This window comes from Acidimicrobiales bacterium (assembly GCA_035316325.1).
GTDB lineage: Bacteria > Actinomycetota > Acidimicrobiia > Acidimicrobiales > VFJN01 > DASXTK01.
The window spans coordinates 1-57,671 of the sequence record DATHJB010000239.1 but is presented as its reverse complement, the minus strand read 5'-3'; the positions used below and the strand labels follow the sequence as shown (position 1 = coordinate 57,671).

General features: G+C 72.7%; 53 protein-coding genes (1 of these 53 running past the window's edge). 16 read left to right on the top strand and 37 right to left on the bottom strand.

Annotated elements, in window-relative coordinates; all coding sequences use genetic code 11:
- The 3 genes in view from VK611_30800 to VK611_30790 are tightly spaced (at most 33 nt apart) and all read right to left on the bottom strand, a layout consistent with a single transcriptional unit that may run on beyond the window.
- Positions 1–384, bottom strand: partial view of a lysoplasmalogenase gene (locus VK611_30800; GenBank protein HMG45759.1) — the 5' portion only. It extends 252 nt beyond the left edge of the window; only the first 384 of its 636 coding nucleotides appear in the window; the start codon lies at positions 382–384; its stop codon lies off the left edge, out of view.
- Between the two features lie 7 nt (positions 385–391).
- Positions 392–1,603: an FAD-dependent oxidoreductase gene (locus VK611_30795; protein HMG45758.1), complete on the bottom strand. Its 1,212-nt coding sequence runs from the start codon at positions 1,601–1,603 to the stop codon at positions 392–394.
- A gap of 33 nt (positions 1,604–1,636) precedes the next feature.
- A complete protein-coding gene (locus VK611_30790; GenBank protein HMG45757.1) occupies positions 1,637–1,837 on the bottom strand; it encodes a ferredoxin in 201 nt (66 codons plus the stop codon).
- A 90-nt stretch (positions 1,838–1,927) separates the two neighbouring features.
- Here VK611_30790 and VK611_30785 point away from each other — a divergent pair, with 90 nt between their 5' ends.
- Positions 1,928–3,172, top strand: coding sequence for a crosslink repair DNA glycosylase YcaQ family protein (locus tag VK611_30785; GenBank protein ID HMG45756.1), 1,245 nt, complete (start codon positions 1,928–1,930; stop codon positions 3,170–3,172).
- Positions 3,173–3,197: 25 nt separating this feature from the next.
- Here VK611_30785 and VK611_30780 read toward each other — a convergent pair whose 3' ends face one another.
- The 4 genes from VK611_30780 to map all read right to left on the bottom strand — a co-directional run bounded on the left by VK611_30780 (position 3,198) and on the right by map (position 8,061).
- Entirely contained in the window at positions 3,198–3,557 is a 360-nt protein-coding gene (locus tag VK611_30780; GenBank protein ID HMG45755.1) for a hypothetical protein, read from the bottom strand.
- Between the two features lie 20 nt (positions 3,558–3,577).
- Positions 3,578–5,374, bottom strand: coding sequence for an Hsp70 family protein (locus tag VK611_30775; GenBank protein HMG45754.1), 1,797 nt, complete (start codon positions 5,372–5,374; stop codon positions 3,578–3,580).
- A gap of 112 nt (positions 5,375–5,486) precedes the next feature.
- The gene (locus VK611_30770; protein ID HMG45753.1) at positions 5,487–7,058 is read right to left on the bottom strand and encodes a S8 family serine peptidase; all 1,572 of its coding nucleotides are present in this window, start codon (positions 7,056–7,058) and stop codon (positions 5,487–5,489) included.
- A 67-nt stretch (positions 7,059–7,125) separates the two neighbouring features.
- The gene (gene map / locus VK611_30765; GenBank protein ID HMG45752.1) at positions 7,126–8,061 is read right to left on the bottom strand and encodes a type I methionyl aminopeptidase; all 936 of its coding nucleotides are present in this window, start codon (positions 8,059–8,061) and stop codon (positions 7,126–7,128) included.
- Between the two features lie 64 nt (positions 8,062–8,125).
- Between map and menC the strand changes: the two genes are divergently transcribed.
- On the top strand, positions 8,126–9,238 hold the full coding sequence (gene menC, locus VK611_30760; GenBank protein HMG45751.1) for an o-succinylbenzoate synthase: 1,113 nt from the start codon (positions 8,126–8,128) through the stop codon (positions 9,236–9,238).
- Positions 9,235–10,512 carry a threonine ammonia-lyase gene (locus tag VK611_30755; GenBank protein ID HMG45750.1) on the top strand — a complete coding sequence of 426 codons (1,278 nt, stop codon included), beginning with the start codon at positions 9,235–9,237 and terminating at the stop codon, positions 10,510–10,512. The genes menC and VK611_30755 overlap by 4 nt, the downstream gene beginning before the upstream one ends.
- 76 nt (positions 10,513–10,588) lie before the next feature.
- Here the strand turns inward: VK611_30755 and VK611_30750 are convergent, their stop codons facing one another.
- Together VK611_30750 and VK611_30745 are read right to left on the bottom strand one after the other, a co-directional pair.
- A complete protein-coding gene (locus VK611_30750; protein ID HMG45749.1) occupies positions 10,589–11,887 on the bottom strand; it encodes a hypothetical protein in 1,299 nt (432 codons plus the stop codon).
- 84 nt (positions 11,888–11,971) lie between these two features.
- Entirely contained in the window at positions 11,972–12,904 is a 933-nt protein-coding gene (locus VK611_30745; protein HMG45748.1) for a cation diffusion facilitator family transporter, read from the bottom strand.
- A 102-nt stretch (positions 12,905–13,006) separates the two neighbouring features.
- On the opposite strand from VK611_30745, the gene VK611_30740 reads away from it, so the two are divergent.
- From VK611_30740 to VK611_30725, 4 genes are all read left to right on the top strand, one after another.
- Entirely contained in the window at positions 13,007–13,510 is a 504-nt protein-coding gene (locus VK611_30740) for an O-acetyl-ADP-ribose deacetylase (GenBank protein ID HMG45747.1), read from the top strand.
- A 124-nt stretch (positions 13,511–13,634) separates the two neighbouring features.
- The gene (locus VK611_30735) at positions 13,635–13,838 is read left to right on the top strand and encodes a hypothetical protein (GenBank protein ID HMG45746.1); all 204 of its coding nucleotides are present in this window, start codon (positions 13,635–13,637) and stop codon (positions 13,836–13,838) included.
- Positions 13,839–13,842: 4 nt separating this feature from the next.
- Positions 13,843–14,496, top strand: coding sequence for an alkaline phosphatase family protein (locus VK611_30730; protein HMG45745.1), 654 nt, complete (start codon positions 13,843–13,845; stop codon positions 14,494–14,496).
- A gap of 2 nt (positions 14,497–14,498) precedes the next feature.
- A complete protein-coding gene (locus VK611_30725; protein HMG45744.1) occupies positions 14,499–15,275 on the top strand; it encodes a hypothetical protein in 777 nt (258 codons plus the stop codon).
- A gap of 59 nt (positions 15,276–15,334) precedes the next feature.
- Here VK611_30725 and VK611_30720 read toward each other — a convergent pair whose 3' ends face one another.
- The 15 genes from VK611_30720 to VK611_30650 all read right to left on the bottom strand — a co-directional run bounded on the left by VK611_30720 (position 15,335) and on the right by VK611_30650 (position 34,768).
- On the bottom strand, positions 15,335–15,721 hold the full coding sequence (locus VK611_30720) for an MmcQ/YjbR family DNA-binding protein (GenBank protein ID HMG45743.1): 387 nt from the start codon (positions 15,719–15,721) through the stop codon (positions 15,335–15,337).
- Positions 15,722–15,733: 12 nt separating this feature from the next.
- Positions 15,734–17,506, bottom strand: coding sequence for a hypothetical protein (locus VK611_30715; GenBank protein HMG45742.1), 1,773 nt, complete (start codon positions 17,504–17,506; stop codon positions 15,734–15,736).
- Positions 17,506–20,529 carry an MFS transporter gene (locus tag VK611_30710; GenBank protein ID HMG45741.1) on the bottom strand — a complete coding sequence of 1,008 codons (3,024 nt, stop codon included), beginning with the start codon at positions 20,527–20,529 and terminating at the stop codon, positions 17,506–17,508. Before VK611_30710 ends, VK611_30715 begins: the two co-directional genes overlap by 1 nt.
- Complete coding sequence (locus tag VK611_30705; GenBank protein ID HMG45740.1) at positions 20,526–22,733, bottom strand: hypothetical protein; 2,208 nt, start codon at positions 22,731–22,733, stop codon at positions 20,526–20,528. Before VK611_30705 ends, VK611_30710 begins: the two co-directional genes overlap by 4 nt.
- A gap of 178 nt (positions 22,734–22,911) precedes the next feature.
- Positions 22,912–23,691, bottom strand: a complete 780-nt coding sequence (locus VK611_30700) for an SDR family oxidoreductase (protein ID HMG45739.1) — start codon at positions 23,689–23,691, stop codon at positions 22,912–22,914.
- A 43-nt stretch (positions 23,692–23,734) separates the two neighbouring features.
- The gene (locus VK611_30695) at positions 23,735–24,598 is read right to left on the bottom strand and encodes a TIGR03619 family F420-dependent LLM class oxidoreductase (protein ID HMG45738.1); all 864 of its coding nucleotides are present in this window, start codon (positions 24,596–24,598) and stop codon (positions 23,735–23,737) included.
- A 10-nt stretch (positions 24,599–24,608) separates the two neighbouring features.
- Positions 24,609–25,076, bottom strand: a complete 468-nt coding sequence (locus VK611_30690; GenBank protein HMG45737.1) for a nuclear transport factor 2 family protein — start codon at positions 25,074–25,076, stop codon at positions 24,609–24,611.
- Between the two features lie 17 nt (positions 25,077–25,093).
- Positions 25,094–25,987, bottom strand: coding sequence for a TIGR03619 family F420-dependent LLM class oxidoreductase (locus VK611_30685; GenBank protein ID HMG45736.1), 894 nt, complete (start codon positions 25,985–25,987; stop codon positions 25,094–25,096).
- Between the two features lie 13 nt (positions 25,988–26,000).
- Positions 26,001–27,272 carry an ABC transporter substrate-binding protein gene (locus VK611_30680; GenBank protein ID HMG45735.1) on the bottom strand — a complete coding sequence of 424 codons (1,272 nt, stop codon included), beginning with the start codon at positions 27,270–27,272 and terminating at the stop codon, positions 26,001–26,003.
- A gap of 68 nt (positions 27,273–27,340) precedes the next feature.
- Positions 27,341–28,114, bottom strand: coding sequence for an ABC transporter ATP-binding protein (locus tag VK611_30675; GenBank protein HMG45734.1), 774 nt, complete (start codon positions 28,112–28,114; stop codon positions 27,341–27,343).
- Positions 28,111–30,882 (bottom strand): ATP-binding cassette domain-containing protein, encoded by a 2,772-nt coding sequence (locus tag VK611_30670; GenBank protein HMG45733.1) that lies wholly within the window; start codon positions 30,880–30,882, stop codon positions 28,111–28,113. Before VK611_30670 ends, VK611_30675 begins: the two co-directional genes overlap by 4 nt.
- The gene (locus tag VK611_30665) at positions 30,882–31,667 is read right to left on the bottom strand and encodes an SDR family oxidoreductase (GenBank protein ID HMG45732.1); all 786 of its coding nucleotides are present in this window, start codon (positions 31,665–31,667) and stop codon (positions 30,882–30,884) included. The genes VK611_30670 and VK611_30665 overlap by 1 nt, the downstream gene beginning before the upstream one ends.
- A 115-nt stretch (positions 31,668–31,782) precedes the next feature.
- Positions 31,783–32,706, bottom strand: coding sequence for a cyclase family protein (locus tag VK611_30660; protein HMG45731.1), 924 nt, complete (start codon positions 32,704–32,706; stop codon positions 31,783–31,785).
- A 4-nt stretch (positions 32,707–32,710) separates the two neighbouring features.
- Positions 32,711–33,871 carry an LLM class flavin-dependent oxidoreductase gene (locus VK611_30655; protein ID HMG45730.1) on the bottom strand — a complete coding sequence of 387 codons (1,161 nt, stop codon included), beginning with the start codon at positions 33,869–33,871 and terminating at the stop codon, positions 32,711–32,713.
- Positions 33,872–33,904: 33 nt separating this feature from the next.
- Positions 33,905–34,768 (bottom strand): mycofactocin-coupled SDR family oxidoreductase, encoded by an 864-nt coding sequence (locus tag VK611_30650; GenBank protein ID HMG45729.1) that lies wholly within the window; start codon positions 34,766–34,768, stop codon positions 33,905–33,907.
- A gap of 172 nt (positions 34,769–34,940) precedes the next feature.
- On the opposite strand from VK611_30650, the gene VK611_30645 reads away from it, so the two are divergent.
- Positions 34,941–36,008 (top strand): Zn-dependent alcohol dehydrogenase, encoded by a 1,068-nt coding sequence (locus tag VK611_30645; GenBank protein HMG45728.1) that lies wholly within the window; start codon positions 34,941–34,943, stop codon positions 36,006–36,008.
- Here the strand turns inward: VK611_30645 and VK611_30640 are convergent.
- From VK611_30640 to VK611_30625, 4 genes are all read right to left on the bottom strand, one after another.
- On the bottom strand, positions 35,998–36,477 hold the full coding sequence (locus tag VK611_30640) for a carboxymuconolactone decarboxylase family protein (GenBank protein ID HMG45727.1): 480 nt from the start codon (positions 36,475–36,477) through the stop codon (positions 35,998–36,000). The genes VK611_30645 and VK611_30640 overlap by 11 nt on opposite strands.
- A 94-nt stretch (positions 36,478–36,571) precedes the next feature.
- Positions 36,572–38,038, bottom strand: a complete 1,467-nt coding sequence (locus tag VK611_30635) for an aldehyde dehydrogenase family protein (protein HMG45726.1) — start codon at positions 38,036–38,038, stop codon at positions 36,572–36,574.
- Positions 38,039–38,158: 120 nt separating this feature from the next.
- Complete coding sequence (locus tag VK611_30630; GenBank protein ID HMG45725.1) at positions 38,159–38,872, bottom strand: 2OG-Fe(II) oxygenase; 714 nt, start codon at positions 38,870–38,872, stop codon at positions 38,159–38,161.
- A gap of 61 nt (positions 38,873–38,933) precedes the next feature.
- Positions 38,934–39,518, bottom strand: coding sequence for an NAD(P)H-dependent oxidoreductase (locus VK611_30625; protein ID HMG45724.1), 585 nt, complete (start codon positions 39,516–39,518; stop codon positions 38,934–38,936).
- A gap of 127 nt (positions 39,519–39,645) precedes the next feature.
- Between VK611_30625 and VK611_30620 the strand changes: the two genes are divergently transcribed.
- On the top strand, positions 39,646–40,470 hold the full coding sequence (locus VK611_30620; GenBank protein HMG45723.1) for a helix-turn-helix transcriptional regulator: 825 nt from the start codon (positions 39,646–39,648) through the stop codon (positions 40,468–40,470).
- A gap of 40 nt (positions 40,471–40,510) precedes the next feature.
- Here VK611_30620 and VK611_30615 read toward each other — a convergent pair whose 3' ends face one another.
- Positions 40,511–40,909: a nuclear transport factor 2 family protein gene (locus VK611_30615; protein ID HMG45722.1), complete on the bottom strand. Its 399-nt coding sequence runs from the start codon at positions 40,907–40,909 to the stop codon at positions 40,511–40,513.
- 23 nt (positions 40,910–40,932) lie between these two features.
- Between VK611_30615 and VK611_30610 the strand changes: the two genes are divergently transcribed.
- Positions 40,933–41,541 carry a helix-turn-helix domain-containing protein gene (locus tag VK611_30610; protein ID HMG45721.1) on the top strand — a complete coding sequence of 203 codons (609 nt, stop codon included), beginning with the start codon at positions 40,933–40,935 and terminating at the stop codon, positions 41,539–41,541.
- A 17-nt stretch (positions 41,542–41,558) separates the two neighbouring features.
- Here the strand turns inward: VK611_30610 and VK611_30605 are convergent, their stop codons facing one another.
- Positions 41,559–42,470 carry an SDR family oxidoreductase gene (locus VK611_30605; GenBank protein ID HMG45720.1) on the bottom strand — a complete coding sequence of 304 codons (912 nt, stop codon included), beginning with the start codon at positions 42,468–42,470 and terminating at the stop codon, positions 41,559–41,561.
- Positions 42,471–42,489: 19 nt separating this feature from the next.
- On the bottom strand, positions 42,490–43,368 hold the full coding sequence (locus tag VK611_30600) for a DMT family transporter (protein ID HMG45719.1): 879 nt from the start codon (positions 43,366–43,368) through the stop codon (positions 42,490–42,492).
- 76 nt (positions 43,369–43,444) lie between these two features.
- Between VK611_30600 and VK611_30595 the strand changes: the two genes are divergently transcribed.
- Positions 43,445–44,356: a LysR family transcriptional regulator gene (locus tag VK611_30595; GenBank protein ID HMG45718.1), complete on the top strand. Its 912-nt coding sequence runs from the start codon at positions 43,445–43,447 to the stop codon at positions 44,354–44,356.
- 107 nt (positions 44,357–44,463) lie between these two features.
- Here the strand turns inward: VK611_30595 and ligD are convergent, their stop codons facing one another.
- Positions 44,464–45,426, bottom strand: coding sequence for a non-homologous end-joining DNA ligase (ligD, locus tag VK611_30590; protein ID HMG45717.1), 963 nt, complete (start codon positions 45,424–45,426; stop codon positions 44,464–44,466).
- A 93-nt stretch (positions 45,427–45,519) separates the two neighbouring features.
- Between ligD and pafA the strand changes: the two genes are divergently transcribed.
- From pafA to VK611_30570, 4 genes are all read left to right on the top strand, one after another.
- Positions 45,520–46,878, top strand: coding sequence for a Pup--protein ligase (gene pafA / locus VK611_30585; protein ID HMG45716.1), 1,359 nt, complete (start codon positions 45,520–45,522; stop codon positions 46,876–46,878).
- Positions 46,879–47,102: 224 nt separating this feature from the next.
- Positions 47,103–47,828: a hypothetical protein gene (locus tag VK611_30580; GenBank protein HMG45715.1), complete on the top strand. Its 726-nt coding sequence runs from the start codon at positions 47,103–47,105 to the stop codon at positions 47,826–47,828.
- Entirely contained in the window at positions 47,825–49,327 is a 1,503-nt protein-coding gene (locus VK611_30575) for an AMP-binding protein (GenBank protein ID HMG45714.1), read from the top strand. The genes VK611_30580 and VK611_30575 overlap by 4 nt, the downstream gene beginning before the upstream one ends.
- Before the next feature lie 11 nt (positions 49,328–49,338).
- Positions 49,339–50,043, top strand: coding sequence for a hypothetical protein (locus tag VK611_30570; protein ID HMG45713.1), 705 nt, complete (start codon positions 49,339–49,341; stop codon positions 50,041–50,043).
- 18 nt (positions 50,044–50,061) lie between these two features.
- On the opposite strand, the gene VK611_30565 is transcribed toward VK611_30570, so the two are convergent.
- The 5 genes from VK611_30565 to VK611_30545 form a co-directional block, all read right to left on the bottom strand.
- Positions 50,062–52,227 (bottom strand): glycogen debranching N-terminal domain-containing protein, encoded by a 2,166-nt coding sequence (locus VK611_30565; GenBank protein HMG45712.1) that lies wholly within the window; start codon positions 52,225–52,227, stop codon positions 50,062–50,064.
- 111 nt (positions 52,228–52,338) lie between these two features.
- Positions 52,339–53,040, bottom strand: a complete 702-nt coding sequence (locus VK611_30560) for a hypothetical protein (GenBank protein HMG45711.1) — start codon at positions 53,038–53,040, stop codon at positions 52,339–52,341.
- 67 nt (positions 53,041–53,107) lie between these two features.
- Entirely contained in the window at positions 53,108–54,691 is a 1,584-nt protein-coding gene (locus tag VK611_30555) for a Na+/H+ antiporter (GenBank protein HMG45710.1), read from the bottom strand.
- 60 nt (positions 54,692–54,751) lie between these two features.
- Positions 54,752–56,452 (bottom strand): carboxylesterase family protein, encoded by a 1,701-nt coding sequence (locus VK611_30550; GenBank protein ID HMG45709.1) that lies wholly within the window; start codon positions 56,450–56,452, stop codon positions 54,752–54,754.
- 141 nt (positions 56,453–56,593) lie between these two features.
- A complete protein-coding gene (locus tag VK611_30545) occupies positions 56,594–57,217 on the bottom strand; it encodes a poly-gamma-glutamate hydrolase family protein (GenBank protein HMG45708.1) in 624 nt (207 codons plus the stop codon).
- Positions 57,218–57,437: 220 nt separating this feature from the next.
- Between VK611_30545 and VK611_30540 the strand changes: the two genes are divergently transcribed.
- Positions 57,438–57,671 (top strand): methyltransferase domain-containing protein (locus tag VK611_30540; protein ID HMG45707.1); only part of this gene is annotated, 234 nt, incomplete at its 3' end.

Here is a 57,671-nt window from a genome sequence, read left to right as displayed (position 1 = left end):
GATCCGCAGGCCGACGAGCCCCACCGCCGCGCCCGCCACCACCAGGCCGCCGACCAGCTGCACCACCCCGAGGTCGTCCTGCAGGAACCCCAGCACGTACGCCAGGTGGGCCATCAGGAACGACCCCAGCCCGAAGACGAACAGGTCGCGGTCCTTCAGCATCAGGAACACGTCGCCGGCCAGCGAGAACACCAGCGCCGCCACGAACCAGGTCCGCATGGCGTCGCTCTCGGGATCCAGCGCCAGGGCGGCACCGATCAGCACCACCACCGTCAGCGGCTTGCACAGGTACTCGAGCTGCTGGTCCTTGTCGACGACGGAGATCCAGTCGACCACCGCGGCCACCAGCGCCAGCCCGACCAGCAGATAGGCACCCGTCGTCACGTTTCGGTCATCCCGTGGTGGCCAGCGCCAACGCCTCCGCCCAGGGGGCACCCCGTTCGACCAGGGGTCGGTAGGTGACCACCTGGCGGGGCCGGTTCATCGCCAGCACGCCGACGACGCGGTCGCCGCGGCGGTAGATCGCCGCGAAGCGCCGCTCGGCCAGCGAACCGTCGACCACCTGCATCTCGTCCGCCCCCGCGGCGAAGCCGGAGAGCTGGATCTTGCGGTCGTACTGGTCGGACCAGAACCAGGGGACGGGGTCGTAGGGCATCGGGGCTTCGTCGTCGAGCAGGCGTCGCGCGGCGTGTTCGCCCATCTGGACCGCGTTCTCCCAATGCTCTACCCGCAACGGGCCCTCGAGGCGCGCGCTGGGCCACCGGGCGACGTCGCCGGCCGCGACCACGCCCGGGGCGGCCAGGGTGGTGGCGTCGCAGACCACGCCGTTGTCGAGCTCCAGGCCCGACCCCTCCAACCAGCCCGTGTTGGGCGCCACGCCGACGCCCACGACCACGACGTCGGCCTCGATCGCGGACCCGTCGGCCAGGTGGACCCGCTCGACCCGGGCACCGCCGTCGAACCGGTCGACGCCGACGCCGAGCCGCACGTCGACGCCGTGGTCGCGGTGGACGTCGCAGGTCAGGGCCCCGATCTCGCCGCCGATCGCCCGCTCCATGGGCACCGGCAGGGCCTCCAGCAGGGTGACGTCGAGCCCCCGCTCACGGCAGGTGGCCGCCACCTCGGCCCCGATGAACCCGGCGCCCACGACCACCACCCGCCGGGGCGTGGCGTCGAGCACCGCCCGGATGGCGAGGCAGTCGTCGAGTGTCCGGAGGGTGTGGATGCCGTCGAGGCCGCCGGTGGGCAGCGTCCGCGGCGTCGCCCCGGTGGCGATCACCAGCCCGTCGAAGCCCAGCGTCCCGGTCTCGTCGCCCGCACCCAGGGTCAGGGAGCGGCCGGCGAGGTCGAGCCCGGAGGCCCGCACGCCCAGCCGCCAGTCGACGTCGAGGCCGTCGATCCCCTCGTCGCCCTGCACGGTGAGGGCGATCTGGTCCGGCTCCCACTTCCCTGCCAGCAGCTGCTTCGACAGCGGCGGCCGGTCGTAGGGCCGGTGGGGCTCGTCGCCGACGACCGTCAGCCGGCCGTCGTAGCCCAGCAGCCGCAGCTCCTCCGCCGCCCGCAGCCCGGCCAGCGACCCCCCGACGACGACGATCGATCGCATCGCCCCGGCTCGACTCCGTTCGACCAGCTCGGCTCAGTCCTCGGCGATGGAGATGGCGGCCTTGGGGCAGCGGCGCACGGCCTCCTCCACCTGGGCGCGCAGCTCCTCCGGCGGGCGCTCCTGGAGGACGTACAGGAAGTCGTCGTCGCGCACCTCGAAGACCTCGGGAGCGACCTCCATGCACCGTGCGTTGCTCTCACACAGGTCGAAGTCGACCACTACCTGGTATCCCATCACGCGACCTCCGGCTCGTCCGGTCGTGGAACCTGCATCTGACAGCTGGGTCAAGTTAGCCGCCACCCGACCTCGGTAGCGTGAGCGGCCGTGACGGAGTGGGACGGCGACGGTGTGGTGGAGCTCTCGGCGCGCGACGCGCGGCGGATCGCCTTGGCCGCGCAGGGCTTCGGCATCAAGCGACCGTCGGGGCGCGTCGACCGGCGCCACTTCCGGCGGGTGCTCGACCAGCTCGCCACCGTGCAGCTCGACTCGGTGAACGTCCTCACCCGCAGCCACGAGCTGGTGTTCTTCGCCCGCCTCGGGAGCTACGACCGGGCCGCCCTCACCCGCTGGCTCTGGTCGAGCCGGGAGGTGTTCGAGTACTGGGGCCACGAGGCGTCGCTCCACCCCGTCGAGCGCCACCCGCTGTTCCGCTGGCGGATGGCCGACGACCACGCCTGGGGCGGCGTGCGGGAGGCCGCCGACGGCAACCCGGGGCTGGTCGAGGCCATCCTCGCCGAGGTTGCCATCCGGGGGCCGGTCAGCGTCGGTGAGCTGGAGGCGGCGGCCGGTGACCAGAAGCGCAGCAGCTGGTGGGGCTGGAGCGACGGCAAGCGGGTGATGGAGCACCTGTTCTGGACCGGCCAGGTGACGGCCACCCGCCGCAGGCAGTTCGACCGGGTGTACATGGCACCCGAGCGTTGGCTCCCCGCCACGGTGCTGGCCGCGGAGTCGCCCACGACCGCCGAGGCGCAGCGGGAGCTCCTGCTGGTGGCGGCCCGCTCGGTGGGTGTGGGCACCGCCCGCGACCTGGCCGACTACTACCGGCAGCCGCTCCGCCTGGCACCCGGCCTGCTGGATGGCCTGGTGGCCGACGGGCACCTGCGGGCGGCCCGCGTGGAGGGTTGGGCCAAGCCCGCCTACCTGCACCCGGAGGCGCACCTGCCGCGCCGCCGCATGCGACACCGGGCGCTGCTGTCGCCGTTCGACTCGCTGGTGTGGGAGCGCCAACGCACCGAGCGCCTGTGGGGCTTCCACTACCGGATCGAGATCTACACCCCGGCCCCCAAGCGGGTCCACGGCTACTACGTGCTGCCCTTCCTGCTCGACGAGGAGCTGGTGGCGCGGGTCGACCTGAAGGCCGACCGGAAGGCGGGAGTGCTCCGGGCCCAGGCCACGTGGCTGGAGGGCGACCACGGTGCCGCCGAGCGGGAGCGCATCGCCCACGAGCTGGCGGCCGAGCTGGCCGGGATGGCGGCGTGGCTGGGGCTCGACGGCGGGGTGGAGGTCATGCCGCGGGGCGACCTCGCCCCCACCCTCACCCTCGTCTTTGAAGGAAAACGACCCGTATAGGGGCGTTTCCCTTCAAAGAACGCTGTCAGTAGACCGAGTCACCGGGTCGGGCATGTTCAGAGGCGTAGAGCGGGAGAGCCTGCGACTCGTCGTCGGGGCTGTCCGGATGGGGCGTGCCGAGCGTCAGGCACTCCGACTTGTAGGGCCCCAGCTCCCGCACGCCGAGGTTCACGCAGGCGACCACGTTGCGGCCCACCAGGTCGGCCTCGTCGACCAGTGCGAGCTGGGCGACCGACGTCCGCTCCCCCAGCGGCCCGACGTCGAGCGTGAGCACCCGGGAGGCGAACCGGGTGCCCTCCGCCAGCGGCGCCGCCACCACGCGGGCGACCCGCACGTCCACGTTCTGGAACTTGCCGAAGGTGATCTGCGCCTTCTGTGCGGTCATTTCCCGTGTCTACCCGACGCTCAGTAGGGCAGCGGGACGCAGTTCCCGGACGCGGGGTCGACCACGCCGTGGCCGCTGTCGGCCACCACGGAGCACATCTGGGTGGCGCTGCCCCGGTCGGCGGGGCCGTAGTCGGTGAGGACCGAGCCCGACTCGTAGGTGAGGTACCAGTCGCCCGGCGGGCTGCCGTTGGTGCCGGCGTTCGCCGACGTGGTGGTGTCGAGGAAGAAGTGGGTGTGCAGGGCCTCGGGGTCGGCCTGGTCGGGCACGTAGCCGTAGATCGTGTAGTCGACCCGGTAGGAGTCACCCTCGACGCGCACGGCATCGATGGCGATCGACGGCCCCGACGGCGGCGGGGCGGAGGTGGTCGTCGTGGTGCTGGTGGACGATGTGGTGGTGGTATCCGGCGCGGCCGACGCGACCGCCGGGTCGTCGTCATCATCGCCGCCGCTGCTCAGCACCAGCGCGATGCCGACGACGCAGGCGACCGCGAGCACCGCCGACGCGACCAGCAACCCCGTCCGCCGGCCCCGCTCCTCACCGGCCGGTGGGCGCGGCGGCTCGACGGGTGGCGCCGGCGGTGACACCGGAGTTGGTGGCGGTGGCGGCACCGCTGCGGCTACGGGCGGCGGGGGCAGCGCGGCCGCGACCACCGGGACCACCGGAACCACGGGGACCGGCTCGGGCTCGACCGGGAGCGGCGGGGGCACGGCGTCGATCGCGGGGACGACCTCGGTGTCGACCCGGCCGCCCGTGCCCTGCTCGGCGGCGATGATGGCGGCGCCCAGGGCCACGCCGTGCTTCGGGTGGGCGTCGACGGCGACCGGCCGCCCCAGCTCGGAGCCCACCAGCTGCGCCACCAACGGGATGCGCGACGAGCCGCCCACCAGCAGCACCGTCGCCACGTCGTCCGGCCCCACGCTCGCCGACCGCAGCGCCCGGCGCAGCGCGTCGATCGAGTCGATCAACGTCGGTCGGATCATCGCCTCGAACTCGGACCGGGTGAGCCGCACGTCGGTCTGGATCGTGGGCAGCAGCACCGGGATCACCACGTCGACGTCGGTGGCCAGGGCCTCCTTGGCCTCGACGCACTCCCGCCGCAGCCGGGCCAGCGCCGCCACCGCGGCCGGGTCGTCGGGGTCGAGCGCCTCGATGGCCTCGCCGACGGTGGCCTGGACGTGGTGGAACACGGCCTGGTCGAAGTCGATGCCGCCCAGCCGCTCGATCCCCTCGGGCTCGCCCAGGATCTCCCAGCCGGTGGCGCCCCGCCGCAGCACGGCGGCGTCGAACGTGCCGCCGCCCAGGTCGTAGACGGCGACGACCGCGCCCGGCTCCACCCGCGCCTGCGAGGCGTAGTGGATGGCAGCGGCCTCGGGCTCGGTGATGGTGGAGGCCCCCGACAGGTCGGCCTGGCGCATCGCCTGCCCGAGGAGGTCCTGCTTGAACGGCCCCCAGTTGGCGGGGTGCGACACCACGACGCCGGCCGGCGGCTCGCCCTCCCGCTCCACCACCGCCGACACCACCCAGCGCAGCAGCCGGGCGGTCAGCGCGTCGGCCGAGTAGGGGGTGCCACCGACGATGATCGGCGTCGGGTCGCCCACCCGACGCTTGAACTCACGGGCGACCCGCAGCGGCTCGGTGACTGCCCGCCGCTCGGCCGCCTCGCCGGTGAGGATCGTGCCGTCGTCGCGCAGGAGGACCACCGACGGCACCACCGCCGCCCGCGTCCCCAGGTTCGCCATCTCGACCCGCCCGTCGCGCCACACCGCCGCCGCGGTGTACGTGGTCCCGAGGTCGATCCCCAGGTAGTACGCCATTCGCCCGCCCCCGCTTTCTCAAGGTGCCGCAGTCTTGCACCCGGAGCCACGGCGACACTTCGACAGAAACGGTGGCTATAGCGCCACCACGGTCGAAGTTTCGCCGTCGGTGTCAGCGGACGGCGTCGGCGGCGCTGACGATCCCCTCGCCGTAGAGGCTGTTGTCGGCGGTGGTGCCGACGCAGGGGGCGGTCCAGTCGGGGCCGCGGCCGACGTGCCCGTAGGCCTGCGAGCCGCCGGGCGGACAGGCCCGGTCCGCCGCCGTGGACAGGAGGATCGACGCCACCCGGTCGGGGTCGAGCGAGTAGCCGGTGAGCGCCGAGCCGGTCCCGTGCCGCTGGACGATCAGCGCCGCCACGCCCACGACGTGCGGGGTCGCCATCGAGGTGCCCTGCAGGTAGGTCCACAGGCCGCAGCGGCCGAGGGCGTCGCACTCCCGCAGCGTGTAGCCGTCGACCGGGTTGCCGGCGGCATCGACCAGGTCCTGTGCCCGAGCCGCGCCCGCGGGGAACGGCGCCAGCACCATGTTCCCGGGCCCGGCGCCGTCACGGGACCAGCCGCCGGGGCCGACCAGGTCGATGCTGCCCAGGCCGTAGTTCGAGTAGTCGGCCTTGTTCCCGGACGGCCCCACCGACCCCACCGAGATCACGTGCGGGCCCTCGTTGGGCAGGTCGAGGCAGTCCCTGGTGACCACCCGCCCCTGCCGGCGCCCGGGCGGGAAGCCGGGGCTGAACGGGTCGACGCGCTGCTCGGCGGCCAGGTCGGCGTGCTCGTTGCCGACCGCGGCGACGAGCGTCACTCCCTGCTGGTGGGCGTACTCCAGCGCCTCGGTGAGGAGCCGCCGGGTGAGCCGCTGCTGCTCCAGTTCCTCCGGGGTGACGGCGCCCGAGAGGTAGTCGTCGGGCGAGTCGCAGTTGTAGAGCCAGGGGTCGGTGTAGAAGCTCATGTTGACCACGTCGAGCTGCATGTCGCCGGCGGCCGTGAGCGCGTCGAGCGTCTCGTAGAGGAAGAAGAGGCCGGAGTCCTGGCCGGCCCGCAGGTTGACGAGCGTGGCGTCCGGGGCGACCCCGGCGGTGCCGACGCCGTTGCGGGCCGCGGCCACGATGCCAGCGACGTGGGTGCCGTGGCCCCGGTCGTCCGCGCCGACGGGATCGACGCAGGTGGGCACCTCGCACGGTCCGTCGAGCGCCGGGATGTCGGTGGTGAAGTTGCGCGACCGCAGGGGGTCGAAGTTGGGGGCGATGTCGGGGTGGGAGGCGTCGATGCCGGTGTCGATGATGCCGACGTCGACGCCGTCGCCGGTGGTGGGCAGGTCCACAGCCCCGATCATGGCCATGTCCCACTGGCGCTCGGTGAGGGGCTCGGCGGTGTCGCGGGCGACGCTGCGCTCCGCGGCGACCGGACGCTCCTCGGCGAAGCGGTGGTGCAGGTCGGGCCGGTCGAAGCCCACCGAGTGGTTGGGCATCACCCCGTCGACACCGGGCTGGGCGGCCAGGTCGCCCGGTGCCACGGCCCGGACCAGGGCCACGCCGAGCTGCTCGTTCACGTCGACCACCTGCCCGCCGGTGTCGGCGACGGCCTGGCGCAACGCCGACGGCGCCTCGTCGAAGGCGACGACGTACTCCTCGGCGACGGCGCGGTCGTCGGCCCCGGAGGGCGACGAGACCGCCAGCGACCCAACCACGACAACGCAAAGCACCACGTATCGAGACAAGACGCCCACTGTAGGTGAGCACCCTGTCCCGACTGGGCTATGGAAGCGTGAGGATCTCGGCGCCGTCGTCGTTGACGAGGAGGGTGTGCTCGAACTGGGCGGTGCGGCGCCGGTCGACGGTGACGGCGGTCCACCCGTCGTCCCACATCTGGTGCTGCCAGGCGCCCATCGTGATCATCGGCTCGATCGTGAACGTCATCCCGCGCTCGATGACCGTGGTGGCCCGCCGGTCGTAGTAGTGCGGGATCTGCAGGTCGGTGTGGAACTGCTCGGCGATCCCGTGGCCGACGAACGCCCGCACCACGCCGTAGCCGTTGCCCTCGGCGTGCGCCTGGATGGCCTGACCGATGTCGCTGATCGGGTGCCCCGGGTGGACGGCCGCGATGCCCCGGTCGAGGCACTCGCGGGTGACCCGGATGAGGCGGGCCGACTCCTCGTCGATCTGGCCGACCGGGAAGGTGGCGTTGGTGTCGCCGTGGACGCCGTCGAGGTAGAGGGTGACGTCGAGGTTGACGATGTCGCCGTCGACCAGGGCCCGGTCGTCGGGGATGCCGTGGCAGATGACCTCGTTCACCGAGGTGCAGATCGACTTGGGGAAGCCGCCGTAGTTGAGCGGGCTGGGGTAGGCGCCCCGCTTGATGGTCTCGGCGTGGCAGATGGCGTCGAGCTCGTCGGTGGTCACGCCCGGGGCGATGGCGGCGGCCACCGTCTGCAGCACCTGGGCGGCTTCACGACCGGCCCGGCGCATCCGCTCGATCACCTCGGGCGACCGGACGGGCGACTCCGGCACCCGCACCGGCACGCCGGTCTCGGCGTAGGGCGGGCGGGGGATGTCGGCGGGGACGGGGCGCGTCGGGCTCAGGCGACCGGGCCGGATGTGCTCCGTGCTCGACTTGTGGCAGCGCTTGAACTTGCGTCCGCTACCGCACCAGCACGGATCGTTGGCCTTCAGCATCACCGCGGGGGACCCCATAGAGGTCCCAGGGTAACGGCACAGGGCATCCTCGGGGTCATGATGGTCGGGTGAGGGTGACGACGTGAAGGTGGCGCTGGAAGGGGTCGAGCTGCGGCTGGTGCGGCTGCCGCTGGCCGAGTCGTTCCGCACGGCCCACGGCAACCGCGACCACCGTGAGGTGGTGATCGTGCGGGCGGTGGTGGCCGACGGGCCCGACGGCTGGGCCGAGTGCGTCACCGAGACCGAGCCCACCTACTGGCCCGAGTACACGGCCGGCGCGCTCGACGTGCTGCAGCACCACCTGGTCCCCCGCCTGCTGGCGGGCCGCTCGCTGCGCGAGGTCCAGGGCCACCAGATGGCCAAGGCGGCGCTGGAGGGCGCGGTGCTCGACGCCGGCCTCCGGGCCGAGAGCCAGTCGCTGGCCAAGTTCCTGGGCGCCACCCGCACCCAGGTGCCCACCGGGATCGCCGTCGGGATCACCGCCACCATCGACGACCTGGTGATCGCCGCCGGCAGCTGGTGCGCCCAGGGCCACAAGGCGCTCAAGCTCAAGATCACGCCCACCTGGGACATCGACCCCGTGCGGGCGGTGCGGGCCGCCGTCGGCCCGTCGATCGACCTGCTGGTCGACGCCAACGGCTCCTACGACAGCGCCGACCCCGCCCACCTCACCCACCTGGAGCGCCTCGCCGACCCCGCCACCGGCCTCCTGGCGATCGAGCAGCCCTTCCCCGCCGGCGACCTGCTGGGCCACGCCCGGCTGGCCCGCCTGGTCGACGTGCCGATCTGCCTGGACGAGTCGCTCGGCTCGCTGGCCGACGTCGACACCGCGCTGGCCCTGGGCGCGTGCGGAGCGGTGAGCCTGAAGGTCGGGCGGGTGGGCGGCATCGTGGAGGCCCGCCGCATCCACCAGCGCTGCGTCGACGAGGGGATCCCCGCCCGCTGTGGCGGGATGCTGGAGACCGGGCTCGGACGGGCGCTCAACCTGGCGGTGGCGGCGCTGCCCGGCTGCACGCTGCCACCCGACCTCGGCCCGTCGGCCCGCTACTTCGCCCGGGATATCACCCCCGCGTTCGTCGACCGGGATGGCACCATGGACGTGCCGCAAGGGTCGGGTCTGGGGACCGAGCCGCTACAGGAGGTCCTCGACGACGTGACCGTGAACCAGCTGATCCTCAAGGCGACGACCACGTGAGCGACCCGTCCTCACCGGGCGACGACGCCGAGCCGCCGACGACGCCGGCTCTCCCCGTCACCTGGGACGACGTCCTCGCCGCCGAGGTCCGCATCAAGGGCGCGGTCGAGCGGACGCCGAGCGCCCACTCCCACACGCTCTCCGCGCTGCTCGGCTGCGAGGTGATCGTCAAGTTCGAGAACCTCCAGTTCACGGCGGCCTACAAGGAGCGGGGCGCGCTCAACAAGCTGCTCCAGCTGACCGACACCGAGCGGGCGGCCGGCGTGATCGCCATGTCCGCCGGCAACCACGGCCAGGCGGTCGCCTACCACGCCCACCGGCTGGGCATCGACGCCACCATCGTCATGCCGTCGAGCACCCCGTTCGTGAAGGTGCAGCGCACCCGGGAGCTGGGGGCGCGGGTGATCCTGGCGGGCGAGGGGCTCGAAGGCGCCCTGGCCGAGGTGCAGCGGCTGGTCGAGTCCGAGGGCCGGGTGTGGGTGCACCCGTTCGACGACCCGGCCGTCATCGCGGGCCAGGCCACCTCCGCGCTCGAGCTGCTGCACGACTTCCCCGACCTCGACGTGCTGGTCGTCCCGGTGGGCGGCGGCGGCCTGCTCTCGGGCTGTGCGGTGGTCGCCCGGCACCTGGTGCCCGGCATCGAGCTGGTGGGCGTCCAGATGGAGCGCTACCAGGCGATGGCCGCCCACTTCCACGGCTACGACACCGAGACCGGCGGCTCCACGCTGGCCGAGGGCATCGCCGCCCCCTGGCCCGGCGAGCTGACCGGGGTGATCCTGAAGGCCCTGGTCGACGACATCGTCACCGTCACCGAGGACGACGTCGAGGCGGCCATCAACCTGCTGCTGGAGATCGAGAAGGTCGTGATCGAGGGGGCGGGTGCAGCGGGGATCGCCGCCCTGGTCGCCCATCCGGAGCGCTTCGCCGGCAAGCGGGTCGGGGTGATCCTGACCGGCGGCAACATCGACCCGCGGCTGCTGGCCTCGGTGATCATGCGGGGCCTCGTCCGCAACGGCCGGCTCACCCGCCTGCACATCGACCTGCCCGACGTGCCCGGCGCGCTGGCGGCGATCACCACCCTGCTGGGCCAGTCCGGCGCCAACATCGTGGAGATCCACCACCAGCGGCTGTTCGTCGACGTGTCCGCCAAGGCCGCCCACGTGGAGCTCACCATCGAGACCCTCGACCACCACCACGTCGGCCGGGTGGTCAAGACCCTCCAGGAGGCCGGCTACGACGTGTTCGTCGGCAGCTTCACCAACCACCCCCGGTAGGGCGAACCCCCGAAACTGCGTGGCTGGTGGCCGTAGAGCGACCATGAGCCACGCAGTTTCGGCCGGGTCGGGCGGGTCAGCCGGTCTGGTCGGGCGTGCGCACCACCGGGTGCGCCGGCTTCGGTCCGACGGGCTCGGTGGGCTCCTCGGTCGGCGGCGTGGCCGGGGCCTCGCCGACGGCGAACAGCAGCAGGTCGTAGAAGCCGGTGACCTCGTCGGTCGTCTCGCAGTCGAGCCAGACGGCGTAGAAGGTGACCTTGACGTCGTCCCCGTCGTCGGGCGTCGGGAACTTCAGCTCCCAGGTGCCGTCGTCGGCCACGTCGAGGTAGCCGGCGTCGATCATCTCCGGCTCCTCGTCGTCGAGCGGCCAGCTGTCGACCTCCCAGAACAGGGAGCCATCGGAGGTGGCGGGGCAGGGGTCGATGGGCCCGACGGTGATCTCGTCGCCCTGGTTCACCAACGGGAACCCCAGCACCGTGTGCGCCTCGTGCGAGGTGATCTCGGCCTCGAGGAACGGCGGCTCCACGAACTCGACGCACTGGGCGAACCACTCGTAGTCGGCGCCACCCGAGGTGAAGGCCTCGGGGCCGTACACCTCGACCACGTACGGCTCCTCGTCCTCGGCAGCCGCAGCCGCCGCGGCGAAGTCCTCGCCCTCCTCGGGGAAGCCGGCAACGGCCTCGGCGGCGGAGAACTCCAGCTGCCAGCTGCCGCCCGCCTCCAGGTCGACGAAGCCGCCGCCGACCGGCTCGGCGCCGCCGAAGTCGTCCCAACTGAACTCACCGGCCGGGTAGACGAGCCAGTCGAGGAACCCCTCGGTCGCCGAGCAGTTGTCGACCGGCGTGACCGCGACGGCGTCGCCCGTCTGGGTCAGGTCGGCGTCGAGGTGGACGAGCTCGGGCAGCTCGATCTCGACGCACTGGGCGAACCACTCGTAGGCCACGTCGCCCGACGTGAAGGCCTCGGGGCCGTACACGTCGATGGCGATGGGGTTCTCCTCCGCGAACGCCTGGAGGGCCTCGTCGTCGACGTCGGGCCCGCCCGGAGCCGGGAACACGACCTCCCAGCTGCCGTCCTCGTTCAGCTCGGCGACGTCCACGAGGACGGGCTCGACCTCGGGGTCGGACCCCTCGTCGAAGGAGAACTCTCCGGCCTCGAACACCAACCAGATCAGGTAGCCCGTCTCGACCGAGCAGTTCTCCACCGGTGTGACCGTGACGTCGTCGCCGGGGGCGGCCTCGGTGGGCGACAGGTTGGCGTCCAGGTGCCGGAGATCGACCGGGGGCTCCTCCTGCGTCGACCCCGGGGCGGCGAGCGCGAGTGACCCCGTCGCCGCCAGCGCCAGCGCGACGACACCGCCGAACAGCTTCCGCATCGTGTTGTTCTCCCCGCTCCACCAGGGCCCCCACGGCCCTGGCACCCAACCCCGCACTAGAGGCCGGATGTCTACTACGCCGGGTCAGCCGGGGGTCGGCGCGCTCGCCTCGGCTTCCGCGGTGGTCTCGGGTTCGAGGTGGACGACGCGGGCCTCGGGGACCGACGTGCGGACGGCGTCGGCGACGGCGTCGACCGCCTCGGCGACGGCGGGGCCGTCGAGTCGGGAGTCGAACTCCACGTCGGCGATCACCATCAGCTCCTCGGGGCCGAGCTGCAGGGTCCGCAGCCGGACCAGCCGTCGCACCGCCGGGTGGTCCGTGATGGCCGCCTGCACCGCCGCCACCTGCGTCGGCGACCCGGCCTCGCCGATCAGCAGGCTCTTCATCTTCGTGGCCAGCGTCATGGCGATGACCACCAGCAGAATGCCGATGCCCAGGCTGCCGAGGGCGTCGTAGCGGCTGTTGCCGGTGACCGACGCCAGCGTCACCCCGGCGAGAGCGAACGTCAGGCCGATCAGGGCACCCGAGTCCTCCAGCAGGACCACCGGCAGCTCGGCCTGCTTGGAGTGGAGCACGAACTCGCGCCACGAGTCGTCACCCTTGGCGGCCCGGCTCTCGTGGGCGGCGGTGCGCAGCGACAGCGATTCCAGCACCACCGCCACCAGGAGGATGACGACCGCCACGCCCAGCGACTCCAGCTCGTGCGGCTTCCGCAGCTTCTCCTCCGCCTCGAACAGCGCGAACAGCCCGCCGCCGCTGAACAGCACGAGGGCGACCACGAACGCCCAGAAGTAGCGCTCGCGGCCGTAGCCGAAGGGGTGGGTGGCGTCGGGTGCCCGCTTGGCCCGCTCGGCGCCGAGGAAGAGGAGGCCCTGGTTGGCGGTGTCGGCGAACGAGTGGATCGCCTCGGCGGCCAGCGACGCCGCCCCCGTCAGCAGGAAGCCGACGAGCTTCGCCACGGCGATCCCGAGGTTGGCGAGGAACGCGGCGACGATGGCCCGGCGGGAGCCTTCCACGCCGTGGAACCTACCCAGTCGCCCCGATCGACATCGCGGAGCCGCCAGCCGTCGGGGGTCGGGGGTCGGCCGTGCGGGTCGGCCGTCGGGGATGATGGGTCGATGAGGATCGAGGTCGTGCGGGGGGACATCACGCGGCAGGACGTCGACGCCGTGGTGAACGCCGCCAACTCGTCGCTGCTGGGCGGCGGGGGCGTCGACGGAGCGATCCACCGGGCGGCCGGGCCGGGGCTGGTGGCGGAGTGCCGGCTGCTCGGCGGATGCGCGACGGGCGACGCCAAGGCGACGGATGGCCATGGGCTCGTCGCCCGCTGGGTGATCCACACGGTCGGGCCGGTGTGGCGGGGCGGCGAGCGGGGTGAGGCCGAGCTGCTCGCCTCCTGCTACCGCCGCAGCTGCGAGGTGGCCGTCGACCTCGGCGCCCGCACCGTCGCCTTCCCGGCCATCTCCACCGGCCTCTTCGCCTACCCCGTCGACCGGGCGGCCCAGATCGCGGTCGCCACCCTCCGGGGGTTCGACGGCCCCCTCACCCTGGCCCGCCTCGTCGCCTTCGACGCCACCAACGAGACCGCCACCACCCAGGCCCTCGCCGCTTCGCCCGGCTAGCGGTCGGCGAGTCGGATCCCTCCTCATCCCCGACCCCTGACGTCGGGATCCCCGTGGTAGGCATCGACTCAGTGGACCGACTCGGCGAGGTCGCCTTCTACGTCGCCATCTGGGCGCTCCTGATGTGGGGCTGGCGCAGGAAGTTCGCCCCCGATCGACTCCGGGCGTTGGTCGAGGCCCAACGGGCCTACGACCGGCAGTCCGCGGCCGCGAGCCGGACGCCGCCGCCGTCGAGCAGCGCTTCCGCCGGGTCGCCGCCACCGGGACGGTGGGCATCACCATCGGCGCCCTCGTGGGCCTGCTCGTCGACCTCTTCCTCTTCGAGTGAACGAATGGCTCCGGCATCCGGGAACGGCGGCGCGGCACCTGCCCTCGAACTGGTGGTGCTGCGGGTGGCCGACCTTCCCGCTGCCCGGGCGTTCTACGAGGCCGTCGGCGTCACGTTCGTGGAGGAGCGGCACGGCGGCGGGCCGGAGCACGTCGCCGAGCCCGTCCCCGGCACGTCGCACGCCTTCGACCACCTCGGGCCGCGGGTGCCGGCGTTCGTCGTCTCCCCGTTCGCCCGGCGCAACTACGTGTCGCACGTCGTGCACGACCACACGTCGGTGCTGCGGTTCATCGAGACGAAGTGGAACCTGGGGGCGCTCACCCGGCGGGACGCCAACGCCTCCAACCTGCTCGACTGCTTCGACTTCCGACGCCGACGCCCCGCCTTCCTCGACCCGCCCGAGCTGGCCGCCCCCGGCCTCCCGGCGACCGGCAGCGCCTGCCAACCGGAGACCCCACCGCCCCCGACGTCGGCGTCGATTGCAGCGGCGGTTGACGCCGACGCTCCCCTCCCCGGCTTGGGCCTGAGCGCCCCGGCCCTGGCCGCCACGGTCGACCCGACCACCGGCGCCCCCACGGCCCCGGACCTCACCACGGCTCCCCTCACCGACAGCCAGGACGTCCGCCTCCACCTCCTCCACCACCTCGCCCGCCAGTAGTGGTGTCGCCGTGGTTCGCCTCGGCGGTCGCGGAGGACCGCGGCCTCCTCCTGCCGGGCCGACCCCGGGGCCACACCGCCTCGATCCTCCTCGCCCCCGACCGGGTCTCGGTCTGGGCGGGCACCACCTTCGCCCACCTCTCCTGGGACGACCACGGCTCGTCGCACTCCCGCCCCCGAAGCTCCTGGCAGATCACCTTGTTCTTGACCGGAGCCCGTCGAGGCGGAGGTATCGCCCTGGGAGTCGGCGGCGAGGCAGCCGAGGCGACGGCTCCCGTCCGAGCTGCCACCAGCACCTTCCTCACATGGACCTTCCGCGACGCTTGGCGAGGAGTCGTGGTGCCGTTGCGACCCTTCGGCTCGTCGTGGTCGATCGAGGCCGAACGCCACACGTTGCAGGCGCTGTGCACCCACCTGGCACGGAACCCGGCGATCCGCCCGAGTCTGGCCGACCCGGAACGGGTGCGGTGGCTCATCCGGGACCTGGCCCACGGCGCCCGCCGATCCCGTGCCGAACCGTCCGGGCTGCGCCGCACGACTGTCGAGGTCGTCGCCGCACTGCTCGGCCTCGGCTACGTCCACCGGCTCCTCGGGCGTCCGCTGCCGTCCGACAAGCCGCCACCGCTGGAGACGATCGTCGACCAGGTGCTCGACCGCATCCGCCAGAGCCCCTACGCCCGCCACCTGTCGATCTCGCCCGAACGGGCCGCCCGGGTCATCCGCCGCCGGTACCTCGACGTCGAGCCGTGGCCCTTCGCCGCCCTCGACCCCACCCCGTGAGGTGCTGGACCTGTGTCGTGAGGTCGACGAGCGGGTCGAGCGGATCGGCTCGACCTGAGTCACACCGCCGGGCGGGGGACCTGGGAGGCGAGCTTCTTGGGGGCCAGGATGCAGTAGCTCTCGGTGAGGAGCTCCTGGATCTCGGTCCAGTCGAGGCCCTCGGCGGCCGAAAGGACCATGCCGACGGTGTTGGTGCCCCAGCCCGGGCGGAAGAAGGGGTGGCCCATCGACCGCAGCGCGTCGAGCTCGTCGCCGGACGAGCGGAACGTCAGGACGACGGTCGGGCCGGACGGCGAGTCGACCGACAGCACGTGCGCGAACGTCCGCCGGCGCACCGTCCAGCGGCGGCCGGCCCATGCCTGCTCCTCCGACGTCTCCGGCAACCCCAGGCACACGGCCCGCAACCCGACGAGCACCTCCGGCGGGACGTCCGAGTACTCGGTCACCCCCTCACCCTGTCACCCCGCGGCCGGCGACCCCGGAGGCGGCGGGTAGTCGGGCGGCAGGTCGTCCTCCGACAGCGAGTCGATCACGGTGACGGCGCTGTCCGGGTCCTCGAAGGCGTTCGGCGACGGCGTCTCCGTGGCCGTGAACCGCTCGCCCCCGTTGGACCGGCGCCACGCGCCCTGTCCCATCACGCCCCGCTCGTCCTCCACCTCGACGTCCGGGTCCCACCAGATCTCGACCCCGTCGTCGATGGCCTGGTAGTCCATCTCGGCGAAGTTGCCCCAGTTGCCGTAGCTGACCTGCGGGGTCGCCGGCCCCCCGCCGACGGGCGGGAGGCGGAACAGACCCCGGGCGAACGTCTCGGCGGTGAGCTCCGGCCCGGCCATGTGGATGCCGGCCGCCAGCCACGCCGCGTTGGGCGCCACGACGGCGTACTGGTTCTCGGCCGGCGGCAGGGCGGGGGCCGAGTCGCCCGCGTACCAGCGGTACAGCCGGACGTACTCCTGCAGGTCCTGGTCGACGGGGGCGGCCAGCTGCGAGATGCCGGCGGCGTGGACCATCTGCTCCGGGTCGTACTGGCGGCCGAACACGTTGGTGTCGGTCAGGGCGGTGCCGGTGAACACCCACTCGGGGAAGTAGTCGGCCTCCGTGGCCGCCCGGGTGAGGTAGATCGGCATGAACGGGTCACCCAGGAAGGTGATCGAGGTGATGCCCTCGGCCTTGAACTGGGCGATCAGCTCGGCGGCCTTGGCCGGCAGCGTCGGCAGGTCGAGCACGTAGCTCTCGATCAGCGCCACGTCGGCCATGTCGCGGCGCTCCGCCTCGGTGGACTCGAACACCGGGGGATCCTGCTCGAAGTGGATGACGCCGAGCTTGCTGGGCCGGCCCTGCAGGTCGCCGCCGGCATGGTCGGCGACCGAATCGGAGGCGGACACCTGGGCGTTCACCCAGGTGGCGAGCAGGTCGAGGATCTGGTCGGGCGACGGCAGCGCCGACCACACGTAGGGCGCCATCTCCAGCGCCATCGCCTCGGGCAGGGCGGCACCGGTGCAGCCGAAGCACAGGACCCCGGCTTCGGCGAGCTCCTGGGCGAAGGCGCCGCGGTCGAGGGCCGGTCCACCCAGCACGGCGAACGGCTCCATGGCCAGGACGTCGGTGGCGTCGGCCTGGGACGCGACCACGTCGTCGGCCTGTCCCGTGGCGGCGAACGGCACCATCTCGATCTCCCGCCCGTACTGCTCGGTGACCGACGTGAAGATGTCGATGTACGTCTGGAGCGTGGCGTTGCGCTGCTCGGCGGTGTCGTTCGCCCCCATCGCCCCCAGCAGCGAGGCCATGTCGGCGCTCTGCTCGGGCGAGTAGTAGACGACCTTGATCGACTCCGCGGTCACGCCGGGGGCCGTCGCCCCGCCGTTGTCGCCGTCGAACGCCGGCACGCAGGGCACGGCGGACACGGACGGCAGCTCGACACGGCCGGACTCGGTGTCGCAGGTGTCGGGCCACTCGTGGTCGCCGACCGAGCCGTCCTCCTCGGCTTCGGCGTAGGTCGCCGGCATCGCCCCGGTCGGGGCCGGAGCGCCGGGCTCGGCGTCGCCGGGGCTCTTCCAGTCGAACCCGCCCGACCCGGTCTCCTCCGACGCCTCGTCGTCGCCGTCGTCGCCCCCGCCGCCGACGACCACGACCGCTCCCACCGCCAGCAGCAGCACCACGATGAGGGCGAGCGGGCCGTAGCGGCGCAACCTCGTGCTCCGGGTGGTGGAGCCTCCGTCGTCTGCAGGGAGCATCAGCTGTCCTTCCCTTGTGTGGACCTGACGCGCACGGCGCCGGCCCGGGTACCTGTCCGTCGGACGACCGCCTCGTCGGTGCCCAGGTAGGCGGCGACGACGGCGGGATGGGCGAGCACCTCGGCGGGCGGGCCGGCGGCGATGGTGCGGCCCTGGTCGAGCGCGAGGAGGCGGTCCGACACGGCCGTGACCAGCGGCATGTCGTGCTCGATGACGACGATGCTGGCACCGAGCTGGTCGCGGATCCGGGCGAGCACGGGCACCAGCGCCTCGGCCTCCCGCTGGGCGATGCCGCTGGAGGGCTCGTCGAGGAGGATGACGGTGGGCCGGTGGGCGACGAGGCAGGCGAGGTCGACGATCCGACGCGACCCGGTCGACAGCTCCTGCACGAACTTGGAGCGGAAGGCCTCGAGGCCGAGGAGGTCGAGCAGCTCGTCGACCCGCCGGCGCACGGCCTGCTCGGCGTCGAACGCGGCGGGCAGGTGGAGGGCGGCCTGCACGGGGTCCTTCACCGTGACCCAGCGGTCGAGCGCCACGGCGACGCACTGCTCGACGGTGAGCGCCGGGAACAGCCGGGCGTCCTGGAAGGAGCGCCCGAGGCCGCGGCGGGCCCGGGCGTCGGTGGGCTGGCCGGTGACGTCGCGCCCGCCCAGCAGCACCCGGCCGCCGTCGACGGGGAGGTAGCCGGAGACCAGGTCGAACACGGTGGTCTTGCCGGCGCCGTTGGGCCCGACGATGCCGAGCACCTCGCCCGGCGCCACGGCGAACGACACGTCGTCGACGGCCCGGAGGCCGCCGAAGCTGCGGGTGAGGCCCTGCACCTCCAACGTCGGCGGGGCCCCGTTGCTCCGAAACTGTGACGCAGTTGGCGCCATAGCGACCGTTTCTGTCGAAGTTTCGGTGGGGTGGGCAGCGGCTGCGCCCTCCAGGAACACCGAGCGCAGGATGTCCGGGCGGGCCAACAGCTCCTCGGTGGGCCCGTGGAAGCGGATCTCGCCCTTCTCCATGAAGTAGGCCTCGGACGCCATGGTCAACGCCACGTTGACCGACTGCTCCACGACCACCACCGTCGTCCCGCCCCGGGCGATCCCCCGCACCACCTCCACCAGCCGCTCCACCACCACCGGCGCCAGGCCCAACGACAGCTCGTCGATCAGCAGCAGCTTCGGCTGCGAGACGAACGCCATCGCCAGCGACAGCATCTGCTGCTGGCCGCCGGACAGGTCGGCGGCGGGGTCGTCGAGCCGGGCCCGCAGCTCGGGGAAGACGTCGAGCGCCTCCGCGGTGCGCCGGGCCGCCAGCTGCTTGTCGTGCCGCTCCAGCCACGCCGCGGCCCGCAGGTTCTCGGTGACCGACAGCGACGGGAACGTCCCGACACCGCCCGGCACCAGCACCACGCCCCGCGGCGCCACCTCGTGCGCGGGCGCGTAGGTGATGTCGCGCCCGTCGAGGATCACCGTGCCCTTGTTGGCGGGGACCAGGCCGGCGATGGACCGCAACAGCGTCGACTTGCCCGCCCCGTTGGTGCCCAGCAGGGCGACGATCTCGCCCTCGTCGATCTCGAAGTCGACGCCGAAGAGCACCTGGACGTCGCCGTAGCTCACCTCGAGGCCCCGCACCACCAGGTGCTTCGCCAGCCCCGCCCGACGCTGGTGGAGCACCTCGCTGCGCGCCGCCGAGGCCGCCCACACCTGCTGGATGTCGCGCATGATCAGGTCGCCGGCGGAGGCGATGACCAGGCCGCCGACCAGGAACACCGGCACCATCAGGGTGATGCCCCAGCGCATGCCCCAGGCGTCGGCGGCCGCCGCGATCAGCGGTAGCACCACCATCCCGGCCATCACGAACACCGAGCCCATGGCGAAGCCCATCGACCGGGCCCGGGGCGGGATGGCGAGCGACAGCGCCGCGAAGATGCCGGGCAGCGTGAAGGCGAGGCTGGCGCTGATCACCACGTGGCAGGCGACGGCCACCAGCACGTGCGGCGACCAGGCGAAGCCCAGGGTCGCCACCGACACCACGAAGATGCCCTTCGCCAGCAGGCCGAACAGCAGCGTCGGGTCCTTGGCGAAGAGCTTCATGCCGAGCCGGGCGCCGATCGCCAGCCCGACCAGCTGCGACGGCCCCTCCACCAGGCCGACCACCCAACCCCGGGCCGTCTCGTCGAGCCCGAACACCTCCCGGTACATGAACGTGCTGAAGATCACGAAGCCGACGAGGGCCGGCATCAGGAACGGGAGCGTCCGGTAGATGCGGCGGAGGCTGTCGATCTGCCAGCACATGCGCCAGCCCTCGGCCAGGCTCGGGGCGTCCTCCTCGGTGTCGACCGACGACGCCGCGGCCCCGGCCAACGCCCGCTCCTGCGCGCCTCGCACCGGCTCGCGCAGCCGGGCGCCGGCGAGCACCAGCAGCACCGTGGGCACGGCGAAGAGCAGGAACGGCGCCCGCCACCCGAACGCCTCGGCGAGGTAGCCGGCCCCGACCCCGCCCAGCAGCGCCCCGATCGCGTTGCCACCCCGGTGGAAGGAGAAGATGCGGGGGCGCAGCCCGACGGCGTAGTAGTCGCTCATCAGCGACGTGTGCGACGGCTCGATGAAGGCCTTCCCGACGTTCGACCCGGCCAGGAACACCGCCAGCAGCCACACGTTCGGCGACACCCCCACCAGCGCCGACGCGACCGCGAAGATCCCGCCGCCCAGCAGGGCCAGATGCACCCGGTTGCGCCGGTCGGCGAGGGTGGCGATCGGAACGGCCAGGGCGAGCGCGGCGGCGAACGCCAGGACGAACGGCACGACGATGCCGACGAGGCCCACACCGAAGTGGTCGGCGGCCAGGGGTGCCACCACCGTGAACGACGTGCGGGACATCTCGTCGACGCCGTTGAGCCCGGTCAGCACCAGCAGCGCCAGGACGGGGCCGTCGCCGGTCAGCTTGTCGACCCAGCGGATGGGGTGCCGGACGGCGAAGGCGAGGCGCCGCGGCCACGGCTCGTCGCTCACCGGCGGCGGGGTGACGGCGATCACGACGCACCCGCCGTCACGTCGTCGGCGGCATCGGTGTCGTCACCGGTCGGCTCCGCGGTGGCGTCCGGGTCGTCCGGTTCCTCCGGAGAACGGAACGCCAGGCCGAGGTCGGGCATGTCGGGCTGGGTCGTGTCGGCCATCAGGCTCGGCACCACCAGGTCGTGCCGGCGGGCCACCCAGCGCAGCCCCAGGTCCCGCACCCGGAACAGCGCGCCGCCCACCCCGCCGGGCAGCACCAGCAGCACGACCAGCACGCCGAGCGACGAGGCGAACAGCCGCCAGTCGTCGCGCAGGAACCACTCGCCGCCCTTGAGGAACAGCGAGCCGAGGGCCGCCCCCGTCACCGACCCCAGCCCGCCCACAACAGCCGCCGTGAACACGACGAGGTTGTCCTCCTCGGGGAACAGCCCGAGCGTGAACTGGCCCTGCTGGGTGACGAGCAGCACGCCCCCCACCGCGGCCACGAAGCCCGACAGCGCGAACGCCGTCAGCTTGGCCCGCACCACCGACACGCCATAGGCCGCCACCGCCCGCTCGTTCTCGCGCAGCGCCACCAGCACCCGGCCGGTCCGGCTGCGCCGGATGCCCGCCACACCCACCACCAGCACGGCGAACGTCCCCAGCGCCAGCTGGTAGTAGCCGGTCGGATTGTCGTAGTGCCACACCCCGAGGAGCGGCCGGCGCGTCAGGCGCTCGTCGGGCACCCAGTCGAAGAACTGCGGGCTGAGCAGGTACCGGGTGGTCGCCAGAGCGAACGCCAGGCTGGTCACCGCCAGGTAGGGACCCCGCAGCCGCAGGGCCGGCAACCCGACCGCCACCGCCACCGCGGCGCCCGCCAGCCCCATCACCGGCAACGCCAGCGCCAGGTCCCAGCCCCACTCCTGGGTCGCCTTCGCCCCCAGCGCCGCGCCGATGGCGACGAAGCCCATCTGCCCCAACGACACCTGGCCCGCCCAGCCGGTGAGCACCGTCAGCGACAGGATGACGATGGCGAAGATCACCACGGCGGCGGCCTTGAGCGTCGAGCCGGGGCCGAGCACGGCGGGCAGGGCGACCAGCGCCGCGGCGACGAGGGCCAGGCCACCGATCCGGGCCGCCCGCACCTCCGTCAGGCCGGCCAGCTCCCGGGGGATCGGGCGCAGCAGCCCCGACGCCTGCCACGACGACGTGCCGTCGCTGTCCACCCGGCTCGTCCCGGCTCGGCGCACCAGCAGGGCGAGGAGGATGACGACCGCCAGCACGGGCGCGATCACGAAGTCGCTGCGCAGGTCGAGGTGCAGGGGCCCGACCGCCAGCTCGTCGTTCCAGCTCACGTGCGCCTCCAGCATCCCGACGGCGAGGGCGCTGGCGACGATCGACGGCAGGTCGGTGAGGCGCCCGAGCATCAGGGCGGCGAGGGCGCTGAGCAGCACGGTCAGCCCCACCGGCGACGCCAGCGGCAGCCCGACGACCCCGGCCCGGAGGAACAGCGCCACGAACGACAGCGTCCCGGCGATCGCCCACACGTAGCTGTGCAGCCGACCGACGGGGATGCCGAGGAGCGCGGCCCGGTCGGCCCGGTCGGCGGCCGCCCGCACGGCGATGCCCACGTCGGTGAAGCGGAGGAACGCCGCCACCAGCAGCATGGCGATCGGGGCCAGCACCCAGGCGACGGGGTAGTCGCCGTCGAAGACGTACGGCTGGACCTCGGCCCGCCACGACAGCGGGGCGTCGATGGAGCTGGTGATCGCCTCCTCACCCCACAGCCGGGGCAGCATCACCGCTCCGAACGCGAGGAGCTGGGCGAGGCCGATGGTGGCGACGGTGAGGATCAGGCGGGGCGAACGGAAGAACCGGCGGATCACGGCCAGCTCGACGACGGCGCCGACCACTGCCGCGGCACCCAGCCCCAGCGTCAGCCCCAACCAGTAGTTGATCCCGGAGAAGACGATCAGGTCGATCGCCAGGGTCACCGGCACCAGGCCGAGGTCGCCGGCGGCGAAGTTGACGATGCGGTTGGCCCGGTACACGAGCGCCATCCCGACGGCGACGAGGGCGCTGAGCATCCCCAGCGTCAGTCCCTGGATGACCAGGCCCCACAGGTACTCGCCGTCGCTGTTGGTGCTGGGGAACAGCAGCTGCTGCACCACGATGATGACGACGGCGGGCGTGACGGCGGCGAATCGCCGCGTGGCCGCACGAGCCCGGCTCCTGTCGTACGACATGTGACCCCCCGTCGCAGCTGCTGGCAGCGCCCTCGGTGCTGTCCTCCCCCGCACACCCGCCTCCCCACGGGCGGGCGAACACTTTGCACACCGTTTGCAGGCTATTGATAACCCCGCGACCGACGGTCGTCAACGAGATCGGCCCTGGCCTGGGACGGGGCTCTCCGCCCGCCCGGTTTCAGCGGAAGACGTGGCCCCCGTCGACGAAGATCGTCTGACCCGTGATCGCGCGCGACATGTCGGACAGGAAGAACACGGCCGCGTTGGCGACGTCCCGGTCGGTGGCCATGCGCCGCAGGGACAGCTCCTCGGAGATGGCGTCCACCAGCACCTGCCGGTCGACGCCCCGGCGGGCCGCCTCACCGTCGAAGTACCCCTCCACCCGCGGGCCCCACTTCCACCCCGGCGCGACGGTGTTGGTGCGGATCCCCGACGGCCCCAGCTCGTCGGCCAGGAAGTAGGTGGCGGTCACCAGCGCGCCCTTGCTCATGCCGTAGGCGAGGTTCCAGCGGGTGCGGCGCGTGCGGGCGAACGAGGTCGACCCGATGATGACGATCGAGCCGCCGTCGGGCGGCATGAGCGGGACCATCGCCTTGGTGACCCGCAGCGTGCCCTTGACGTTGACCGCCGCGGCACGGTCCCAGTCGTCGAGCACGTCGTCGTCCATCAGGCCGCCCACGGGGTCGTCGAACGCGGCGACGTTGACGATGCCGTGGACGTGCGGGAACCGGGCGCGCACCCGTTCCGGCAGCGCCGCGCAGTGCGCCGCGGAGGTGATGTCGACCTCCACCGCCAGGCTGCGCTCGCCGCCGGGGTCGAGGTCGGCCCGGATCTTCTCGACCCGGTCGCCGAACATGTCGGTGAGCACCACACGACCGCCCTCGTCGAGCACGGCGGCGGCGGTCTCGTGCCCGAGCCCCGGGCCCACGCCCGATATCAGCACCACTCGATCGTCCAAGAGTCCCACGGTTCTCCTTCGGTGTCAGAGGGGGTTGGCTGCCTCAGAAGCAGGCGTCGGCGCAGGCCTCCATGGCCGCCCGCTTGCTGGCGAGCGACGCGAACGCCGGGTCGCCCGGAGGCCAGGCGACGACCACGGTGGATGTGACGCCCCACGCCTCCAGGTCCTCGTAGAGCGCTCGGCTGGGTGGCGCCTGCGGGATGACCAGGGTCTCGAACGACACGGGACCGGCGTCGCCTCCCCGCTCGTCGAGCACCTGCCGCCGCTGCTCCTGCAGCCGGGCCAGCAGTCCGGGGATCTCCTCGACCGCGTAGTTCATGCCCAGCCAGCCGTCGTGGCGGGCGGCCCGGCGCAGGGCGACGTCGCTGCGCCCGCCCACCCACACCGGGATGTGCGCCTCCGGCCGCGGGTACATGGACGTGGGGCCGAAGTCGAAGTGGCGCCCGTGCCACTCCACCACGCCGTCGTCCCAGAACGCCCGCATCACCGCGAGCATCTCGTCCAGGCGGCTGCCCCGGGTCCGGGGGTCGTGGCCCAACAGGGCGATCTCCTCCCGCAGCCAGCCGGCGCCGACGCCCAGGGCGAAGCGGTTGCCCGACAGGATCGACACGGTGGCCGCCTGCTTGGCCACCGTGAACGGGTCGCGCATCGGCAGCACCAGCACGTAGGGCAGGAACCGCAGGCGGCTGGTGGCCACGGCCATGGCCGCGATCGACGTGAACGGGTCAGGGAAGGGCGTGGTCGTCGTGAAGGTCGACTCGCCCCCGGGGTGGGCCGACGCGTGGTCGTGGGGCACGGCCACGTGGTCGGCCACGGCGATGCCGTGGTAGCCGACCTCCTCGGCCGCCCGCGCCACCTCCACCAGCTGGGAGGTGTCCTCGTGCATGACGCAGAGCCAGTGGCGCATCTGCTCGGCCTCAGGTGGGGATCTCGAGGTCGTCGGGCAGGCCGTCCCGCCAGACCTCCTCTTCGACCAGCTCGGCGCTGCGCCAGCCGTCCGGGGTGCGCACCAGCCGGTGGTGGTAGTAGCCGCCACCGGGCAGGAACCGGGAGGCGCCGTCGGGCCCGGTCATCATCAGCGGGTTGAAGAAGTAGGCCCGCACCGACGCGGTGTCGCCGTCGATCCGCACCTCCTTGTTGCCCAGCAGGTGCTGGCGCACCGGGAAGGGCTCGAGGGCGCGGATCAACCAGTCCCTGATGTCGTCGGGCCCGCCTCGGATGCCGCCGGCCGACGTGTAGTCGATGACCGCGTCGGGCAGGAACACCGTGTCGAACAGCTCCCAGCGTTCCAGGTCGACCGCGGTCGTGTACCGGGTGAGCAGGTCGTCTATGGCGATGCGGTCGGCCACGTAGCTGAGCGTCCCGGCATCGATGGGCGTGGGCATGGTCGGTCCTCCTGCGGTCACCGCAGCTCGGCGATGACGTCGTCGGCGAAGCGCTCGGCCGCGGCGACCTTGTCGGCGACCGTGGAGCTGAAGGCCCGCTCGCTGCTCTGCTCGGCCAGCATCCACGGTGCGCAGATCCAGTCGGTCACCCCGGCGTCCTCGAACCGGCGGATCAGGTCGGGCTCCGGCGGGGCCGCCACCGTCATGTAGATCGGGTAGCCCTCCTCCGACCGGCCGGCCCGGGCCAACTCGGCGGTGAAGGTCTGCAGCAGCTCCATGGCCTCGTCCGGCGGGCGCACGTCGGCGCACATCCAGCCGTCGCCGAGCTGCACGGCCCGGCGCATGGCCGGCCGGCTGTTGCCGCCGACGTAGACCGGGACCGGGCGACTCGGCGACGGGCGGAGCATCACCGGGGGCACGTCGTAGTGGGAGCCGTGGTACTCGACCCAGCCCCCGCCCCACAGCGCGCGCAGGGCGGGGATCATGTCGTCGAGCCGGGCGCCCCGGTTGCCGAACTCCTGGCCGGTGAGGTCGAACTCCTCCTTGCACCAGCCCGCCCCCACCCCGCAGCGCACCCGGTCGCCGGAGATGACCGCCGCGGTCCCCACCTGCTTGGCCACCGAGAGCAGGTCCCGGGCCGGGGCCACGTAGACCCCGGTGGTGAACGTGAGGCGCTCGGTCACCGCGGCCATGGCCGATATGAGGCACCAGCAGTCGGGCCAGGGCGACTCGGGCGCCCAGGCCGGCGAGCCGTCCTCGTACGGCGAGTAGGGGTAGGGCGACTGCAGGTCCTTCGGGTAGCAGATGTGGTCCGACACGAAGATGCCGTCGAAGCCGAGGTCGTCGGTCGCCCGGCACAGCTCGAGCAGGTGGTCGACCTCCAGGAAGGCCACGGCCTGGTGGAAGCGCATCAGCGGTGCCCCCTCACCGGTCGAGGACCTCGTAGCAGGAGAACTCCTGCGACGACTCGTACTGGCCCTCGCGGACCTGCACCAGGCCCGCGCACGGGGCGGGTCGGTTCAGGGCGTCGGGGAACTCGATGGGGCCGACGGCGCCCTCGAGCTCGGGCTCGTAGGTGAACCCGCCGTTGACGGTGTCGTGGAACGCCTGGGGCGTCAGGTCCTCGCCGGTGGCTTCGAGCATGGCGATGAACATGTCCGCCTGCCAGTAGCCCAGCGAGACCCCGAACGTCATGAACGGCTCCTCGCCGATGGCTTCCAGGTCGTCCTCGATCTGCTGGGTGGCCGGGCTGTCGTCCTCCTGGGGCGGCACCTGGACGTTGACGTAGGTGCCCTCGAGCGCGGCGGCCGCGTCGGCCTGCTCGTCCAGCACACCGGGGACGTAGGCGACGTAGCCCATGGTCGCCCCCTCGAACCCGGCGGCCCGCAGGGCGCCGTTGAGGCCCACGCTGCCCGGGAAGTCCAGGGACATGACCACGATGTCCGGGTCCTGGGCCAGCATCTCCTGGGCGTAGGGGGTCCAGTCGGTGGTCTGCCCCGCGGGCGGGGCGTTGGCCTCGGAGTACACGACCTCCGCTCCGCGGTCCTGCAGCACGCTCTCGTACAGGCCGAGGGCCCCGCGGCCGGAGTCGTCGTCGCCGGCCTGGATGGCCGCCCGCACCTCGTCGGCGGGCTTGTCCAGCTCCTCCAGCATCGGGTCGATGGTGGAGGTGTTGGCGATGTCCGGGTTGATGAGGCACCCGCTGAAGCCGTAGCCCCACTCGGAGCCGCAGAACCCGGGGACCATGCCCCACCCGATGTAGGGGACCTCCTCCTCCTGGAGGAAGTCCGACGACTGGGGCAGGAAGTTGACGCTGGTCACGGGGAGCACCGCGAACACCTCCTCGCTCTGCACGAGGTCGCGGACGATGCTCGCTCCCCGGCTGGCGTCGCTGGCGTCGTCCTGCACGCCGGTCAGCGTGATCTTCCGGCCGTGGACGCCACCGTCGCGGTTGGCCCGCTCGAACCGGGCCTTGGCGCCGACGTCGATGCCGGGGTAGTACTCGAGCTGGGCGACGCCGCCCACCCGGATCTCGTCGGCGGACACGCCCCGGGCCGTCTGGCTCTCCTGGGGTGCCGCCGGCTCGTCGTTGCCGTCGTTGCCGCCGTCGCTGCTGTCGCTGTCGTCGCCGCTGGTCCCGCAGGCGCTCACCACCAACAACACGAGAGCCAGCACTCCTACTGTTCGGCGCTTCATCTTCTCTTCCCCCTCGCTTGCACGATGGACAGGTCTTGCGATCTGGTCGGACTCGGTGTCTTCACGGCTCAGCCCAGGTAGGCGGCCCGCACTTCGGGATCGGCCCGGACCTCGGCGGGCGTTCCGGCGGCCAGCACCCGGCCGAGGTGGAGCACCAGGATCCGGGAGGCGTGCTCCATGACGAAGCCGACGTCGTGCTCCACCAGGAGCACCGAGAACCCCTGTTCGGCGTGGACCGTGTCGAGCGTCTCCCCGAACCGTCGGGTCTCGGCCTTCCCCAGGCCCGAGGTGGGCTCGTCGAGCAGCAGGAGGTCGGCCCCGTCGACGATGGCCCGGGCGAACTCGACCGTGCGGGCCTCGCCGATGGCCAGGGTGCCGGCCGACAGGGCCACGTCGCGGTCGAAGCCGCACAGCTCCAAGGTCCGGCGGGCCTGTTCGCGGCGGGTGCGCTCGGGCCGCCGGCGGGCGGGCCAGGCCACCACGTCGGCCAGCGGGCCACCCCCACCGCCCCGCCAGTCCTGCGCTGCCACCACGTTGTCCAGCACCGACAGGTCGTCGAACAGCTGCTGGCGCTGGAAGGTGCGGCGGATCCCGGCCCGGGCCCGCTGGGGCGCCGAGCGCCGGGTCACGTCGGCGCCCCGGAACCGGACCCGGCCGGCGGTGGGCTTCCGCAGCCCCGAGATCACGTCGAAGAGGGTGCTCTTGCCGGCCCCGTTGGGACCGATGATCCCCACGACCTCCCCGGGGGCCACCGAGAGGCTGACCTCGTCCAGGGCCCTGACCCCGCCGAACCGCACGCCCACGGCGTCCAGCTCCAGCAGGGGGACGGCGTCCGCGGTCATCGCCGTGCTCCCTGCGGCTCGTCGCCCGACAGCTCCAGGCCCATGTAGGCCGACGACAGCTCCTCCGCGGTCACCGACTCGGCCGGCCCCCGCCGGGCGATGCGGCCCAGGTCGAGCACGGCCACGTCGTCGGCGATGTCGAGCACGGCGTTGGCCTGCTCCTCGATCAGCAGCACCGCCACCCCCGCGTCCCGCAGGCCGGTCACCAGCTCCTTGATCTCGTCCACCACCAGCGGCGCCAGCCCCAGGGAGGGCTCGTCGGCCACGAACACCGCCGGCGGGCTCACCACCACCGAGGCCAGCGACAGGATCTGCTGCTCGCCGCCGGACAGGCGGCCGGCCGGGAGGTCGCGGCGGGCGGCCAGCTGCGGGAACCGGTCGTAGACCGCGGCGCGGTCCTTCCGGCCGGGCAGGCGGACCGCCAGGTTGTCGTCCACGGTCAGGTCCGGGAAGATCCCCCGCGACTCGGGCGACACGACGAGGCCCCGGGGTGCCCGCCGGTGGGCCGCCTCGCCGCTGACGTCCGTCCCCGCGAGGCGCACGGCGCCCGAGGTGACGGGCAGCGTGCCGGCCACCACGGCGCTCAGCGTCGACTTGCCCGCGCCGTTGGGGCCCACCAGAGCGGTGATGCGGCCCGGCCGCAGCTCCAGGTCCACACCGAAGAGGACCGCTGCCGCGCCGTAGCCGGCCGAGACGCCCTGTAGCTCCAGCACGGGCGCCTCCGACCCGGCGGGCTGCCAGGCGGCCGGTCCCGCAGCCGTCGTCACCACCGGCGGCGGCTGCCGATCCTCCGCCTCGGCTGCAGCCTGGGCGGCGGCGGCTCGGCGCCGGCGCGCCCCGAAGAGCGAGAGCATCCCGTTCGGGTCCTTGGCCAGCTGGATGGCGCCCATGCCGAACAGCGCGTCGGGCACCCACGCCACCTCGGTGCCGTCCCAGTTCAGCCAGCTCGGCACCGGCTCGGGCCAATGGACGCCCTTGCTGACGAGCGCGGGGAACAGCGAGGCCATCAGCCCGGCGATCACCGCGCCCTCGGGGCGTCGCACCCCGAACAGCACGACTACCGCCAGCCAGGTGAGGCCCAGCGTCGCCGGGTAGGCCTCGTTGACGGCGTGGCGGTCGAACGAGCTGAGGAGGACGCCGCCCAGCCCGGCCACCCCCGCGGCCAGGGCGAAGACGAGCAGCTTGGCCCGGGTCGCCGACAGCCCGCTGGCCTCGGCGGCCGCCTCCGACGAGCGGACGGCGAGCATGGCCCGGCCCGAGGCCGACGTGCTCACGTTGTGGATGGCCAGGATCACCGCGGCGGTCACGACCAGCAGCACCACGCCGAAGGTGCGCTCGTCGGCAAGGTCGAGGGGGCCGACGGTGAGTCGGGGGATCTCCCAGCCGGCCTGTCCGTTGCGGAACCAGTTCCAGGAGAACAGGACGTTGTCGCCCATGAAGGCCAGCGCCAGCGTCGCCAGGGCCAGCGGCAGCCCTCCCATTCGCAGCGACGGCAGGGCCACGAGGACCCCCAGGACCACGGCCACCGCGATGCCGCCCAGCGCCGCTCCCTGCACCGGCAGGCCGTAGTGCTGGTAGAGCAGGCCGGTGGTGAGCCCGGCCGCGGTCACGAACGCCGCGGGCGCCAGGTTCACCATCCCGCCGTGGCCGGTGACCAGCACGAAGGACAGGAACACCACGCCCAGGGCCAGGCCCCGGGTGGTCAGGCCGAGCCAGAAGGGGTCGGCCACGAACAGGTAGGCGACCAGCAGGGCGGCACCGGCGACCCAGCCGGCGAGGGCTCGGCGCCCGGCGCCCACCAGGGGCAGGTCGCCGACGATGCGCTCCCGGGCGACCGTCCCCGCCTGGCGGCCCTTCGACCGCGACATCACGAGCAGGCCGACGAACACCACCGCGAACGGCACCGAGGCGCTGAAGCCCCGGATGTCCGAGGCGAAGGTGGCGTACCCGGCCACGAGGTTCTGGATGACCCCCAGCGCCAGCCCGCCGACGAAGGCCCACGGCACCGACCGCAGCCCGCCGATCACCGCCGCGGCGACGGCGGCGAACATGGCCAGCGTGTAGGTGGACGCCTGCAGGCTGTTGAAGACCGGCGCGGCGATGACGCCGGCGAAGGCGGCGATGGTGGTGCCCAAGACCCACGAGGCGCCGGTGGCGCGGTCCGGGTCGATGCCGCGCATCCCGGCCAGCTCGGGGCCGTCGACCACCGCCCGGAACTGCAGGCCCAGGCGGGTGCGCCGCACGACGACCCACAGGACCAGCGCCACCACCGCGGCGCCGGCGAAGACGATCACCTGGTTGGAGTCGACGGTCACCCGGCCGAACGGGTTCCAGGTCTCCTTGGGCGTGGGGCCGATGCCGGGGGCCGCGTAGACGTTGGTGCCCAGCGGCAGGTCCCAGTGCACGACGTTCACCAGCACCTCGAAGACCCACCGCATCAGCGCCGGCACCGCCACCAGGATCCCGACCGTGGCCACGATCTTGGCCTCGTCCCGCGCCTGTCCGAGCCGGCGGAAGATGGTGGCGTGCAGCACCCAGCCCAGCGCGGGGGCGAACACGAGGACGGTGGCCAGCGCGGCGGGGACGATCGGCCACCCCCAGCCGACGTGCAGCTCGTAGTAGAGGAAGGCCGAGGCGAAGGCGACCGCCCCGTAGCCGAGGTTGAAGATGCCGCTGGCGGTGTAGGAGAGGACCAGGCCCGAGGCGATCAGCGAGTAGATGGCTCCGCTGACGGCGCCGCTGATGACCAGGCTGAGGAACTTGTCCATCAGCGGAAGAGCTCGCCGGCGTTGACGTCGAGGCACACGCCGGTGACGGAGCTCGCGAGCGGGGAGGCCAGGAAGACGACGGCGTTGGCGCAGTCGACCTCGGTGGGCCAGTCGGGCAGGGCGAACTGGGCGGCGATGGCGCCTTTCTGCTCGGCGACCGTTGTCCCGGTGTCGCGCTCGACGCCCTCCATGTACTGCTCGACCGAGTCGCCCCACATCCAGCCCGGAGCGACCGAGTTGACCCGCACCCCCTCGGCGCCGAGCTCCCGGGCCAGGGTGCGGGCGCCCACGCGCAGCGCGCCCTTGGTCATGGCGTAGGAGCCCATGGTGGGCAGCACCTTGTCGACGATCATCGAGTCGGTGAAGACGACGGACCCCCGGCCGGCCTTCAGGTCGCCGGCGAAGGCCTGCACGACGCGCATGCTGCCCATGACGTTCAGGTCCATCTGCCGGCGCCAGCGATCGATGTCGCCGCCCTCGAGGGGCCCCAGTACCTCGTCGTCGGCCGCGTTGAGGACCAGCGTGTCGACCCGTCCGAAGCGATCGAGCACCGCTCTGTGGAAGGCCGTCACCGCAGCGGGCTCGCCGATGTCGACGTGATGGCCGAAGGTGCCCCGGCCGGTCGCCTCGGCGAGCTCGTCGGCCAGGCCCTTCAGGTAGTCCTCGGAGCGGGCCCCGAGCGCCACGTCGGCGCCGTGCTGGCAGCACTGCTCGGCGATGGCCCGGCCGAGGCCCTCACCGACACCGACCACGACCACGACCTTGTCCTCGAGTAGATCGGTCATCTCTGCGTTCACCCCCTGCCTGTCCTGATCCGGCGATCGGACCACTGCACCAAATGCTTGCTTGAGCCCTCGACCTACGCGGGTACCGGGGCACGTCCACCAGCTCGATCCCCGGCTACTTCAGCGCGACCGGCGCCACCACCCCGCTGACCGACCGGGTCAGCGGGAGGGGGTTGGCCACCAGGAGGACCTCGTAGCGACCGTCTCCGGCGCAGTCCTCCGCCAGCTCGTCGAGGTACCAGTTCTGGCCCTGCAGCAGGCCCATGTCCCGCAGGTGGATCATGTGCACGGGCAGGGTCACCGCCGGGTCCTCGCCCGGCCACACCTCGAACACCAGGGTGTCGGTGGCCACCGCGGCCACGTCGTGGTCCCGCAGCCACTCGATCGAGCGGGTCGACAACCCGGGCGACGGGTTGACGTAGCGCTCACGTCCGTCGGGGAGGTGGTGCATCTGCCCGGTGCGCACCAGGAGCGCGTCCCCCGGCTCCACCGCGACCCCGGCCTGCACCGCCGCCTTCTCGAGGTCGTCCCCCGTGATGGCGTAGCCCTCGTCGAAGTGCTCGACGCCCTTCAGGCGGGCGATGTCGAGCAGGACACCCCGGGTGGTCACCGGCCCGACGTGCTCGATGCCGAGCCGGCCGGCGCCGGACCCGTCGATCACGCTCGCGTCGACGTCGTTGTAGAGCCTGCCCTCGTAGCTCACGTGGGACAGGGCGTCCCAGTGGGTCGCGGCCTGCACCCCCATGCCGAAGGCGTCGTCGGAGGCGCAGAAGTCCGCCGGGTCGCCCGTCATGGGCTCGTTGACGGTCAGCATCCGCAGCGACGGGTTGTCGCGCCCGGGCATCAGCCCCGTCTGCGGGCCGTCCCGGTCGAACGGGATGGCCAGGGAGAACGCCTTGCCGGTCCGGACGGCGGCCACCCCCCGCCGCCGGGCGGCCTCGTCGACCAGGTTCAGGGTCCCGCGCTGGTCGTCGGGGCCCCAACGACCCCAGTTCGACACCCGGGCCGCGAGCTCCTTCAGGTGGTCGGGCAGGGCCATGGCGTCAGCTCGCTCCCGCGATCCTCGCGGCCGCGGCCTCCCGCTGGCGGGTGGTGCGGTGCGTCGGCTCGGTGTCGAACTTGGGGATGACCTCGTCGCCGAACAGGCGGAGCGACTCGGCGGCGACGTCCCACGGCAGGTCGCACGGCACGCCGAAGACGAGCTGGTCGATGCCGACGTTCTCCATCCGGCGGAGCTGCTCGGTGATCTCGTCGGGATCGCCGCACAGGATGTACCCCTGGTCGATGCGGAACTCCACCTCTTCCCGGGTGGGCTCGCTGACCGGCTCCGGCCAGACCGGCGCACCCTCGGGGACCGGGATCGTGTCGTGGTAGTGGTACACGAGGCTCTGGAGGTAGTTGATGCCCATGTTGGCGGCCATCTTCCGGGCCGCCTCGCCGTCCTCCATGCAGACCAGGCCGATGGTCACCATCACGTTGTCGTTGGCGAACGCGCCCACCGGCTCGGCCTTGCCGACGTTGTCCTTGTAGGTGGCGATCAGCGGCGCCATGTCGGGCACGGCCCGGGTGGTGAAGGCCAGCACCCCGAGGCCCATCCGGGCGGCCTTCTCGAAGGTCGGAGGGTTCCCCGCCGCCACCCACATGGGCGGGTGGGGCTTCGAGTAGGGCTTGGGCAGGATGTTCCGGGTGGGGATCTTGTCGCCGGGGAACGGGAGGTTGAAGTACTCGCCCTGGTAGGCGTACTCCTCGTCGCGCCACATCTTGGGGATCTCGCGGATGACCTCGTCCCAGATGGCCCGGGTGTCGTCGGTGGAGGCGATGTCCCAGCCGGTGACCTCCCGGCTGCCGGCGCCCCGGCCCGTCCCGAACTCGAAGCGGCCCTCGGTGAGGTGGTCCAGCATGGCCACCCGCTCGGCGATCCGCCCGGGGTGGTCCTTGTGGGGGTTGAAGCTGAAGATGCCCGAGCCGAGGTGGATGCGCTCGGTCTGCGCCGCGCAGTAGCCGAGGTACGCGTCGCTGGCGGACAGGTGGGAGTACTCGGTCAGGAAGTGGTGCTCGGTGATCCAGGCGTACTTGAAGTTGTTCTGGTCGGCCACCCGGATCAGCTCGGCCTCCTTCATCAGGGCGTTGTGCTCGGCCTGATCGCCTTCCCGCTCGACGCGGGTGTTGGGCACGTGACCCTGGACGAAGATCCCGAATTCCATGGCGTTGCCTTCCCTCGATGGATGGTTGGTGAGTTACGAAGTGCTTGCCGGGTCACGCCACCGGCCGGGTGGCGTGACGGTGGCGCCCGCGTCGACCTTGAGCGACGTGCCGGTGACCCACCGGCCCCCGTCGCCGACCAGGTAGAGGACGGCCCGGGTGATGTCCTCCGGTGCGAGGAACCCGATGGGCAGGAGGTTCTGCTCCCGGCCCAGGGGGTCGAGGTCGGCGGGCGTGCCGTCCGGGCTGCCGGTCATCAGCTCGTACGTGGCCGGGTTCATGACCATGGGCGTGTCCACCCCGCCGGGGTGGACCGCGTTCACGCGGATGTCGTGGGCGCCGAGGTCGACGGCCAGCGCCTTCATCAGCCCGACCACGCCGTGCTTGGCGGCGATGTACGACGCCGCTCCGGGTATCGCCACGAGCCCCGCGGCCGACGAGATCAGCACCACGGAACCGCCCCGGCCCCGCTCGACCATCCCGGGCAGGCAGGCCCGGACGGTGTTCCACACGCCGGTGAGGTTGACGTCGATGACGTCGTCCCACTGGTCGTCGGTCAGCTCCCACGGCAGGTTGAAGGCGAGCACGCCGGCGTTGGCGATCACGATGTCGACCCCGCCCAGCTCGGCCTCGGCCGCGCCGACGAAGGCCCGCAGGCCGGCCCGGTCGCGCACGTCCACCTGACCGGTCACGCAGCGGCGGCCCTCCGCCCGGACGGCCGCCGCGGTCTCGGCGAGCTCGTCGGTGGTGGCGGTGGCGTAGGCGGTGCTGCGGGAGGGGCCGCCGACGTCGCAGGCGGCGATGTCGGCGCCGGCTCGGGCCAGCCCGACGGCGTGGCTCCGACCCTGGCCGCGGGCCGCACCCGTGACCAGCGCGACCTTGCCGTTCAGTTCTGTCACCTCGACGTCACCCCCCTTCCGACGCCTCTCCATTCCACAACCAAGCGATTGGTAGGTCAACCTAGGGTGCCCGTCCGCCACCGTCAAGGGAGGGGTCGTTCGGGCGCCGCTTGACAGGCCCGGAGCCTCAACCCATCATCAACCAAGCGATTGGTCAACGAGAGGAACGACGATGAAGGGTGCTGTCTACGACGGTTCGGAACTGCTGGTCGTCGACGACCTGGAGGTGGGCCTGCCCGGCCCGGGCCAGGTACGGGTCCGCATGCACGCCGCCGGGCTGTGCCACAGCGACGTGAGCGTGGTCGACGGCACCATCCCGTACCCGGTGCCGGTGGTGCTGGGCCACGAAGGGGCCGGCGTGGTCGAGCTCGTGGGCGAGGGCGTCGACCGTGTCGCTCCGGGCGACCACGTGGTGCTGTCGACGCTGACCAACTGCGGCGCCTGCCCGGAGTGCGCCCGGGGCCGCCCCACTATGTGCCGCCAGAGCTTCGGCACGCGGCCCCAGCCCTTCAGCTGGGGCGGCCGCCCCACACACAACTTCGCCAACGCGTCGACCTTCGTCGAGCTGACCGTCGTCGAGGCCCACCAGGTCGTGCGCATCCCCTCCGAGGTACCGCTCGCGGCGGCCTCCCTGATCGGCTGCGCGGTCATGACCGGTGTCGGGGCGGTGCTCAACCGGGCCCGCGTGGGGTTCAACGACACCGCGGTGGTCATCGGCATCGGCGGCATCGGGCTCAACGTCCTCCAGGGCTGCCGCCTGGCCCGCGCCTCGCGCATCGTGGCCGTCGACACCAACCCCGCCAAGGAGGACCTGGCCCGGCAGTTCGGGGCGACCGACTTCATCGGACCGACGCCGGCGGGCGACCTCGTGGACGCGGTCAGGACGATCCTCCCCGACGGGGCCGACCACGTCTTCGAGTGCGTGGGGTCACCCGGCCTGATCGAGGCGGCCACGAACATGCTCGACTGGCACGGGCAGTGCGTGCTGGTGGGCGTCCCGCCCTCCGGCACCAAGGCCTCGTTCCTGGTGGAGGGGATGTTCCTCGACAAGTCCATCCTGGGCCTGCGCTACGGCTCGGCACGGCCCCACCAGGACATCCCCCGCTACGTCGAGCTCTACCAGCGGGGCGATCTGCTCCTCGACGAGCTGGTGAGCAAGACCTCCCCCGTCGACGACATCGCCACCCTGATCGAGGAGCTCGAGCACGGCACCGTGGCCCGCAACGTGCTTACGCTCTGAACGGCCAGTACCGGTCGACGACCTCGGCCACCCGGTCGTCGACCGGGGTGCCGGTGCTGTTCACCACCCGCACCAGCAGCCCGTAGAACGACAGGATCATCACCAGGTCGAGCACCTGCCGCTCGGTGAGCCGCTCGGACAGGGCGGCGAACGTCGCGTCGGAGAGGCCGGCATCACGCTCGACGTCGTCGGTGGCTTTCAGGACCAGCCGCTCGTCGGCGTCGAAGCAGGTGGCGTCGGCCCAGTCGACCAGCCGGGCGATCTGCTCCTCGCTGAACCCGAGGTCGAGCGCCATGGGCACGTGGTGGCTGAAGGGATAGGGGCACCGCGCGACGATCGCCAGCCGCAGGATCGCCAGCTCCACCCAACGCTCGGGCAGCGTGTGGGAGAACCGCACCGCCTCCCCCAGACCGGCCATCCCCCGCACCAGCGAGGGGTTGTGGCCCATCACCCGCTGGACGTTGGCCACCGTCCGCCCGTCTGCCTCGATCTCTGCGAACAGCGCGTCCAGCTCCGCGTCCTCGCCATTCCCGATCGGCCGCAGGCGAGGCCCCGCGCCCCGGTCAGGACCAGACAACGCTCTGCGGCTCGCTGTAGGCGTCGAGTCCGAACGACCCGCCGTCGCGTCCCAGGCCGCTGTGCTTGAAACCGCCGAACGGCGCCTCCGGGTGGCTCTGGAAGCCGTTGATGCACACCGTGCCGGACCGGAGCCGGGCCGCGATCCGGTAGGCGCGGCCGGCGTCCCGGCTGAACAGGTAGCTGTTCAGGCCGTACTGGGACGAGTTGGCGATGGCGATCCCCTCGTCCTCGGTGTCGAAGGGGATCACGCACACCACCGGGCCGAACGCCTCCTGCCGGGCGAGGGTCATGCCCGGGTCGACGCCGCTCACCAGCGTGGGCGCTACGTAGAAGCCGCGCCCGAGGTCGGGCCGGGAGCCGCCCTCGACCACCGTGGCGCCCTCGTCCCGGGCGCCCTGCACCAGACCTTCGATCCGCTCGCGCTGGGCCGCGCTGATCACCGGGCCCAGCACCGTGTCGGCGTCGAGCGGGTCGCCGACCTTGAAGGTCCGGGCCTTGGCGGCCAGCGCGGCCACGAACTCGTCGTGGAGGGACCGGTGCACGATCGCCCGGGTGGGCAGGACGCAGCCCTGCCCGGACAGGAAGCTGTAGGTGACCGAGACCACGTCGACGGCCTGTTCGACCGAGGCGTCGTCCAGCACCAAGGCCGCCCCCTTGCCGCCCAGCTCCAGCAGGAGCCGCTTCATGGTGCGGCCGCCGGCCTCGGCGATCTTCGCCCCCACCGCGGAGCTGCCGGTGAAGCTGACCATGTCGACGTCGGGCGAGTCGACCAGCGCCGCCCCCACCTCGGGGCCGGAACCGGTCACGACGTTCACGACCCCCGGCGGGAAGCCGGCCTCGGCCAGCACCTCGGCGAGCAGCAGGCAGGCCAGCGGGTCCTGGGGCGGGGGCTTCACCACCGTGGTGTTGCCCATGGCCAGGGCCGGGCCGATCTTGCCCGCCATGCCCCCGACCGGGAAGTTGTAGGGGGTGATGCAGGCGACCACGCCGACGGGGCGGCGGGCGGCCACCGCGCCGAGCAGCCTCCCGGGCACTCCGGGGGCGCCGTCGAGCGCCTGGGGCAGCAGCGCCTGGTCCCTGGTCTCCAGCGCCCCGCGGGCGTAGCGGCGCAACCGCCACACCAGCACGCCGAAGTGGAGCTGGGCCGAGGCGGTCAGGGTGGAGCCGGTCTCGGCCTGGGCCAGGGGAACGAACTCGTCCCGGCGCGCCTCGACGAGGTCGGCAGCCCGGTCCAACAGGCGGGAGCGCTCCTCCGGCGAGGTGCGGGACCAGCCGTCGAAGGCGTCCCGGGCGGCGCCGACCGCGCGGGCGATGTCGTCGGCCCCGGCTTCGGGGGCGTCGCCGACCAGTTCCTCAGTGGCCGGGTTGACGATCGGGTACGACCCGCCCGAACCCTCCGACCAGTCGTTGCCGATGAACAAGCCGCGTTGCTTCACCTGCAGGTCGCCCATGTACCTCACCGTCCCCGTGCTCGTCGACGTACACAACCAAGCGATTGCTCCGGAGCGTAGGCGGCCTTGCCGGGAGCTGTCCAGGCTCTCGCCCAGCAGGATCCGCCGGGTGAAGGCCCCTCAGCGGGCGTCGTGGAAGACCAGCCCGAGGGTGTGGCGATGGCCGGAGCGGACGACGCTGGCGCCGTGGCGCAACGGGGCCTTGGCCCATCCCCGGGCCGACCGGACGGGGCGGTCACGGGTGGTGAACACGATCCCGTGGCCCCGCTCGATGGTGCTGGCCGTGGCCCGCGACTGGGCACGGGGCCGCTGCTCGACCACCACGAACTCGCCGCCGGTGTAGTCCTGTCCGGGGCGGTTCAGACCGATCACGACCTGGAGCGGGAACACGAGGTCGCCGTAGAGGTCCTGGTGGAGGGCGTTCCAGTCGCCGGGGCCGTAGCGCAGGATGAGCGGCGTGGGCCGACGCTGGCCGGCGGCGTGGCACCGGTCGAGCCACTCGTCGAACTCGTCGGGCCAGGGCGCCTCCTGGCCGCGACGCTCGGCCCAGGTGCGGGCGATGTCGAGGAGGTGGGGCCAGAACGCCGCCCGCAGGTCCCGCACGACGTCGGGCAGCGGGTGGTCGAAGTACCGGTACTGACCCTCCCCGTACCGGTACCGCGCCATGTCGATCGTCGACCGGAACCGCTCGTCCTGGCCGTACAGCCCCACGAGGTCCCGACACCCGTCGCTCCCGAGGACCTCCCCCACCGGAGCGAGGCCCAGCTCGTCGAGCCCGGCGCCCACCCCCGCCCAGTCGATCCCCTTCACCCTCGCACCGACGTCGACGTCCATACCTCTACAACGCTCCACGCACCCCGTCCGTGAGCCGCCCTCGAGGCCGACGCCTCGATGACTAGGCCGCGAAGGGGCGCTTCTCGCGGGCCTCGGCGAGCGCCGTGGCCCACCACTCGAGTTGGGTCAGGAGGGTCTTGGCGGCGGCGTTGAGCTCGGTCGGGTCGATCAGCTTCCCGTCCTGGTCGAACTGCTCGAAGTACCTGGTGACGCTGATGGTGTCGCGCAGCGTCATCGCGTGCAGCTCGGCGAACACGTGGCGCAGGTGCTCGATGGCGTGCCGGCCGCCCGACAGCCCGCCGTAGGAGACCAGGCCCACCGGCTTGGCCTGCCACTGGGTGAAGTGCCAGTCGATCAGGTTCTTCAGCGACGCCGGGAAGCTGTGGTTGTACTCGGGTGTGATGACCACGAAGGCGTCGGCGTTCTCCAGGCGGGGCGTGAGCTCGGTCAGCACCTCCGCCACCTCGGCGGACGGCTGCCCGCCGTAGGACGGCATGTTCAACGGGAGCTTCACGTCCGCCAGGTCGATGACGTCGACCTCGAAGGGGCCCTCGATCCGCGAGAGGAGCCACTCGGCGACGGTCGGCCCGAACCGCCCGTCGCGCACGCTCCCGATGATCACTGCGATGTTCAGTGAGGTCGTCATGCCGCCAGGATCCCGACTTCCGGCCGACGGAGGGAGACCGGGCTGAGACGCGCCCTGACAGGGCCACGATCAGCTCTCGAGCAGCCGGTAGCGTCACGAAGGTGGGTCAGAACGGACTCAGCACTTCATCAGGGACAAGCGTGAGGCGATCACGCCGGCGGATGTCGGGCTGCCCGCCGGCCCACGCCGCCGGACCCCGGGGCTGCGCCGCGCCGAGCTGGCGATGCTCGCCGGGATCAGCGTCGAGTACCTCACCCGGATCGAGCAGGGCCGCGACCACAACCCGTCGGCGCAGATCCTGGGCGCGCTGGCCGACGCCCTGATGCTCACGCCGGAAGAGCGCACCCACCTCCTCTTCGCCGCCAAGGCCGCCGCGGGTGAGAGCTTCGCCCCCTGCCCGAGCAACCAGCCCCCGTCCCGCGAGGTCCGCCCGACGGTCCAGGCCATCCTGGACCAGCTGGAGCCGGCCCCGGCCCTGCTCTGCAACCGCGCGACCGACGTCCTCGCCTACACCGCCGCCTACGAGGTGCTGGCCCGTCCCCTGGGCATCCTCGACGGCGAGAACCCGAACCTGGTCCACTACCTGTTCGCCGACCCCCGGGCCAAGCAGGCGTTCCCCGACTGGGCCAGGGTCGCCGACGAGCAGCTGACGGTGCTCAGGTCCGCCTTCCCCCCGACCAACGAGCACATGCAGGCCATCACCGACGAGCTGACCGTCCTCGCGGGCGCGGAGTTCACCGATCGGATGACGGCCGCTGCCGGCCCGGAGCGCCGCACCGGAACCGAGCGCTTCGCCCATCCCGAGGTGGGTGAGCTGCGGCTGCTCTACGAGACGCTGCACCTCGACAGCCAACGGATCATCGTCTACGTCCCCGCGGACGACACGGCCCGGGCCGCCCTCGACCTGCTCATCGGCCTCCGGCCCGGCGCCCTGCGCTCCATCACCGCCTGAAACCGCAAGCCGACGCTGGCCGTCGACGCTGGTGGCGCGGTCAGTCGGCGCGGGCCGGGATGACGGTGCGGAGGGAGATGCGCCAGCCGGCGGGGGTGCGGACGACCTCGTCGGCGTAGGTGACGGTGCCGGTGGTGCCGTCGGGCATGACGGCGAGGCCCTTCGAGCGGACGGTGGCGCTGCCGTCGTCGTCGGCCCCCGCGGTGACGATCACGTTGGTCACGTGGTGGCCCGCGGGCTGCTGGCCGGGACGCTCGGCGAACAGCTTCACCAGAGCGTCGAGGCCCCGGACCACACCCATCCCGTAGGCCGAGATGTCGTAGGTGGCGTCCTCGGTGAGGAGCAGGTGCAGCTCGTCCTCCCGGCGCTCGTCGGCCAGGTGGCCGTGCAGCGCGACCAGCTCGTGGATGGACAGGCGGTCGTCGACCGTCAGCGGCATGGCTCCTCCTAGGCTCCGCTCCGATGGCGAGGGCTAAACGGGGCACGCGCCCCGCTTCCGAGATCAACGTAGCACCGGAGCGACCAGCCCGCGCCGACGCCGTCGCCAACCGTGCCCGCATCCTCGCCGTCGCCGCCGAGACCTTCGACCGGGACGGCCTCGCCGTGTCGCTCGACGAGATCGCCCGCCGCGCCGGCCTCGGCCCCGGCACCCTGCACCGGCACTTCCCCACCAAGGCGGCGTTGATCGACGCGACGGTGGCCGAGCGGGTGCAGCAGCTCGCGGCCACCGTGCAGGCCCACGCCCGGGCCGGTGACGACGACCCGGCGGCAGCCCTCGTCGCCGCGCTCACCGTCGTCGTCGAGCAGGGCGCCGCCAGCCACGCTCTCGCCGACCGCCTCCGCCGCGAGAGTGGCGACATCGACGCCGCTGTCGCCGAGCCCGCCGCCGAACTGCGCAGGACGCTCGCCACGCTGCTCCGCCGCGCCCAGCGGGCCGGCGCGGTGCGTCCGGACCTCGACACCGGCAGCCTCGACGCCCTCCTGGCCGCCGCCCACACCCTCCGGACGCACCCCTCCGGCAGCGACCACCTCGTCCAGCTGCTGTGGTCCACCCTGACGACGAGCGACTGAGCATGGGCCCGTCGGCATCACCGGTAGCCGGTGACGTCGGCGGGCTTGCCCGCGTCCTGGACCTCCACGATGTAGCGCCAGGCGTCGGGCCGGCTGCCGTCGAGGTCGGTGAAGCCGTAGACCTGGGCCAGCTGCCCGCTCGACAGCGACTCCCCGTTCCAGCGGGCCCGGTCGGAGTCGCCCGCCAGCGCTGCCACGGCCCGGCCGACGTAGTGGGGCGTCTCCGAGATCGCGAAGTGGGGCTGGGCCTTCGTGGCGTCCTGCCAGGTCGACTCGGTCACCCCGTAGACGTCGAGCATCGCCTCCGACCGCAGCCACCCCGGCGTGAGCGACACCGCCGTCGCCCCGTGGGGCTCCAGCTCGTGGGCCAGGGCGAACGCCATCCGCCCGACCGCCGCCTTGGCGAGGTCGTAGAAGAACGAGACCCGGTAGTTGTCGGCGTTGTACTCGTCGGTGCCGTCGTTGACCTCCACCACGAGGCCACCCGGCTGCCGGATCAGCAGCGGCAGGGCGAAGTGGCTGGTGATGGCGTGGCTGTCGACGGCGAGGTGGAACGTCCGCAGCCCGACGTCCAGCGACGACTCCCACACCGTCTTGTCCCACTCCATCACGGTGAGGCCGAAGATGTCGTTCACGAGCTCGTGGAGGGCGCCGTGGGTGGCGTCGATGCGGGCCACCAGCGCCTCCACCTCGGCGGGCACCAGGTGGTCGACCCGCACGGCGATGCCGTGACCGCCAGCCGCGTCGACCAGTTCGGCGGTCTCCTCGATCGTCTCCGGCCGATCCATCTCCGAGCGCTCCGCCCGGGTGGTCCGCCCGGTGCAGTACACGGTGGCTCCGGCGGCGCCGAGCTGCACGGCGATGCCGCGTCCGGCGCCTCGGGTGGCCCCGGCGACCAGGGCGACCTTGCCTTCCAGGGGTGCGTTCATGGCTTGTCCTCTCCTACATTCACACGGTTTCGGGGACCTGGCAGACCGGCACCGCCAGCAGGACCAACGCCCCACCCGCGAGCTGCATCGGCCCGAACGACTCGCTGAACACGACGAAAGCAAGCACGACGGTGACCACCGGCTCGACGGTCGACAGGATCGATGCAGCAGTCGGTCCTACCCGCTCGAGCCCGGCGAAGAACAGGACCACCGCCCCGACCGTCGACACGAGGGCGATGCCACCCAGCCAGCCGAGGCCGGCGGCGCTCACGCGGTCGGGCCGCAACGAACCGAGGGCCAGGCTGCCGACGGTCAGCGACCCCGCCGCCCCGGTGCAGACCAGCGTGCTGAGGGCGAGCGGCGTGAGACGGCTCACGAGTCGCTCCGACACGAGGACGTAGACGCTGTAGACGACCGCCGTGCCGAGGCCCAGGGCCGTGCCGACGGGGTCGAGCGCCCCGGACGCGGCGCCGGCCAGGACGAGCACCAGCCCGGCGGAGGCGAGCACCAGCGCCGTGGTCGTACGGCGGCTGGCCCGGTCCCGCCCGAGGACGATCGCGGCGACGGCGACCATGACCGGGAACGTGTAGACGAGCAGCGACAGCAGCGAGGCGTCGAGCCGGCCGAGCGCCGTGAAGTAGCCGGCGGCCTGGGCGCCGTAGCCGACCGCGCCGAGGGCCAGGGCGACGACGACGTCACGGCGGGGCAGGTCCCGCAGGTCGCCCATGCGGCCGGAGCCGGCGACGAGGAGCCAGAACAGGAGGGCGGCGACCAGGAACCGGACGGCCAGCAGGGTGCCGACCGTGGCGCCCTCGTCGTAGGCGAGCTTGCCGAAGATGCCCATCGCGCCGAAGGCGGCGGCGGATGCGAGGCAGAGGAGAGCACCGGGTCGGGACATGCCTTCGATCCTGACGGCGGCCTCCCATTAGGACCAGCTCTTATTCGTGATGCCTATTGAGTAGCGTTGCTTGTCAATGCTCCACCTCGGTCGCCTCCGGCTGCTGTACGAGCTGCAGGAGCGCGGCACGATCGCGGCCGTGGCCGAGGCGCTGCACTTCACGCCGTCGGCCGTGTCGCAGCAGCTCGCGGTGCTCGAACGGGAGGCCGGGGTGCCGCTGCTGGAGGCGTCGGGCCGGGGCGTCCGGCTCACCGACCCCGCCCTCGTCCTTGCGGGCCACGCCGGCGAGCTGCTGGCGCGGGCCGAGCGGGCGGAGGCCGAGCTGGCGGCCGCCACCGGACGGGTGGCCGGCCGGGGGCGCATCGCCTCGTTCCAGTCGATGGCGCTCCAGGTCGCCGTCCCGGCGATGCGGGCGCTGGCCCGGGAGGCGCCCGAGCTGCAGTGCCAGCTGGTCGAGGCCGAGCCCGAGACGTCGCTCCCGGCGCTCGCCCTGGGCGACGTCGACGTGGTGCTGGGCGACGAGTGGCAGCACCAACCCCACGCCCGGCCGCCCGGCATCGACCGCGTCGACCAGTGGGACGACCCCGTCCGCCTCGTGCTGCCGGCGGACCACCCGGCGGCGCGGCGTCACCGGCGGGCCGTGCCGCTGGCGGCGCTGGCCGGCGCGGTGTGGACCACCGGCCACCCCGGCGAGGGCTGGGAGGAGATGACCCGGCGGACGTGCCGGGAGCTGGGAGGCTTCGACCCGGACATCCGGCACCGCACCAACGACAGCGTCGTCAGCCTGGGTCTCGTCGCCGGCGGCCTGGCGGTCACGCTGCTCCCCGAGCTCAACCACCCCGAGTCCCACCCGGGCGTCGTCGTCCGCGCCATCGCCGACACGACCGTCCACCGCACGATCTTCACCGCCACCCGCACCGCCGACGCCCACCGCCCCTCGGTCCAGGCCCTCCTCGCCGCCCTCCACACCGCCATCGAGGCCCGATAGCCCGAGTCATCCGTGGTCGATCCAACGGACTTGAGTCAGTTGTGGTCGGTCTCCGACGTGTCTCCGACGACAGGCGACTCGACTCCGCCGCGGCGACCAGAGATGACTCAGGTCTCGTCCGGGGGAGGGGGATCCTCGGCGCCGGACTGCTCGTCGCGGGTGGCCCAGTCGAGGAGCTCGTCAATCCCGAACACCTCCTCGTCGATCTTGGCGTGGAGGTCGCCGAGCTCGGCGAAGCGGGCCGGGACGGTCGCCATCGTGCAGTCGCCGGGCTCGACGGTGTCGATCTCGGCCCAGGTAATCGGCGTCGACACCGTGGCGTCGGGCCGGCCCCGCACCGAGTAGGCCGCCGCCATCGTGTGGTCCCGGGCGTTCTGGTTGTAGTCCACGAACAGCGCCGTCGGGTCGCGGTCCTTGCGCCACCACGTGGTCGTCACGTCCTTCGGCGCCCGGCGCTCCACCTCACGGGCGAACGCCAGCGCCGCCCGCCGCACGTCGGTGAACTCGTGCGTCGGCTCGATGCGGACGTACACGTGCAGCCCCCGCCCGCCCGAGGTCTTGGGCCAGCCGACGGCGCCCAGATCGTCGAGCACCTCGTGGGCGACGTGGGCCACCTGCCGCACCCGGGAGGGCGGGCACTCCGGCATGGGGTCGAGGTCGATGCGCCACTCGTCCGGCTTCTCGACGTCGGCCCGCCGGGAGTTCCAGGGGTGGAACTCGACGGTCGACATCTGCACCGCCCAGATCACCTGCGCCAGCTCGGTCACGCACAGCTCGTCGGCGGTCCGCCCGTAGCGGGGGAAGTAGACGTTGACGGTCTCCAGCCACGGCGGCGCCCCGCCCGGCACCCGCTTCTGGTGCACCTTCTCGCCGCTCACCCCGGTCGGGAAGCGGTGCATCATGCAGGGCCGCTCCCGCAGGGCGTTGACGATGCCCGGCCCGACCGCCAGGTAGTACTCGACGAGGTCGAGCTTCGTCGCTCCCGTCGCCGGGAAGTACACGCGATCCGGGTTGGAGACCCGCACCGTCCGCTCCCCCACCTGGACCTCGATCGCCGGAGCCTTGGCCACGGGCGAGACGGTACCGGCACCCGCCGCGCACCGAACCCACACAGACGCGCACTAGTCCCGAGGGAGCGCCGCGAGCGGCGGTAGGTTGCGTTCATGGAGCGGCGGATCTTCGGGCTCGAGAACGAGTACGGGATCACCTTCACGTTGCGCGGGCAGCGGCGCCTGAGCCCCGACGAGGTGGCGCGCTACCTGTTCCGGCGGGTGGTGTCGTGGGGCCGCAGCTCCAACGTGTTCCTCGCCAACGGCGCGCGGCTGTACCTCGACGTCGGCAGTCACCCGGAGTACGCCACGCCGGAGTGCGATTCGATCCTCGACCTCGTCACCCACGACAAGGCGGGCGAGCGCATCCTCGAGCAGCTCCTCGTGGCGGCGTCGCAGCAGCTGCGCGACGAGGGCATCCGGGGCGTCGTCTACCTGTTCAAGAACAACACCGACTCCGCCGGGAACTCCTACGGCTGCCACGAGAACTACCTCACCTCCCGCCAGGACGACCTGGGCCACTACGCCGAGGTCCTCATCCCGTTCTTCGTCTCCCGGCAGATCTACGCCGGCGCCGGGAAGGTGCTGCAGACCGCGAGGGGCGCGATGTACTGCATCGCCCAGCGCGCCGAGCACATCTGGGAAGGCGTCTCGTCGGCCACCACCCGCAGCCGCCCGATCATCAACACCCGCGACGAACCCCACGCCGACGCCGAGCGCTACCGGCGCCTCCACGTGATCGTCGGCGACTCGAACATGAGCGAGTACACGACGTTCCTCAAGGTCGGCGCCACGTCGATCCTGCTGCGGATGCTCGAAGACCCCACGTTCGTGGTGCGCGACATGACGCTCGAGAACCCCATCCGGGCCATCCGCGAGATCAGCCACGATCCGACGATGAAGCGCCTGGTCCGGCTGGCCAACGGCCGCGAGGTGTCGGCGCTCGACATCCAGAGCGAGTACCTGGAGCGGGCCCAGCGCTACGCCGAGACCCGCGACCTCTCACCGCTGGAGTCCCAGGCCCTGCTGATGTGGGAGCACTGCCTCACCCGCCTCGCGGATGACCCCCTGACGCTCGACCGCGAGGTCGACTGGGTGATCAAGCACAAGCTGATCGAGTCGTACTGCGCCAAGCACGAGCTGCCGCTGTCCGACCCGCGGGTGGCCCTGATCGACCTGCAGTACCACGACATCGACCGGCGGCGCGGCCTCTTCTACAAGATGCAGGAGCGGGGCCTGGTCGAGCGGGTGACCGACGACGAAGCGATCGACGAAGCCGTCGAGGTGCCGCCCCAGACCACTCGGGCCCGCCTGCGGGGCGAGTTCATCCGCCGCGCCAAGGAGCGCAAGCGCGACTACACGGTCGACTGGGTCCACCTGAAGCTCAACGACCAGGCCCAACGCACCGTGTTGTGCAAGGACCCCTTCCGCTCCCAGGACGACCGGGTCGACCGCCTCATCGCCAGTCTCTAGCCAGCGATTCCAAGGTCGGTTGGCGAGTCGTTTGTGGTCGTTTGGTTGTTCTTGAGTTGTTCGTGGTCGGTCTCCGACTTCGAATGACTCGACTGTGGGTTGGTGGCTACAGATGACTCGGGGCGGCACGAGGCAACCATTTCGGTCGCTGGACGCCCCACGGGTTGCCGACCAGCTGCCCGTGGGGGAGAAAGTGACAGCGACGTTAGTTAAGGTGGGTGCGGGTGCTCGGTCGAAGGGGGTCGCGGATGCTGGTGCTCCACGAGGTCCACCGCATGGTGGGCCAGAAGGAGAAGGAGTTCGAGGCCGCCTACCGGGCGTGGATGGCGGCGCTGGCCGACGACGACGGCACGCGCCTGCTGTGGTTCCTGCACCACGCCCACGGCACCGGGCCGTCGTACCAGGCGGTGACCATCACCGGGCTGGCCGACGGCGCCGCGTGGGAGCGCCTGGCCGACCGGGTCCACCGGGGCGACCTGCGCACGTGGGCCCGGGAGGTGGACGGCTGCCGGCACGACGTGCAGGGCCGCCTGCTGATGCCGCTGGAGTTCTCGCCGCTCGACGTCGACCTGGCCGACGTCCCCACCGACGGCCGCCGCCACGACACCACCCTCTACATGGAGGACACCATGTGGCCCAAGCGGGGCAAGGTCGACGAGTACGTCACCGCCGCCGGCGCGATCTACACCAAGATGCTCGGCGCCCACAGCGACGCCGAGGTGCTGCTCCGCATCGAGGCGGCGTACCAGACCATGCCCGGGGCGGGGCACGGGCCCGAGGTCACGCTCCTGCAGAAGGTGCACAGCATGCCCGGGCTGGTGCACCTGCTGACCCACGACATGCCGCCGGAGATGAGCCGCCCCGGCACGTGGATGCACGACGCCCTCCAGTACCGCGACCGCTGGCGCAGCAAGCTGCTCCGGACCGCCTCGTGGTCGCCGCTGTCGTGAACGTCGGACAGGTCCTGGAGCCCGCGGTCGAGCGGGTGCCCGAGCGCACCGCGCTGGTCGTCGGCGACCGCCGGTGCAGCTACGCCGAGCTCGAGCGGTGGGTGCGCCGGGTGGCCGCAGCCCTGCGCTCCCGTGGCGTCGGGCCCGGCGACCGGGTGGCGCTGGTGGACAACGGCAGCGTCCTGTCGGTCGCCACGATCCTGGCCGCCGCCCGCGTCGGGGCCGCGTCGGCGCAGATGAACGTGCTGCTCACGCCGGACGAGTTGGGCAAGCTGGTGACGACGGTCGACGCCCGGGTCGGGGTGGCCGGCGAGCCGTTCCGGGCCGGTCTGGCCGACGCCCTCGGCGCCGCCGCCGTGCTGGGCGAGGACGACATCGCCGCCGGCGTGGACGACTCCGAGGCCCCCGATGCCGACGCTGCCACCGACGCCGCCGTCGACGCGGACGCCGACGCCCTGGTGCTGTTCACCAGCGGCACCACCGGCCTGCCCAAGCCGATCGCCATCGGCCACGGCGTGGTCGACGTGCGCCTCCGCTACTACGCCGCGCCCGTCGAGCCCGACGCGCCGCCGGTGGTCGACATGATGACGGCGCCGATCTTCCACATCGGCGGCACGCTCGGGCTGCTGGTCAGCCTGCACTCGGGCCGGACGATCGTGCTGCTCCCCCGGTTCGACGCCGGCGCCTGGCTGGAGGCGGTCGAGCGGCACCGGGTGTCCCGCACCTTCATGGTGCCCACGATGCTCCAGCGCATCCTCGACCACCCCGACTTCCCGGCCCGCGACCTCGGCTCGCTGGAGCAGATCAGCTACGGCGCCGCCGCGGCCCCGGTGGCGCTGGTGGAGCGGGCCCTCGACGCACTGCCCCACGTCGAGTTCATGAACGTGTTCGGCCAGACCGAGACCCTCGGCGCCTACGCCGCCCTGGGTGCCGACGACCACCGGGCCCGGCGGAAGCTCGGCTCGGCCGGCACGCCGCTCCCGGGCGTCGAGGTGCGGATCGTCGACGTGGCCACCGAGCAGGACTGCCCCGCCGGCACCGTCGGGCAGGTGTGGGTGCGCGCCGCCCAGAACGTCACCGCCGACTGGCTGCGCACCGGCGACCTCGCCACCCTCGACGACGAGGGCTACCTCCACCCCGTCGGCCGCATGACCGACACCATCAACCGGGGCGGCGAGAAGTTCGGGCCGATCGAGGTGGAGGAGGTGCTGCGCAGCCACCCGGCCGTGCGGGACGCCGGCGTGTGCGGGGTGCCCGACCCCGAACTGGGGCAGCGGGTGGCCGCCGTCGTCGTGACGGTGGACGGCAGGGCGCTCGACCCCGACGACCTCCGGACCTTCGCCGCCCGGCGCCTGGCCCGCTTCAAGCTGCCCGAGCGGATCGTCTTCGCCGACGACCTGCCCTACAGCAACCTCGGCAAGGTCAGCCGCCCGGCGCTGGCCGCCGTGATCGACGGCCACGGCGACGCCGACGGCCACGGCCACGAAGGGACCCGCTGACCATGCTGTTCATGCACGAGGTCCACGCCGTGGTGGGCGAGAAGGAAGACGAGTTCGAGGCCGCCTACCGGGAGGGGTGGATGGCCCTGCTGGCCGCCGGCGACGACGCCCGGCTGCTCTGGTACCTCAACCAGGCGCACGGCAGCGGGCCGGCGTACAACGTGGTCACCGTCACCGCGATCCGCGACGGCAACGCCTACCAGCGCCTCGCCGAGGCCCTGGCCCGACCCGACGGCGCCCTCCACGACTGGTCACGGTCCGTCGGCGAGATGCGCCACCACGTCGACGGCAAGATGCTGGTGCCGGTCGAGTGGTCGCCGCTGCAGGACGTCGACCTGGCCGACGTGCCCGTCGACGGCGCCGAGCACGACCTGTCGCTCTACATGGAGGACACCGGCTGGCCCACCGCGGCGCTCGACGACTACGTCGACTTCTGGGACCACGACTACTTCCGGATGATGCGCCGGACACCGGCCGACCGGCGGATCCTCGACATCGAGGCCTGCTTCCAGGTCGCCTACGGCACCCACCGGCGACCCGAGGCCGTGCTCATGCAGAAGATCCTGAACTACGGCCTGCTGCTGAACCTCATCACCGAGCCCGAGGACTACGACCCCGACACCTGGCCGGGCTCCTACATGCACGGCGGCCTGCGCTACCGCGACCAGTGGGAGAGCAAGCTCCTCCGCACCAGCAGCTGGTCGCCGCTCAACTGAGCCGGAGGTCAACCCGGGTCAGCTCGGGGCGTGGTCGAGCAGCGACGACAGCGGCGGGCGGGGCTCGACGAGGATCTCGATGCCCTCGGCCCCCTCGACGGTCACGTCGTCGCCCTCGACGTGGATGGTGATCCGCCGGTCGCCGATGTTGATCCCCTCGACGTGCAGGCGGCCGACCCCCGGCGGCAGGACCGGCGCCAGGTGCATCTGCCCCCGGGCCACGATCGGGTCGAGGCGCAGGATGGTCCGCAGCCACATCAGTGGCGAGGCCGCCGCCCACGCCTGGGGTGAGCAGGCCGCCGGATAGGCGGCGGGGACGGCGACGTCGCCGCGCGCGTAGCCGGCGAACAGCTCGGGCAGGCTCCCGGGGATCCGGGCCGCCAGGTCGAGCTGGGCGCCGATGACGCGGTGGGCGTGGTCGACGAAGCCGTAGCGCATCAGGCCCTGGGCGCAGAGGGCGTTGTCGTGCGGCCACACCGAGCCGTTGTGGTAGCTGGCCGGGTTGTAGGCCGGCATCGACGTCGACAGGGTCCGCACGCCCCAGCCGCTGAACATGTCGTCGGCCACCAGCCGGTCGGCCACCGACCGGGCCTTCTCCGGGTCGACGATCCCGGTCCACAGGCAGTGGCCGACGTTCGACGCGACGGCGGCGACCTGGCGCTTGTCACCGTCCAGGGCCAGGGCGAACGTGCCCTGGTCGTCGAGCCAGAAGTCCTCGTTGAAGCGCCGGCGCAGCTCGTCGGCCTTCTCGCGGTAGCGCTGGAGGGTCGCCTCGTCACCGACGTACTCGGCGATGCGGGCCCGGGCGACGTAGGCGGCGTAGGTGTACCCCTGCACCTCGCACAGGGCGATCGGTGCGCGGGCCAGCTCGCCGTCGGCGTGGCGGACCGAGTCCCACGAGTCCTTCCATCCCTGGTTGCCCAGCCCCTTGTCGGTGCTCCGCGCGTACTCGACGTACCCGTCGCCGTCGCGGTCGCCGTGGTTCTCCATCCACTCCAGGGCCCGGTCGGCATGGGGCACCAGTCGCTCCCCCATCTCGTTGCGGGGGTCCCAGCGGAGCAGCTCGCCCAGCAGCATGACGAACAGCGCCGACGAGTCGACCGACCCGTAGTAGACGGTGGCCTGGTCGAGCGACGAGCTGGTGGCGCCCTGGAAGCGCATCTCGTGGAGGATCTTGCCCGGCTCCTCCTCGGTCTCGGGGTTGGCGTCCTGGCCCTGGAAGCGGGCCAGCGTCTCCAGCACCCCTTCAGCCAGCGTGTGGTCGGCGATCAGGGCCATCCACCCGGTGAGCAGCGAGTCCCGCCCGAACGGCGTCATGAACCAGGGCGCACCGGCGGCCAGGATCGGCATGTCGGGGTGGTCGGGGTCGAAGACGCGCAGGGCGCCGAGGTCGCTGTCGGAGCGCTGCACCGCGCTGGCCAGGCCGACGTGGTCGGTCTCGACGGTGGGGACCGTGGTGCGCCACTCCCGCATGCGCTCGGCGGGGACGCTGGTGCCGTCGTCGCCGCCGCAGCGGAAGCGGGGCTCGATCTCCTCGCCGTCGACGCTGACCACGAAGCCCATGCAGGCCTGCCAGGTCTCGCCCGGCTGCAGCTTGGCCTCCCACACCAGGTGCCCGGCCTTGACTGTGGGGTTGCCCGTCGCCTTGATCGTCACCCGCTTGTCGGTCGAGTCGCCGTGGTCCTCGAACCAGATCGTGCCGTTCTGCACGTGGGCGCTGCGGTGGCGGTGGGCGTCGACCCGACCCTCCTTCACCGCGAACAGGTCGGCGAAGTCCACGTCGACGTGCACCTCGACCGTGATGGGGACGACTTCGAGGCCATAGTTGGTGACGACGAGGTCGTCGCGCATGCCCTTGCCGACGTGGCGGCGGCGCATGACCGTGAGCTCGGAGTCGGCGTGGCCGGGGGCGGCCTGGGCGAGCGTCACGAACGTGGCCGCGTACGGCTCCCGCGACTCGATGGCCAGGGTCTGCAGCGGAGCGCCGTTCACCCGCAGCTCGAAGCGGGAGAGGACCCGGGTGTCCAGGACGAACAGGCCCTGGGCCACGTCCGACGCGATGTCGCCGCTCGGGTCGGAGATGGCGAACGTGCGGCCCTCGACCAGCGTCACGGGGCCGCCGCCCTCGGCGAGCGATGCCACCGGCGCGGTCACGTCGAAGGGGGAGTTGGCGATCTGGCTCACGACTCGACCTCACTGTGGGGTTGGGTCCCGCCGGCTGTCGCTACTACTCGCCCACCTCCGGCCGCGTCAGTACCCCCCGACCCGCACCCCGACACCCGCGCGGCGGTCGGTTCAGTTGCCGTCGGGGTCGGCGGCGGCGTCGAACGACGTCTGGAACGTCGTCAGCAGGTCGAGCTCGTTGGTGACGGGCACGACCGAGGCCAGCTCGGTTGCCGTCGCGTCGACGACGGCTGCTCCGCCCAGGGGGTCGACGAGGTCGAGCAGCCGGCGGGCGGCGTCGTCGTCGGCGCCCTCCGCGAGCAGGCCCGTGACCTCGTCCCGATCGGCCGACGACAGCGCGTCGGGGTCGTCCACCACCCAGCCGAGGCCGTCGCCATCCGGATCCAGCCGGTCGCCGAGGTCCCACCCGAGACGCAGCGCGAAGGCCACGGTGGCAACCGCGTCGCCGCCGTCGTCCTCGATGCGGTCGAGGGCGGCGCGGGTGTAGCCGAGAGTGCTGCCGATGAGGACGAAGCGCGACGTGGGCGACCCGCCGGCGGCCTCCTCGAACGCCGCGGGGTCCTCCGGCAGCAGCTCGCCGGCCAGCTCGACCGACTCGGCGATCTCGTCCGCGAGCGCCGCGGCCCGGCCGTCGGGGGTGGCGACCTCGGGGTCGTCGGCGGTCTCGTCCAGCAGCAGGTCGGTGGTGGTCGCCAGGTCTTCGCCTTCGTCGATCTCGGCGATCAGGTCGACGGGCTCCGGGTCGCCGCCACTGCTGCAGGCCGCCACCAGGACGACCAACGCTGTCACCACCACCGCTCTGCCGCCCGTCATGTGGCTCATCCTGTCGCAGGCGCCGGGCCGGGACACGTCGGGTCGCCGGGCGCGCCGGAGCGGCCGCCTACTGCTCGAGGTAGGACTCCTCGAGGTCGAGCTCGCGCTCGAGGCGGTGCATCACGTCGTTGCTGATCTCACCCGTGTTGCGGAGCTCGACGATCGACCGGCGCTCGGCCTGGAAGAGGCGCCGCAGAACCTGCTGGCGAACCTGCGACGCGACCTCGTAGCCGTCGTCCTCGATCTTGCCGGCCTGGGCCGCGAAGCGTCGCTTGCGCTGCTCGTAGTACTGCCGGGACCGCTCCAGGGTCTCGTCGCCCGCCCATCCCTCGTCGGCCATCACCTCCAGCTCGGTGAGCGCCGCCTTGCTCGCCGTCAGGCGGGCCACCAGCTCCTCGTGCTCCTCCTCACGGCCGTCCGCGGCCACGCCGAGGCGCCGGATCAGCGCCGGCAGCGTGAGCCCCTGGCCCACCACGGTGACCAGCACCACCGCGAAGGCGACGAACACGATCAGGTCGCGGCCCGGCAGCACGGCGCCCGCGTCGGTCTCCAGGGGCAGCGCCAGCGCGGTCGCCAGGGTCACAGCCCCCCGCAGACCGCTCCAGGCCACCACCGTCCGCTCCGCCGCACCCACCCGCAGCTCGCGCTGCCGCGGACGCCGGTCGATCGCCCGGAGGAGGTACGGCGTGGTGAACAGCCACACGAACCGGGCACCGATCACCGCCGCGCACACCGCCGTGGCGTACCCGACCAGCTCCAGCCACCCCTGCCCGGTGAGGCCGTCGACCACCATCGGCAGCTGCAGCCCGATGAGCACGAACAGCGTGGCGTTGAGCAGGAAGGTGAGCACGTCCCAGACCGCGAACGCCTGGAGGCGGGTCGACGGCGAGGCCAGGTCCGGGGCCCGCCACCCCAGGTACAGGCCCGCCGCCACCACGGCCAGCACCCCCGAAAGGTGCAGCTCCTCCGCGGGCAGGAAGGCCAGGTACCCCGCCGCCAGGCTGAGCGTGATCTCGGTCGGAGGGTCGTCGAGCCGGCGTCGGACCTCCCCGATCACGTACCCGACCCCCAGGCCCAGCGCCACGCCGCCCACGGCGGCCAGCAGGAACTCCACACCGGCGTCGAACAGCGAGAACGCCCCCTCCACCGCCGCCGCCACCGCCACCCGGTAGGCGACCAGGGCCGCGGCGTCGTTGAACAGGCTCTCGCCCTCCACCAGGTTCACGATCCGGCGGGGGGCGCCCAGGCGGCGCATGATCGCCGTCGCCGCCGCCGGATCGGTCGGCGACACGATCGCCCCCAACGCGAACGCCATCGGCCACGACAGGTCGAGCACGAGATGGCCCAGCACCGCCACCAGCCCCAGCGTGATCAGCACCAGCCCCACCGAGGTCATCGCCAGGGCACGGGCGTAGCTGCGGAGGGCCCGCGGCTCCGAGAAGAACGCCGCGGCGTACAGCAACGGCGGCAGGAACACGAGGAGCACCACGTCGGGCTCCAGCTCGACGTCCGGCAGCCCCGGCACCAACCCCAACGCCAGGCCCCCGAGGACCAGCACGATCGGATACGGAACCCCGATCCGGCTCGCCAGCGCGTTGAGCCCCGCCACCGACACCAACACGGCCACGAGGACCACTTCGAACCCATCCACGCCCGAGAGTCTGGCGCCACCAACCCCAGGCCGGGGCAACCCTCACCATCTGGGCGAGGGTCAGCGGGTGGACCAGAAGGTGCACTGGTGGGGGGCGGCGAACGGGGCGGGGGCGATTCCGCCTTCGCCGGCGGCCAGGGAGAGGACGCTGTCGACGGCGGGGTCGAACCGGGGCCAGTCGTCGGAGCCCCGGGCGTTGGGGTCGCCGGTGTGGGCGAACGTCGTCCAGAGGCCGACCATCCGCTCCGACAGCGCCCGCTGGCTCGGCGTCAGCTCGGGGTAGGCGCTGTCGGGGATCGACAGGTCCCAGAGGAACGGCAGGTCCCAGCTGTGGTAGGCGCCCAGCGGGAAGCCCTCGTAGACCTCGCCGCTGTCCTCGGTCAGCTCGTAGGCGAACACCGGGGCCTGGCGGGCGGCGACCCGGGCGGTCTCCAGCACCGGGCAGGCGCCGATCTGGCGGCCCCAGTCGGTCAGCACCGTCGCCAGGGCCTGGGCCGGGCTCGGATGGGCGGATGCCGGGTAGCGGGCCAGGACGTCGGCGGCGTCGGGGCCGAAGGTGTCGGCGATCACCGCCTCGTAGGCGGCGACGGTGAGCGGCCGACCGCCGGCGTCGTAGCGGAACCCGACGAACGACCACATCTCCTGCTGGGTGCTGCCGACCATCAGCGGCACGTCGGCGGCCGAACCCCGGGCCAGGGCGTCGATCGGCTGGCGGGGCAGGACCGACGTGCCGACGACGGGCAGCCACGGCCGGTCGGCCCTCTCGTCGGTGACGGGCCCCTGCGGGGGCGTGGTGGCCAGGACGTCGGCCACCGGCCGCTCCCGCAGGCAGGCGGCGACGGCCCGGGAGTCGACGCCCGCGCCCGCGTCGTCGCAGCCCAGGGCGGTGGTGGTCCCGCGACCCCGCTCGTCGGCGACCGGCTTGGTCACGAAGTCGTTGGCGCACGAGCCGCTCTGGGCGATCGCCTTGTCGTACAGCCCTCGGGACCCGGGGGAGGCCAGGTGGGCGCAGACGGTGATCGACCCGGCGGACTGCCCGAAGATCGTGACGTTGCCGGGGTCGCCGCCGAAGCGGGCCGCGTTGCGCTCCACCCATCGCAGCGCCGCCTGCTGGTCCTGCAGGCCGTAGTTGCCGGACTGCTGCCGGTCGCGACCGCGTTCGCCCTCACCGTCGAGGGCCGGCGTCGACAGGAAGCCCAGCGGCCCCAGGCGGTAGTTGACGGTCACCACCATCACGTTTCCGGCCTCGGCCAGGCGGGCGCCGTCGTACTCGGTGCCCGCTCCCGACACGAACCCGCCGCCGTGGAGCCACACCATCACCGGCAACCGCCGGCCCCTGGCTCGGGTCGCCGCGGCCGCGGCCGCAGGCGTGGGCGTGGTGGGTGTGGTCACGTTCAGGTACAGGCAGTCCTCCGCACCGGTGACCGTCGGCGTGCCGTCGGGCAGGTAGCCGGGCTGGGCGCAGACGTTGCCCGGGGTGGTGGCGTCACGGACCCCGGACCACGACCGCGGCCGCCGAGGTGGGGCCCACCTCCCCTCGCCCACCGGGGGCGCGGCGTAGGGGATGCCCTGGAAGTCGAGGTGACCGCCATCGGTGCGGCCCCGGACGAGACCGGCCTCGGTCCGAACCACCGCTGCCGTCGTGTCGGTGGCCGGGTCGACCTCGGCTTCGGCTTCGGCTTCGGTGGCAGCGCCGGCCGCCCCGAGCGGGACCACGGCGGCGACGGCGAGGACGATGCCTGCGAATCTGCGAGAAGCCATGGCGCCGATGGTCGCATCGGCGCCCTCCGGCGGCGTCCGCCCAGCGTCGGGTCCGCCTCTACTCCCGCCGTAGCACCTGGGGGCCGGGGCACCTACGCCCGCCGGAGTATCTGCCCAGGACACGGAGCCAGAGCGCTCCGGTCACGAGAAGCCCATCACCGGCTTGCCGCCGTTCGAGCGTGCTGCCGTCCAACGTGACGCGACCTCGGCAAGGGCGTCGACGACCGCTGTCTCGTAGGCCCGTTGGTAGGTGGGGGCGCCGGTGCCGGACCGGACGCGGGGTGGCAGCTCGAGCTGCACGCCGTGGCCGGGGGGCAGGTTGACCGGGTTTCGGTGGTGCAAGCCGCGGAGCCGCTCGGGGATGTCCTCCAGCGTGTCGACGATGGTGAACTCCTCGCCGAGGCGAGTCCGCAGGGCTGTGCCCAGCCGGGCGGCGAGTGACCGGTTCCGGCCGCCGAGCAGCAGGGTGGTCCAGAGGCCGGTCCGGCCGTAGCCGTGGACGGCCACGGCCACCTCGACGTGGTCGACGAACGCCGCCAGCTTGGGCGAGTCGGCCGGGTCGAAGGCGATCGACGGGACGTGCCAGCGCAAGTCGGGTGGTTGGCGCACGACGTAGAGCGACGCTCCGGCCCGGTCGGCCGCGGCGACGGCGATGGCGTCGGTACCCCGTTCGAGGCTGCCGCCGTGGAAGGCCAGCAACCCGAAGCGGCTCCGCAGCTCGCACTGCTCCTCGACGCCCGGATGGTCGAGCAGCTCACCGAACATCTCCGCCCGAGGGTACGCCACCCCAACCCCCCGCCGGCCACGGCCCTGCCCGTTCTGCTCCGATCGTCGGCGAGCCCCGAGCCTCCGCAGAGACCTCCGACCCCACCCCTTCCGGAGGTCGCCAGGCCGGCGATGTCCACTGGCCGATCCCGCGGGCGACCTCGAGCGGTCGACCTCCTCCCGCGATCGGACCTTCGACGCACCCCTAGGGTGCTCGGCCTTGGAACAGGTTCAGCGGGCGTACGGAGTCATGGCGGAGCAGTACATCGAGCTCATCGGCAGCACCCAGGTGCACGCGGACGACCTCGCCCTGATCGCCCGGCACCTGTCGATCCGGCCCGGCGCCGTGCTCGACGTGGGCTGCGGGCCCGGGCACCTCACCGCACACCTGCGCTCGCTGGAGGTCGACGCGACCGGTCTCGACCTGGTGCCCGAGTTCATCGACCACGCCCGC

Bases quoted from the DNA above. Each gene is read 5' to 3' on its own strand.
- pafA (HMG45716.1), top strand. From the start codon at position 45,520: ATGGAGCGGCGGATCTTCGGGCTCGAGAACGAGTACGGGATCACCTTC.
- VK611_30690 (HMG45737.1), bottom strand. From the start codon at position 25,076: ATGCCCACGCCCATCGATGCCGGGACGCTCAGCTACGTGGCCGACCGC.
- VK611_30715 (HMG45742.1), bottom strand. From the start codon at position 17,506: ATGCTCCCTGCAGACGACGGAGGCTCCACCACCCGGAGCACGAGGTTG.
- map (HMG45752.1), bottom strand. From the start codon at position 8,061: ATGGGGTCCCCCGCGGTGATGCTGAAGGCCAACGATCCGTGCTGGTGC.
- VK611_30645 (HMG45728.1), top strand. From the start codon at position 34,941: ATGAAGGGTGCTGTCTACGACGGTTCGGAACTGCTGGTCGTCGACGAC.
- VK611_30780 (HMG45755.1), bottom strand. From the start codon at position 3,557: ATGACCGCACAGAAGGCGCAGATCACCTTCGGCAAGTTCCAGAACGTG.
- VK611_30705 (HMG45740.1), bottom strand. From the start codon at position 22,733: ATGTCGTACGACAGGAGCCGGGCTCGTGCGGCCACGCGGCGATTCGCC.
- VK611_30655 (HMG45730.1), bottom strand. From the start codon at position 33,871: ATGGAATTCGGGATCTTCGTCCAGGGTCACGTGCCCAACACCCGCGTC.
- VK611_30550 (HMG45709.1), bottom strand. From the start codon at position 56,452: ATGGCTTCTCGCAGATTCGCAGGCATCGTCCTCGCCGTCGCCGCCGTG.
- VK611_30600 (HMG45719.1), bottom strand. From the start codon at position 43,368: ATGTCCCGACCCGGTGCTCTCCTCTGCCTCGCATCCGCCGCCGCCTTC.
- VK611_30790 (HMG45757.1), bottom strand. From the start codon at position 1,837: ATGGGATACCAGGTAGTGGTCGACTTCGACCTGTGTGAGAGCAACGCA.
- VK611_30795 (HMG45758.1), bottom strand. From the start codon at position 1,603: ATGCGATCGATCGTCGTCGTCGGGGGGTCGCTGGCCGGGCTGCGGGCG.
- VK611_30625 (HMG45724.1), bottom strand. From the start codon at position 39,518: ATGACGACCTCACTGAACATCGCAGTGATCATCGGGAGCGTGCGCGAC.
- VK611_30665 (HMG45732.1), bottom strand. From the start codon at position 31,667: ATGACCGATCTACTCGAGGACAAGGTCGTGGTCGTGGTCGGTGTCGGT.
- VK611_30545 (HMG45708.1), bottom strand. From the start codon at position 57,217: ATGTTCGGTGAGCTGCTCGACCATCCGGGCGTCGAGGAGCAGTGCGAG.
- VK611_30635 (HMG45726.1), bottom strand. From the start codon at position 38,038: ATGGGCGACCTGCAGGTGAAGCAACGCGGCTTGTTCATCGGCAACGAC.
- VK611_30775 (HMG45754.1), bottom strand. From the start codon at position 5,374: ATGGCGTACTACCTGGGGATCGACCTCGGGACCACGTACACCGCGGCG.
- VK611_30610 (HMG45721.1), top strand. From the start codon at position 40,933: ATGGCGAGGGCTAAACGGGGCACGCGCCCCGCTTCCGAGATCAACGTA.
- VK611_30750 (HMG45749.1), bottom strand. From the start codon at position 11,887: ATGCGGAAGCTGTTCGGCGGTGTCGTCGCGCTGGCGCTGGCGGCGACG.
- VK611_30595 (HMG45718.1), top strand. From the start codon at position 43,445: ATGCTCCACCTCGGTCGCCTCCGGCTGCTGTACGAGCTGCAGGAGCGC.
- VK611_30560 (HMG45711.1), bottom strand. From the start codon at position 53,040: ATGACGGGCGGCAGAGCGGTGGTGGTGACAGCGTTGGTCGTCCTGGTG.
- VK611_30685 (HMG45736.1), bottom strand. From the start codon at position 25,987: ATGCGCTTCCACCAGGCCGTGGCCTTCCTGGAGGTCGACCACCTGCTC.
- VK611_30630 (HMG45725.1), bottom strand. From the start codon at position 38,872: ATGGACGTCGACGTCGGTGCGAGGGTGAAGGGGATCGACTGGGCGGGG.
- VK611_30695 (HMG45738.1), bottom strand. From the start codon at position 24,598: ATGCGCCACTGGCTCTGCGTCATGCACGAGGACACCTCCCAGCTGGTG.
- VK611_30730 (HMG45745.1), top strand. From the start codon at position 13,843: ATGGCTCCGGCATCCGGGAACGGCGGCGCGGCACCTGCCCTCGAACTG.
- VK611_30615 (HMG45722.1), bottom strand. From the start codon at position 40,909: ATGCCGCTGACGGTCGACGACCGCCTGTCCATCCACGAGCTGGTCGCG.
- VK611_30670 (HMG45733.1), bottom strand. From the start codon at position 30,882: ATGGACAAGTTCCTCAGCCTGGTCATCAGCGGCGCCGTCAGCGGAGCC.
- VK611_30570 (HMG45713.1), top strand. From the start codon at position 49,339: ATGCACGAGGTCCACGCCGTGGTGGGCGAGAAGGAAGACGAGTTCGAG.
- VK611_30660 (HMG45731.1), bottom strand. From the start codon at position 32,706: ATGGCCCTGCCCGACCACCTGAAGGAGCTCGCGGCCCGGGTGTCGAAC.
- VK611_30675 (HMG45734.1), bottom strand. From the start codon at position 28,114: ATGACCGCGGACGCCGTCCCCCTGCTGGAGCTGGACGCCGTGGGCGTG.
- VK611_30605 (HMG45720.1), bottom strand. From the start codon at position 42,470: ATGAACGCACCCCTGGAAGGCAAGGTCGCCCTGGTCGCCGGGGCCACC.
- VK611_30680 (HMG45735.1), bottom strand. From the start codon at position 27,272: ATGAAGCGCCGAACAGTAGGAGTGCTGGCTCTCGTGTTGTTGGTGGTG.
- VK611_30740 (HMG45747.1), top strand. From the start codon at position 13,007: ATGAGGATCGAGGTCGTGCGGGGGGACATCACGCGGCAGGACGTCGAC.